The 57,671-nt window shown below is 70.3% G+C and carries 45 protein-coding genes and 3 tRNA genes (1 of these 48 running past the window's edge); 22 read left to right on the forward strand and 26 right to left on the reverse strand.

The window, feature by feature from the left end; genetic code table 11:
• Window positions 1-58 precede the first annotated feature (58 nt).
• Genes HALOF300_RS04585 through HALOF300_RS27495 form a run of 3 tightly spaced genes read left to right on the forward strand, consistent with a single transcriptional unit; the run spans window position 59 to window position 4,241 of the window.
• On the forward strand, window positions 59-1,708 hold the full coding sequence (locus tag HALOF300_RS04585; protein ID WP_156739733.1) for an ABC transporter substrate-binding protein: 1,650 nt from the start codon (window positions 59-61) through the stop codon (window positions 1,706-1,708).
• Window positions 1,708-2,982, forward strand: coding sequence for an NtaA/DmoA family FMN-dependent monooxygenase (locus tag HALOF300_RS04590; RefSeq protein WP_156739734.1), 1,275 nt, complete (start codon window positions 1,708-1,710; stop codon window positions 2,980-2,982). Before HALOF300_RS04585 ends, HALOF300_RS04590 begins: the two co-directional genes overlap by 1 nt.
• A 20-nt stretch (window positions 2,983-3,002) precedes the next feature.
• Complete coding sequence (locus tag HALOF300_RS27495; protein ID WP_269455262.1) at window positions 3,003-4,241, forward strand: LLM class flavin-dependent oxidoreductase; 1,239 nt, start codon at window positions 3,003-3,005, stop codon at window positions 4,239-4,241.
• Here HALOF300_RS27495 and HALOF300_RS04600 read toward each other — a convergent pair.
• Both HALOF300_RS04600 and HALOF300_RS04605 read right to left on the reverse strand, forming a co-directional pair.
• Window positions 4,184-4,708 (reverse strand): tetratricopeptide repeat protein, encoded by a 525-nt coding sequence (locus HALOF300_RS04600; RefSeq protein WP_156739738.1) that lies wholly within the window; start codon window positions 4,706-4,708, stop codon window positions 4,184-4,186. The two genes, HALOF300_RS27495 and HALOF300_RS04600, sit on opposite strands and share 58 nt — an antisense overlap.
• Window positions 4,709-4,735: 27 nt before the next feature.
• A complete protein-coding gene (locus HALOF300_RS04605; RefSeq protein WP_156739740.1) occupies window positions 4,736-8,704 on the reverse strand; it encodes a golvesin C-terminal-like domain-containing protein in 3,969 nt (1,322 codons plus the stop codon).
• Window positions 8,705-8,946: 242 nt separating this feature from the next.
• Here HALOF300_RS04605 and HALOF300_RS04610 point away from each other — a divergent pair, with 242 nt between their 5' ends.
• The 5 genes from HALOF300_RS04610 (at window position 8,947) to HALOF300_RS04630 (ending at window position 13,541) form a co-directional block, all read left to right on the forward strand.
• Window positions 8,947-9,372, forward strand: a complete 426-nt coding sequence (locus tag HALOF300_RS04610) for a hypothetical protein (protein ID WP_231955014.1) — start codon at window positions 8,947-8,949, stop codon at window positions 9,370-9,372.
• Between the two features lie 159 nt (window positions 9,373-9,531).
• Window positions 9,532-10,869, forward strand: coding sequence for an NADP-specific glutamate dehydrogenase (gene gdhA, locus HALOF300_RS04615; protein ID WP_156739741.1), 1,338 nt, complete (start codon window positions 9,532-9,534; stop codon window positions 10,867-10,869).
• Window positions 10,870-10,874: 5 nt separating this feature from the next.
• A complete protein-coding gene (locus tag HALOF300_RS04620; RefSeq protein WP_197522309.1) occupies window positions 10,875-11,597 on the forward strand; it encodes a copper homeostasis protein CutC in 723 nt (240 codons plus the stop codon).
• Window positions 11,594-12,595 carry a BadF/BadG/BcrA/BcrD ATPase family protein gene (locus HALOF300_RS04625; RefSeq protein ID WP_156739744.1) on the forward strand — a complete coding sequence of 334 codons (1,002 nt, stop codon included), beginning with the start codon at window positions 11,594-11,596 and terminating at the stop codon, window positions 12,593-12,595. Before HALOF300_RS04620 ends, HALOF300_RS04625 begins: the two co-directional genes overlap by 4 nt.
• 163 nt (window positions 12,596-12,758) lie before the next feature.
• Window positions 12,759-13,541: a glycerophosphodiester phosphodiesterase gene (locus HALOF300_RS04630; protein ID WP_197522310.1), complete on the forward strand. Its 783-nt coding sequence runs from the start codon at window positions 12,759-12,761 to the stop codon at window positions 13,539-13,541.
• Window positions 13,542-13,619: 78 nt separating this feature from the next.
• Here HALOF300_RS04630 and HALOF300_RS04635 read toward each other — a convergent pair whose 3' ends face one another.
• The 6 genes from HALOF300_RS04635 to HALOF300_RS04660 form a co-directional block, all read right to left on the reverse strand.
• Entirely contained in the window at window positions 13,620-15,002 is a 1,383-nt protein-coding gene (locus tag HALOF300_RS04635) for an extracellular solute-binding protein (RefSeq protein ID WP_156739747.1), read from the reverse strand.
• 57 nt (window positions 15,003-15,059) lie between these two features.
• Window positions 15,060-15,983: a carbohydrate ABC transporter permease gene (locus HALOF300_RS04640; RefSeq protein WP_231955015.1), complete on the reverse strand. Its 924-nt coding sequence runs from the start codon at window positions 15,981-15,983 to the stop codon at window positions 15,060-15,062.
• Window positions 15,980-16,915, reverse strand: coding sequence for a carbohydrate ABC transporter permease (locus HALOF300_RS04645; RefSeq protein ID WP_156739749.1), 936 nt, complete (start codon window positions 16,913-16,915; stop codon window positions 15,980-15,982). The genes HALOF300_RS04640 and HALOF300_RS04645 overlap by 4 nt, the downstream gene beginning before the upstream one ends.
• Window positions 16,916-17,259: 344 nt before the next feature.
• Complete coding sequence (locus HALOF300_RS04650; RefSeq protein WP_156739751.1) at window positions 17,260-18,279, reverse strand: Gfo/Idh/MocA family protein; 1,020 nt, start codon at window positions 18,277-18,279, stop codon at window positions 17,260-17,262.
• Window positions 18,276-19,304 carry a Gfo/Idh/MocA family protein gene (locus HALOF300_RS04655; protein ID WP_231955016.1) on the reverse strand — a complete coding sequence of 343 codons (1,029 nt, stop codon included), beginning with the start codon at window positions 19,302-19,304 and terminating at the stop codon, window positions 18,276-18,278. The genes HALOF300_RS04650 and HALOF300_RS04655 overlap by 4 nt, the downstream gene beginning before the upstream one ends.
• The gene (locus HALOF300_RS04660; protein ID WP_156739755.1) at window positions 19,301-20,476 is read right to left on the reverse strand and encodes an ROK family transcriptional regulator; all 1,176 of its coding nucleotides are present in this window, start codon (window positions 20,474-20,476) and stop codon (window positions 19,301-19,303) included. The genes HALOF300_RS04655 and HALOF300_RS04660 overlap by 4 nt, the downstream gene beginning before the upstream one ends.
• Window positions 20,477-20,615: 139 nt before the next feature.
• Here HALOF300_RS04660 and HALOF300_RS04665 point away from each other — a divergent pair, with 139 nt between their 5' ends.
• Window positions 20,616-21,851 carry an integrase gene (locus HALOF300_RS04665; protein WP_231955017.1) on the forward strand — a complete coding sequence of 412 codons (1,236 nt, stop codon included), beginning with the start codon at window positions 20,616-20,618 and terminating at the stop codon, window positions 21,849-21,851.
• 84 nt (window positions 21,852-21,935) lie between these two features.
• Here HALOF300_RS04665 and HALOF300_RS04670 read toward each other — a convergent pair whose 3' ends face one another.
• Window positions 21,936-23,108: an epoxide hydrolase family protein gene (locus HALOF300_RS04670; RefSeq protein ID WP_156739757.1), complete on the reverse strand. Its 1,173-nt coding sequence runs from the start codon at window positions 23,106-23,108 to the stop codon at window positions 21,936-21,938.
• A gap of 100 nt (window positions 23,109-23,208) precedes the next feature.
• Between HALOF300_RS04670 and HALOF300_RS04675 the strand changes: the two genes are divergently transcribed.
• Window positions 23,209-23,784 carry a CGNR zinc finger domain-containing protein gene (locus HALOF300_RS04675; RefSeq protein WP_156739759.1) on the forward strand — a complete coding sequence of 192 codons (576 nt, stop codon included), beginning with the start codon at window positions 23,209-23,211 and terminating at the stop codon, window positions 23,782-23,784.
• Between the two features lie 14 nt (window positions 23,785-23,798).
• Here the strand turns inward: HALOF300_RS04675 and HALOF300_RS04680 are convergent, their stop codons facing one another.
• Together HALOF300_RS04680 and map are read right to left on the reverse strand one after the other, a co-directional pair.
• Window positions 23,799-24,461 (reverse strand): Type 1 glutamine amidotransferase-like domain-containing protein, encoded by a 663-nt coding sequence (locus HALOF300_RS04680; protein ID WP_156739761.1) that lies wholly within the window; start codon window positions 24,459-24,461, stop codon window positions 23,799-23,801.
• A 99-nt stretch (window positions 24,462-24,560) separates the two neighbouring features.
• Window positions 24,561-25,352 (reverse strand): type I methionyl aminopeptidase, encoded by a 792-nt coding sequence (gene map, locus HALOF300_RS04685; RefSeq protein ID WP_156739763.1) that lies wholly within the window; start codon window positions 25,350-25,352, stop codon window positions 24,561-24,563.
• Window positions 25,353-25,418: 66 nt separating this feature from the next.
• Here map and HALOF300_RS04690 point away from each other — a divergent pair, with 66 nt between their 5' ends.
• Window positions 25,419-25,715: a helix-turn-helix transcriptional regulator gene (locus tag HALOF300_RS04690; RefSeq protein ID WP_156739764.1), complete on the forward strand. Its 297-nt coding sequence runs from the start codon at window positions 25,419-25,421 to the stop codon at window positions 25,713-25,715.
• 6 nt (window positions 25,716-25,721) lie between these two features.
• On the opposite strand, the gene HALOF300_RS04695 is transcribed toward HALOF300_RS04690, so the two are convergent.
• The gene (locus HALOF300_RS04695) at window positions 25,722-27,143 is read right to left on the reverse strand and encodes an MFS transporter (protein WP_156739766.1); all 1,422 of its coding nucleotides are present in this window, start codon (window positions 27,141-27,143) and stop codon (window positions 25,722-25,724) included.
• A gap of 102 nt (window positions 27,144-27,245) precedes the next feature.
• Between HALOF300_RS04695 and HALOF300_RS04700 the strand changes: the two genes are divergently transcribed.
• Window positions 27,246-28,244 (forward strand): magnesium and cobalt transport protein CorA, encoded by a 999-nt coding sequence (locus HALOF300_RS04700; RefSeq protein WP_156739768.1) that lies wholly within the window; start codon window positions 27,246-27,248, stop codon window positions 28,242-28,244.
• A 6-nt stretch (window positions 28,245-28,250) separates the two neighbouring features.
• Here the strand turns inward: HALOF300_RS04700 and HALOF300_RS04705 are convergent, their stop codons facing one another.
• The 6 genes from HALOF300_RS04705 to HALOF300_RS04730 all read right to left on the reverse strand — a co-directional run bounded on the left by HALOF300_RS04705 (window position 28,251) and on the right by HALOF300_RS04730 (window position 37,248).
• Window positions 28,251-30,341, reverse strand: a complete 2,091-nt coding sequence (locus HALOF300_RS04705) for a beta-galactosidase (protein WP_156739770.1) — start codon at window positions 30,339-30,341, stop codon at window positions 28,251-28,253.
• Entirely contained in the window at window positions 30,334-31,020 is a 687-nt protein-coding gene (locus tag HALOF300_RS04710) for a DUF624 domain-containing protein (RefSeq protein ID WP_197522312.1), read from the reverse strand. Before HALOF300_RS04710 ends, HALOF300_RS04705 begins: the two co-directional genes overlap by 8 nt.
• 130 nt (window positions 31,021-31,150) lie before the next feature.
• A complete protein-coding gene (locus HALOF300_RS04715; RefSeq protein WP_156739774.1) occupies window positions 31,151-32,821 on the reverse strand; it encodes an ABC transporter substrate-binding protein in 1,671 nt (556 codons plus the stop codon).
• A 70-nt stretch (window positions 32,822-32,891) separates the two neighbouring features.
• On the reverse strand, window positions 32,892-33,818 hold the full coding sequence (locus HALOF300_RS04720) for a carbohydrate ABC transporter permease (RefSeq protein ID WP_156739775.1): 927 nt from the start codon (window positions 33,816-33,818) through the stop codon (window positions 32,892-32,894).
• On the reverse strand, window positions 33,812-34,822 hold the full coding sequence (locus tag HALOF300_RS04725; protein WP_156739971.1) for an ABC transporter permease: 1,011 nt from the start codon (window positions 34,820-34,822) through the stop codon (window positions 33,812-33,814). Before HALOF300_RS04725 ends, HALOF300_RS04720 begins: the two co-directional genes overlap by 7 nt.
• A gap of 2 nt (window positions 34,823-34,824) precedes the next feature.
• A complete protein-coding gene (locus HALOF300_RS04730) occupies window positions 34,825-37,248 on the reverse strand; it encodes a beta-xylosidase/alpha-l-arabinosidase (RefSeq protein WP_156739777.1) in 2,424 nt (807 codons plus the stop codon).
• 210 nt (window positions 37,249-37,458) lie between these two features.
• Between HALOF300_RS04730 and HALOF300_RS04735 the strand changes: the two genes are divergently transcribed.
• From HALOF300_RS04735 to purM, 9 genes are all read left to right on the forward strand, one after another.
• The gene (locus tag HALOF300_RS04735; protein WP_156739779.1) at window positions 37,459-38,508 is read left to right on the forward strand and encodes a LacI family DNA-binding transcriptional regulator; all 1,050 of its coding nucleotides are present in this window, start codon (window positions 37,459-37,461) and stop codon (window positions 38,506-38,508) included.
• Between the two features lie 120 nt (window positions 38,509-38,628).
• Window positions 38,629-40,035: an NAD-dependent malic enzyme gene (locus HALOF300_RS04740; protein WP_154795937.1), complete on the forward strand. Its 1,407-nt coding sequence runs from the start codon at window positions 38,629-38,631 to the stop codon at window positions 40,033-40,035.
• Window positions 40,036-40,120: 85 nt separating this feature from the next.
• Window positions 40,121-41,146, forward strand: coding sequence for a ribosome small subunit-dependent GTPase A (gene rsgA / locus HALOF300_RS04745; protein WP_231955018.1), 1,026 nt, complete (start codon window positions 40,121-40,123; stop codon window positions 41,144-41,146).
• Window positions 41,147-41,339: 193 nt separating this feature from the next.
• Complete coding sequence (locus tag HALOF300_RS04750; protein WP_156739782.1) at window positions 41,340-46,202, forward strand: ExeM/NucH family extracellular endonuclease; 4,863 nt, start codon at window positions 41,340-41,342, stop codon at window positions 46,200-46,202.
• A 164-nt stretch (window positions 46,203-46,366) separates the two neighbouring features.
• Window positions 46,367-46,726 (forward strand): sterol carrier family protein, encoded by a 360-nt coding sequence (locus HALOF300_RS04755; protein WP_156739784.1) that lies wholly within the window; start codon window positions 46,367-46,369, stop codon window positions 46,724-46,726.
• Window positions 46,727-46,793: 67 nt separating this feature from the next.
• Window positions 46,794-47,294: a hypothetical protein gene (locus HALOF300_RS04760; protein ID WP_156739786.1), complete on the forward strand. Its 501-nt coding sequence runs from the start codon at window positions 46,794-46,796 to the stop codon at window positions 47,292-47,294.
• A gap of 61 nt (window positions 47,295-47,355) precedes the next feature.
• The gene (locus tag HALOF300_RS04765) at window positions 47,356-48,918 is read left to right on the forward strand and encodes an RNB domain-containing ribonuclease (protein ID WP_231955019.1); all 1,563 of its coding nucleotides are present in this window, start codon (window positions 47,356-47,358) and stop codon (window positions 48,916-48,918) included.
• Window positions 48,919-48,971: 53 nt separating this feature from the next.
• Window positions 48,972-50,555 carry an amidophosphoribosyltransferase gene (gene purF, locus HALOF300_RS04770; protein ID WP_156739788.1) on the forward strand — a complete coding sequence of 528 codons (1,584 nt, stop codon included), beginning with the start codon at window positions 48,972-48,974 and terminating at the stop codon, window positions 50,553-50,555.
• A complete protein-coding gene (gene purM / locus HALOF300_RS04775; RefSeq protein WP_156739791.1) occupies window positions 50,552-51,676 on the forward strand; it encodes a phosphoribosylformylglycinamidine cyclo-ligase in 1,125 nt (374 codons plus the stop codon). Before purF ends, purM begins: the two co-directional genes overlap by 4 nt.
• Window positions 51,677-52,011: 335 nt before the next feature.
• On the opposite strand, the gene HALOF300_RS04780 is transcribed toward purM, so the two are convergent.
• From HALOF300_RS04780 to HALOF300_RS04815, 8 genes are all read right to left on the reverse strand, one after another.
• Window positions 52,012-52,203: a DUF3073 domain-containing protein gene (locus tag HALOF300_RS04780; RefSeq protein ID WP_156739792.1), complete on the reverse strand. Its 192-nt coding sequence runs from the start codon at window positions 52,201-52,203 to the stop codon at window positions 52,012-52,014.
• Window positions 52,204-52,410: 207 nt separating this feature from the next.
• Window positions 52,411-52,719: a DUF3618 domain-containing protein gene (locus HALOF300_RS04785; protein WP_156739795.1), complete on the reverse strand. Its 309-nt coding sequence runs from the start codon at window positions 52,717-52,719 to the stop codon at window positions 52,411-52,413.
• Window positions 52,716-53,123, reverse strand: a complete 408-nt coding sequence (locus tag HALOF300_RS04790) for a phage holin family protein (RefSeq protein WP_156739796.1) — start codon at window positions 53,121-53,123, stop codon at window positions 52,716-52,718. Before HALOF300_RS04790 ends, HALOF300_RS04785 begins: the two co-directional genes overlap by 4 nt.
• A gap of 109 nt (window positions 53,124-53,232) precedes the next feature.
• Window positions 53,233-55,833 carry an ABC transporter permease gene (locus HALOF300_RS04795; protein WP_156739799.1) on the reverse strand — a complete coding sequence of 867 codons (2,601 nt, stop codon included), beginning with the start codon at window positions 55,831-55,833 and terminating at the stop codon, window positions 53,233-53,235.
• Window positions 55,833-56,624: an ABC transporter ATP-binding protein gene (locus HALOF300_RS04800; RefSeq protein ID WP_156739801.1), complete on the reverse strand. Its 792-nt coding sequence runs from the start codon at window positions 56,622-56,624 to the stop codon at window positions 55,833-55,835. The genes HALOF300_RS04795 and HALOF300_RS04800 overlap by 1 nt, the downstream gene beginning before the upstream one ends.
• A 359-nt stretch (window positions 56,625-56,983) precedes the next feature.
• Window positions 56,984-57,056 (reverse strand) — tRNA-Phe (locus HALOF300_RS04805).
• 45 nt (window positions 57,057-57,101) lie between these two features.
• Window positions 57,102-57,175: transfer RNA gene (locus HALOF300_RS04810), tRNA-Asp, on the reverse strand.
• Window positions 57,176-57,217: 42 nt separating this feature from the next.
• Window positions 57,218-57,290, reverse strand: a tRNA-Glu gene (locus tag HALOF300_RS04815).
• A gap of 207 nt (window positions 57,291-57,497) precedes the next feature.
• On the opposite strand from HALOF300_RS04815, the gene HALOF300_RS04820 reads away from it, so the two are divergent.
• A protein-coding gene (locus tag HALOF300_RS04820) for a metallopeptidase family protein (RefSeq protein WP_156739973.1) crosses the window boundary here: on the forward strand, window positions 57,498-57,671 show its start. The gene runs 177 nt beyond the window's last position; the window shows 174 of its 351 coding nt (coding positions 1-174); its start codon is at window positions 57,498-57,500; its stop codon lies off the right edge, out of view.

Consider the following 57,671-nt stretch of genomic DNA (forward strand, 5'->3'; position numbering starts at 1 on the left):
CCGCCCTCACCCACCGACGCCACCCGGCGTCGCCCCCTTCATGCTCAAGGAGTACCCGATGTCCCTTCCCCCGATCTCCCGCCGTGCCGTCCTCATCGGCGGCCTCTCCGCCGGCGCCCTCGGCCTGGCCGCCTGCGGCGCGGGTGATGCCGGCACCGGCGCCTCGACCGGTCCGAGCGGCACCGACGCGGAGCCGACGGCGGGTGGAACCCTGCGCTTCGCCGTCGCCAACGACCCCGCCAGCCTCACGCCGCAGGGCGGTGGCTCCGGCAACGACGCGCGCTACGTCACCCGCCAGCTCGTCGACTCCCTCCTCGACCAGGATCCCGAGACTGGTGAGCTCGCGCCCTGGCTCGCCCAGGAGTGGGAGATCAACGAGGACGCGACCGAGTTCACCTTCCACCTCCGGGAGGGCGTCACCTTCTCCGACGGGACACCGCTGACGGCGCAGTCGATCAAGGACAACTTCGCGGACGTGCTCGCCCAGGGCGCCCAGGCGAGCTACGCCATCGAGCACCTGGCGGGGTACCTCGACACCGAGGTCGTCGACGAGCAGACGGCGATCGTCCGGTTCGACGTCCCCAGCGCCCCGTTCCTGCAGGCCCTGACCGAGCCGATCTTCGGTCCGCTCGCGGCATCCACCCTGGCGCTGCCGTGGGAGGAACGCGTCTCCGGCGGCGTGATCGGCACCGGACCGTTCGTGCTGGACCGCTACACCAAGGACACCGAGGTGGTCCTCACCCGGCGCGAGGGGTATGCCTGGCCCTCGTCGCTGAGCCAGAACACCGGCGAGGCCCACCTGGACGAAGTGGTGTTCCAGATCGTGCCCGAGGCGAGCGTGCGCACCGGTTCCCTCTCCTCGGGTCAGGTCGACGTGATCGGTGGCGTCCCGCCGCAGGACCAGGCCACCCTCGAGGGCTCGGGCTACACGATCGTGGCCCGTGGCAACCCGGGCACGACCTTCGGACTGACGCCCTACAACGCCAAGCCGATCATCTCGGACGTGAACGTGCGGCGGGCGCTCTCCCTGGCACTGAACCGCACGGATCTGAGGGACGCGACCCTGAACGAGTCGTACGCGGTCTCCACGAGCCCGCTGGCAGCGACCACGCCGGGCTGGGTGGACCTGAGCGAGTACCTCGAGCAGGACGTCGACGAGGCGGCCCGGCTGCTGGAGGAGTCCGGGTGGGTGCCCGGCGCCGACGGCATCCGCGAGCGTGACGGTGAGCGGCTCGCGCTGGTCATCGCCTGGAGCAACAACTTCGTCGCGAACCAATCGGCGCTCGAACTGCTCCAGCAGCAGGCCAAGGAGGTCGGCATCGAGGTCGAGCTGTGGACCGGTGACGTCTCCGAGCGCACGGCGAAGGGTGCGGCCGGCGAGTTCGACCTCACCTACGGCAACCTGAGCCGTGCGGACGGGGACATCCTGCGCACGAGCTTCGCGTTCGGCGACGAGGACCCGTTCCAGGTGGCCGACGAGGACCTGAACGCCCTGCTGGAGGAGCAGCGGGGGATCACCGACGTCGCTGCCCGCAACGAGGTCCTGGCCCGGGCGCAGGAGCGGATCCTCGAGATCGCGTTCCACATCCCGACGTTCGAGCTCACGTCCGTGCTCGGCACCACCGAGGACGTGCACGGCGTGGCGCTCGGTGCCGACTCCAGACTCACCTCCCTGGTGGACGCCTTCCTCGTCGGCGGGGCCGCCTGATGGGCCGCTACCTGAAGACCGTCACCGGCGCCGGTGGCCGACCCGGCGCCTACGAGCTGGCCCTCGATCCGAAGCGGCACACCCTCGAGACCGCGGTCGAGGTCGCCGGGCTCGCCGAACGAGCCGGCTTCGACGCCCTCTTCACCCCGGACCTGCTCAGCTTCAACGCGCAGGGAACCATCGGCAGCCAGGACTCGCTGACGGTGATGGCGGCGCTGAGCCTGGTCACCTCCCACGTCGGGCTGATCTCCACGGTCAGCACGACCTTCAACCACCCGTTCAACCTGGCCCGCCAGTTCGGCACCCTCGACCACATCAGCAACGGCCGCGCGGCCTGGAACCTGGTCACGTCCTCCATCGGCGAGGAGAACTACTCCAGCGAGGACCTGCCCAGCCCCGAGCAGCGGTACGCCCGGGCCGCGGAGTCCCTCGACGTGATCAATGCCCTCTACGACAGCTGGGGCGAAGGGGCCCTCGGTCACGACGAGGAGGGCCACGTCCGGTTCGACCCGACCAGGGTCCGCCCGATCGACCACAAGGGCGCCTTCTTCACGGTGGCGGGACCGCTGAACATCCCGCCGCTGCCGCAGCGGCGGCCGGTGCAGTTCGTGGCCGGCCAGTCCGCGGCCGGCCTCGAGCTGGCCGCCCGGTACGCGGAGGTCGTGTTCACGTCCCTGCCCACCCTCGACGTGGCACTCGACTTCGTGTCCCGGCTGCGCGCCCGGGCCACGGAGCTGGGCCGCCCGGAGGTGTTGCCGCTGATCATGAGTTCGTTCCACGCGACGTTCGGCGCCACCGAGGCCGAGGCGCTGCGGTTGCGCAGCGAGAAGCAGGAAGCGATCGACCTTGTCGCCGGGCGCGCCGTGCTGGAGGACATGCTCGGCGGCATCGACCTTTCCGACCTGCCGCTGGACCGGCCGGTGCCGATCGAACGGGTGCCGGAACTGGGCAGCGTGAACCGGCGCCGTGGGCGGGTCGAGGTGTTCGGTCGGCAGGTCGCCGAGGGGCTCACCCTGCGGGAGCTGATCATCGCCGCCCAGGACACCGGCCACTGGGCCCCGGTCGGCACCCCCGAGCAGCTCGCGGACGCCGTCGAGGAACGGATGGACGCCGGGGTGCTCGACGTGCTCTCGATCGGAGGGATCGGCGACCCGGTCACCCACGATCTCGTCGTCAACGGGCTCCTGGAGGAGCTGCGCCGCCGTGGACGACTGCGTCGTGACCGCGTGGGTGACACGTTCCGCGAGAACCTCGAACTGCCGGAGCTCCCGTGACCGACTCGAGAAGTGACGACGTGAGCGCACCGCGCGTGCCGCTGTCCATCCTGGATCTCGCGATCGTGCCCGAGGGCGGCAGCGGCGCCCAGGCGATCCGGGACGTCATCGACCTGTCCGCCGCCGCCGAGGACCTCGGCTACCGGCGGATCTGGTTCGCCGAGCACCACCTGGCTGCGGGCGTCGCGTCCGCGGCCCCGGCCGTGCTCGCCGCCCTCGCGGCCGAGCGGACCACCCGGATCCGGATCGGCTCCGGCGCGATCGCGCTGAGCGCGACCAGTCCGTTGCAGGCCGTCGAGCAGTTCGGCACGATCGCGGCGCTGCACCCAGGGCGCACCGACCTTGGTCTCGGCAGGGCATTCGTGCTGCCCCCGAAGAACGAGACACCCGACGGCGGGGCGCCGGAAAGGGAGCACGCTGCGGTTCCCGCGTGGCGGCGCCGGTCGACCCACACGCCGGCACGCGACGTCGACGGACTGCACGTGCCGGCAACCCCTGCCGGAGGCGCCGACGACGACGGGTTCCGGAAGCGGCTGGCCCGCCGGGTCGCGCTGATCGGGCGGTCCCGCACCCCGGAGAGCTTCCGGGCCGAGGTGGACCTGGTGCTCGGCCTGCGCGCCGGGGAGCATGTCGGCCCGCCCACCGCACCGGGTGAAGGGGCCACGGTCAGCCCGCCGGCAGCCGGGGCGGACTTCGAGGTGTGGGTGCTCGCCTCCAGCGGCGGGGAGAGCGCCCGGGTGGCGGGCGAACTGGGGCTGCCGCTCGCCGCGAACTACCACGTGAGCCCGTCCAGCATCCTGGCGACGGTGGCCGCCTACCGGGACGCGTTCCGGCCCGGGGTGCTGTCCGAGCCCTACGTGCTGGTCTCGGTCGACGCGCTCGTCGCGGACACCGACGCCCACGCCCGCGAGCTCGCGGAGCCGTTCGTGGACTGGGTGCTGTCCGTGCGCCGGACCGCCGGCGGCGCGGTCGCCTTCCCACGGCCGGGCACGACCACGCCGTGGGCCGACCGGGACCCGGCGGAGCAGGCCCTGGTGCGGGACCGGATCGACGCGCGGTTCGTCGGGTCCCCGGCCACCGTGGTGGAGCGGCTCGAGGCCCTGGTCCGGGTCACCGGCGCGGACGAGGTCCTGGTCACCACCGCCACGCACGATCCTGCCGACCGGCTCCGCTCGTTCGGGCTCCTGGCACAGGCCTGGGGTCAGCCGCCGGACATCCGGGTCGGTTCGTCGTCGGCGTCGGTGACGTCCTCGAGGTAGCGGCCCACCGGGCCGGCGTAGGTGGTCAGGCTGTCCCGGAGCCCTTCGAGCGCGACGACGGCGGCGCGCCGATCCTCCCCCAGGTCCAGCAGGGTGAGGGCCAGGAAGGCGCGGGCGGCCGCCGCGTAGGGCGCCACGAGCGTGGACTCGAGCTCGGCCCGGATCAGGTCCGCGGCCTCGGTCGCCCGGCCGAGGTTCCGCAGCGTCGACGCGAGCTGGATGATCGCCTGCTGGTGGCGAGCCGGGTCGAGCCCGCCCGAGAGCGCCCGTCGGTAGGGCGCCTCGGCGCGGGCCTCCCGGCCCGCGTAGTCATAGGCGCCGGCTACCTCGAACGCGGCCAGCGGGTCGCCTTCGTGCCCTGCCACGAGCTTCTCGATCTCCGCGAGGACCTCGTCGGGGTCCCGGTCCTCGGCATTCGCCCAGACCTCGGTGATCGTGTCGTGCCAGTTCGGTGCGGAAGCGTCCATGGAGCCATGATGTCGTGTCGGTGACCATCACGCCTCGATCGGTAGGAACCGAACCGCGCTGGTGCGGTGGAACGCGTTGGTGCGGACCTCCAGGGTGACGTTCCCGGCGGTACCGGCCGCGAACTCGTACGTGCCGAGCGGGCGCCAGTTGTTGGGTGCCGACCGCTGGCTGATCACGAGCTCGTCGGTGCCGCCGGCGTGGGTGATCACGTAGGCGGCCGAGTCGGTGGTCTCGGCGTTGCTCGGGTACCAGACGGCAACCTCGTAGGTGCCGGCCTCGGGGAGGTTCGGCGTCCAGGTCGCGGTGCCGCCGACCGCCTCGGGTGCGCTGTAGCGGGACCTGATCCCGTTCCAGCCGGTCAGCGAGCTGCGCAGCCACTCGCCCGTCTCGGTGTACGCGGGCGCCAGCAGCTCGTTGTGGATCACGATGCCGGCGTCCCGGATCCTGGCCTGGGCGATCGCGGTGTGCACGGTGTCCCAGCGGACCCGGAACTGGTAGGAGGAGCCGAACGTGGCCGTCGTCGGTGAGACCACGTCCCAGGTGTGGGTGCGGACCTCGCCGGGTGCCACCGTCACGTCGAGCTGACGGTCGGTGATCTGCCAGCCGGTCTGGCCGGCGAGGACGAGCAGCCCGGTCGCCGGCGCGGCACCGGCGTTCGCGATCGTGGCGGTGAAACTGGCGGTCTCCCCGGGCGCGCCCAGCACCTCCGGCTCGACCCGCAGGGACAGGACGGCGCGTGCGTCCCGCACGGTCAGCTGTGCGGGCTCCAGGTCCGCGGTGCCACCCGTCCAGGCGGCGACGGCGGTGAGCGGGTGGGCGCCCAACGTCGCCCCGCCGGGCACGGTCAGGGTGTACGTGGCGCTCGCGGTCCCGCCGGCGGGCACCCCGGTGGGCGCGTCGACGGGCGTCAGCGTCCACCCGTCCGGGACGGCGGGAGTCACCACGAGGCCGGTCAGTGCCGCGTCGGTGCCGTTGTGGACGGTCACGGTCAGGTCGACGGCGTCCCCCGCCGTCGCGCTCGTCGGTCCACCGATCTCACCGCCGACGGCGCCGGGCGCGATCCCGGCGACGGCCGGCGGCAGGTGCAGGGTCACCTCGTCCGTGGTCACGCTCGCGGTGACGACCTGGTAGTTGAAGGTGGCCGCGAGGTCGTCGACGCCGATGGTCCACTCGTTCGGGTAGGTCTTCGGTGGGGTGTCCTGGCTCGGGCCGTCGCCGATCCGGTACCGGAGCGTCGCGGCCTCCTCGGTGTCGATGTAGACGTAGGCGTCGTAGCCCGCGGAGTCCGGCCGCACCAGGAGCGTGCCCCGGGTGAGCCCGAAGTCGGAGTTCGGGTCGGTGTCCTCGCCGTGGTGCGAGGTCAGACCGCGGTCCGCGCCGCCGGGCTCGATCTGCCACGGCGCGGCGATGGTCACGCCCCGGATCACGACGGAGGCGATCCCCTTCGGGGGCACCTGGACGACCACCTGCCCGGCGACTGCCGTACGCGACCTGCGGGCGCCGTCGGGCGTGACGATCTCGACGGCGTTGCGGCGCCCGCCGCTCGGGCCGAGCCCGGTCAGGGCGTTCGCCGCGTCGATGCGCACCGTCTGGGTCTGCGCGGAGGAGTTGGTCAGGCTCAGGTAGAGGGAGTCGTTCCCGACGCCGGCGAGCCAGTTCACGAGCGGGTTGTCGACCTCGACCAGACCCTTCGGGAAGTACGGCCAGACGCCGTCCTCGCCGTAGAACGTGCCCGGGCGGTGCCCGTAGGTGCTGAACTTGAAGTAGACGAAGTTCGCCTCGAAGGCGCGGGGGTAGTCGACCGCACCGTTCGAGCGGACGAAATGTTCGCTGAACAGGTAGTCGAGGGCGAGCGCGAGCTGGCCGGGCGCGTGGTGGAAGTACACCCCGGACACCCCGACCGGACCCGTGAGCGGGAAGTCCGGCCGCATCGGCACGGCCTGGTGCTGGCGGCTGTAGTAGCCCGGATAGTTCCCGAACCGGCCGACCACGAGGTTCTCGGCGATGTCGCCGAGCAGCTCGTCCCCGGTGTAGTGGGCGAGGCGCAGCAGCGAGCCTGCCCAGCACGGGTTCAGGACGAACCCGCCGCCGGGGTTGGGGGTGGTGGAGTCGCCGACCTTGAGGGTGGAGAGCTGCTCGAAGGTCAGGCCGTTCGTGGACACCGTCCACGCCGGCACCTCCTCGGGCGTCGCCTCCGTGGCCGGGTAGTCGGGCAGCGCGGATGGGGCCCAGTCGTACTGCTGCAGGACCGTCGGCCCTTGGCCGACCGTGACCGAACCGCCCGGGACCGGTCGCACCTGGGTCTGGGTGACGAACCGCTGGGCCTCCCGGTGTGCGCCGGTGAGGAAGACGTCCTCGCCGGTGAGCTCGTAGAGCAGCACCAGGTCGGACCAGTACCGGCTGTAGCCGTAGCCGAAGGAGGACTCGCCGTTGTTCGTCGTGTACGGCGTCTCGATGTCGTCGCGCACGTACGCCTCGGCGATCAGGCGCGCCTGGCGCAGCCAGGACGGGTCACCGGTGAGTTCGTGAGCCGCGAGCGCGACGGCGAACGGGCTCCGGTGCCCGCCCTGCTTGTTCGCCAGCGCGAGCTCGAGGCCGCGGGCGTGCACGCCACCGTTCTGGCGGCGGGTGAGCTGGTCGATGGAGTTGAGGGTGACCGCGTCGAACGGGATGCCACCGAGGCGGTACAGGTTCACGTCGCCGTAGACCTCGCTGCCCTTGATCGGTGTGAACCCGGTGCCGGTCCGGGACAGGTGGTACTCGATCATGTCCCGGGCGCGGCGGGTGTAGAGGTCGGTGCCCGCCTGCGCCCCGACGGGCGTGGTCAGGTAGTGCGCCGAGAGCAGCACACCGGCGACGGCGGTGCGCACCGCATCGTCGTTCTCGACGTCGATGAAACCCTTCGCCCGGCTCCACCAGCCCGAGTAGGAGGGCACGAACTCCACCGAGTCGTCTGCGTCGGGGCCGTTGCCGAGCAGGTCGACCATGTTGTGGATGGCGTCCGTGAGCGAGGTGTCGTAGACGTTGTGCCGGTAGCTGGAGTAGGCGTACTCGCCGCGGGCGAGGTCGGTGTAGGCGTCATAGAGCGCGATGGGCAGCGCACACACACCGAGGGCATAGCCGCGCTTGTCGCCGGCGGCCATCGGGGTCCGGCGACCCACCTGCGGGGCGTAGGCGGAGGGCACCACGTCCAGGGAGTCGTTGCGCAGGCTCAGGCCGAACGGCTGCCGGTCCGCCCCGAGGGCGCGCTCGTGCTCGAACGCCAGGACCTCCGCGGGGATGTAGACGCCGAGCGTGGCGATCTGCGCGCCGAGCGTGCGCTGGGTCAGGGCCATCGGGGCGAACATCTCCCACGCGGACTTGGGGGCGTAGTCGTTCTGGACCACGCGGGCGTGCTGCAGGGCTCCGCAGAGCACCTCGTCCACACCGGCCAGGTCGGTGACGTCGAAACTCTGGTAGCCGACCAGGAAGTCGTCGTCGCGCAGCGCCTCGAGGGTGTACTGGAGCTCGGGGTTGTCGCCGTCGAGGGACCAGCGCAGCACGAGGTCGAACACGCCCTCGGCGGCCGCGTGCAGTTCGACCGTGCGCTCGCCGACCTGGGTGCAGGAGTCGAACGCCACCCAGTGCGTCTCGAGGGCGTCGTAGATGTAGAGGGAGTCGCCCTCGGTGGCGCCGGTGAAGACGACCCACTGCTCGTCGAACCGGCCCGCCTCGGTGGTCACGGGCACCCAGGCGCCGCCGACGGCGACCTCCAGGTCCCGGACCACGGTGCGGCCGCCGTCCCAGACCGCGTCCGAGAACGTGACGCGGTGCCGCGGTCCGGTGAGCGTGGTGATCGGGGTGACGGTCAGGTTCGGCTTGTCCACCCGGCGCAGCGCGTCCGCTGGCAGCGGCGGCGCAGTCGCGGGACGCGGCCCGCGGGAGGCTGCCTGGGTGGGATCGGCAAGGGCGCCGATGACCGGAGGAAGAGCCGCCGCGGTCAGGAGGAGCCGCATGGCGTTCCTGCGGCTCAATCCATCAGAAGCGTCATTGACGATCTGCATACTCGACGTTGAGTCCATATAGTGATTCAACGAACCATCCGAGGGGATGTCAAGGGTTGTTCGTGGCAGTCCCAGGGGTTGGACCACCCCGGCCGCCTGGTCCGGCGCTACGCCGGAGTCGCAAACTGCTGCCGCCACTGGCGCCGGCGTCCGCGAGAACGGACAATGGGGGGACTCGACGAGGTGGCGAGCCGGTGATCTATTGGATGCTCCTGCTGTGGGCCGTGGCCCTCACCGTGGCGGTGTGGCCGTGGGGGTTCCTCACGGCCCGGCGCCGGGCACGGGAGCGCCGCAGGCGGGCCGAGGCCGCCAGCCCGAGCCAGGCGATCTGGCCGGACCGTGCCAGGCAAGCACCCGCCGTCGACCCTCTCGTAGTGCTCGAGGTGCAGATCCGGCTGGCGGAGCTCGCCGCGGAGGTACAACTCGTCGAGTCCAAGCCTGGGATGTATGCCCAGGCCCACCATCTGCGGGCCGCGCTCGCGGCCTATGACGCGATGCTGGCCCAGGCGTGCGCCCTGGCCGGGCTGCCGTTCCCGGGGCAGGCGCTCACCATGCCGGTACCGGAGGAGGAGCGCGAGCGACGCGAGTTGGAGCTGAGCTCGCGCGGCTGGCACTGGTGAGGCGGTCCATCCGGCGGACGCTGTTCGCGTGTGGGGCCCGATGTTTCTATCCTGTACCGGGCGCGTCACGGCTGCGTTAACCAGGCCTGAGCCGGCCCACCCCCGAGCGCGGCGATCAGAACCGCCTGCGGCGCGCACGCGAAGAACCAAGGAGCCTTTGTGGAACCCGATCTGAATGCCGTCTTCGACCTCGTGCTACGCCGCAACCCCGGCGAGGTCGAGTTCCACCAGGCCGTGCGCGAGGTGTTCGACTCCCTGGGCCCGGTGCTGAAGAAGAACCCGCACTACGCCGATGAGGCCGTGCTGCAGCGGATCTGCGAGCCGGAGCGCCAGATCATCTTCCGGGTGCCGTGGGTGGACGACGAGGGCACGATCCGGATCAACCGCGGCTTCCGGGTGGAGTACAACTCGGCGCTCGGTCCGTACAAGGGCGGCCTGCGGTTCCACCCGTCCGTCTACCTCGGGATCGTGAAGTTCCTCGGTTTCGAGCAGGTCTTCAAGAACGCCCTCACCGGCATGCCGATCGGCGGCGGCAAGGGTGGGTCCGACTTCGACCCGCGCGGCCGCAGCGACGGCGAGGTGATGCGGTTCTGCCAGTCCTTCATGACCGAGCTGTACCGGCACATCGGTGAGTACACCGACGTGCCCGCCGGTGACATCGGCGTGGGCGGCCGCGAGATCGGCTACCTGTTCGGCCAGTACAAGCGGATCACGAACCGGTACGAGTCCGGGGTGCTCACCGGCAAGGGCCTCACCTGGGGTGGCTCGCTGGTGCGCACCGAGGCCACCGGTTTCGGCACGGTGCTGTTCGCGAACGAGATGATGAAGACCCGGGGCGAGAGCTTCGACGGCAAGCGCACCGTGGTCTCCGGCTCCGGCAACGTGGCCACCTACGCGATCGACAAGGCGCAGCAGTTCGGCGCGCACGTGGTCGCGTTCTCCGACTCCTCCGGGTACGTCGTGGACGAGGCCGGCGTGGACGTCGGCCTGCTGCGTCAGATCAAGGAGGTCGAACGCGGCCGCGTCAGCGAGTACGTGGCCCGGCGTCCGGGCGCCACCCTCGTGTCCGAGGGGTCCATCTGGGACGTGCCGGCTGAGGTGGCACTGCCGTGCGCCACCCAGAACGAACTGCACGAGGACCACGCGGTCGCGTTGGTCAAGAACGGCGTCAAGGTGGTCGCCGAAGGCGCCAACATGCCGACCACCCCCAAGGCCGTGCAACTGCTGCAGGACGCGGACGTGCTGTTCGCGCCCGGCAAGGCGGCGAACGCCGGCGGCGTGGCCACCTCCGCGCTGGAGATGCAGCAGAACGCGAGCCGGGACGCGTGGTCGTTCGAGCACACCGAGGAGCGGCTTGCCGAGATCATGGCCACGATCCACCACAACTGTGCGACGACGGCCGAGGAGTACGGGCAGCCCGGCAACTACGTGGTCGGCGCGAACATCGCCGGATTCACGAAGGTGGCTGACGCGGTCATCGCGCTCGGGGTGATCTGATCCCCGTGGCGACTCGCGTCCGGGCCGCAGCCCTGGAGATCGCGATCACGGGGGTACAGGGCGCCCGCGCCGCACGCGACGGCGGGGCGGACCGGGTTGAACTGTGCAGTGCGCTCGAGCTCGGCGGGCTGACACCGAGCCTCGGCCTTGTGGACGCGGTGGCCGCCGCCGGCATCGACCTGCACGTGCTGGTTCGTCCGCGCCCCGGTGGGTTCGTGTTCACCGCCACCGAGGTGGAGGTCATGGTCCGCGATCTTGAGCACCTCGTGGACGCGGGCGTGGCCGGCGTCGTGATCGGGGCGCTCACACCCGACGGCGGGATCGACCGTCATGCGGTCAAGTCACTGGTTCGCGCGGCCGAGGGGCGCGAGGTCACGTTCCACCGGGCGCTGGACGTGGTCGCCGACGCCCGCCGGGCGCTGGCCGAGCTCGCCGACCTGGGCGTGCGCCGGGTGCTCACCTCCGGTGGCGCGACCCGGGCCGTGGACGGTCTCGACGTGCTGGCCGCCCTCACGCAGACGGCGGCCGGTCGGATCGAGGTGATGGCCGGCGGCAGCGTGGACCCCGAGCACATCCCGCTGCTGCTCGAGGCCGGCGTGGACGCGGTGCACCTGTCCGCGCGGGTGTGCCGCGACGACGCGGGTGCCACCGGACCCGGCGGCGGCCCGGCCGGCTACTCGATCGCCGACCCGGAGCTGATCGCGCACGCCGCTGCTGCGCTGACATGAGGCCCGCAGGTCCAGACCGGTTCGTCATCGCGGTGGATTCCGGCGGCACTCACACGCGAGTGGCCTGCCTGAACCTGGACGGCGCCGTCCTCTCGACCGCTGTCGGACCGGGCGGAAGCCCACTGCACAACGACGATGCCGCCGAGAACGTCGCCCGCACGCTGACCATGGCCATGGGCTCAGCGGGCCTGGACCCCGAACTCGCCCTGGCCCTCGGCGCGGGGAGCTCCGGCTTCAGCCGCGCCGGGTCCAACCAGGGCGACGGCCGCAACGACTGGGCGCAGGAGTACTACGCCATACCTGGTCTCGGGTGCCCGCGCACCATCGTCAACGACGCCGTGATCGCGCACCGTGGTGCATTGGTGGGTGGACCGGGGATCGTCGTCGTCGCCGGGACGGGATCGATGATCCTGGCGATCACCGAGGATGACTCCGAGATCGAGAGCGGACAGTTCGAGCACTACGCCGGTGGCGCTCGGCACCTGGTCTTCGACGTGATGCGCCGACTTCTCAGCGAGACCGACCCACTCGAGACCGACCCGCTCGTGCCGCAGATCCTGGAGTACTGGCGAGCCGCCGACCTGTCCGACCTGCGCCGGATCGTCCTGGAACTCGGCAACATCGACCGGAATGTCCGCAAGCGCCGCTACGGCGACCTCGCACCCACGGTCACCGCGGCCGCGGATGAATCTGCGCTGGCCGACGCTGCGCTGCGCTCGCTCGCGTCGAAGACCGCCGACGGCGTTGCCGTGCTGGCGCCCTTGATCGGGACACGGCCGGTGCCGGTGGCCGTCTCCGGCTCGCTGGCAGGCGATCCGGCGTTCGTCGGCCGTCTCGGCGATGCCCTGGGAGCCTCCCGAGGGGTGCCGACCCGTCTCGTCGCCCCAGTCATGGATCCCTTGGGTGGCGCCGCCCTGATTGCCTACGAACTCGCCGGGATCGATAGGAGCCGCCAACTCATCGAGCGGCTGACCACGGCCCTGGCGTTCTCCGGATAGGCGAGTCCGCCCACCCATCGGTCCGGTAATTCAGCCGGGGCCCGTTCACTCCGGCCGGCTCGTTCGTGGTGTGCGTGCTCCCGTGCTTGTCTCACCGCTTCGAAGGGTTGCGTCGTGCTCCGGAATGTCATGCGAACATATAGTCCTCACGATTGGAGAAATCATGAAGGTCTATGCCCACCGCGGTGCATCTCTTGAGCATCCCGAGAATACTCTCGCAGCATTCGCGCGCGCCGTAGAACTGGGTGCGGAAGGAATCGAGCTCGACTGTTACAGGGCGAAGGATGGCACCGTCGTCGTCATTCATGACAACACTCTCGACCGCACCACGAACGCGACCGGAGCGGTGACGGAATGGACCGCTGCAGAGCTCCGCGAAGTGGACGCCGGTAATGGCGAGCACGTCCCCACGCTCAAGGAGGTGCTGACGCTGGTCGCGGGCAGGATCCGGGTCAACGTCGAGGTCAACGACCCGACTGCCGTCGACGGCGTGATCGAGGTCACCAGCGGCATCGACGACCTCGATTGGTTCGCCTCGTCCGCGCAGTGGGAGGTCCTGGCCGAGCTCCGTGAGCGTGCCGGTGCCGAGGTCTACCCCCTGACGATCGGCACCGCGGAGAACGCCGCTGCGATGATGTCGCGCCAGCACGACCAGATGACCGAGGAGCAGGTCGCGAACCTGCGCGCGTGGGCCCGTCGATGGCCGGAGGCGATCGAGTTCGCGAAGGAGATCGGTGCCGCCGGGCTGTCGATCTACGAGGTCGGCCTCACGCCAGATATCGTCGCCGCCATCCACGAGGCCGGCCTCGAGGTGTGGGCCTGGACGATCAACGACCCGGCCCGCGCGGACGAGCTCGCCGCGATAGGGGTCGACGCCGTCTGCACCGACGCCCCCGCCGAGCTGATCGCAGCGCGCGAGGTCGCTCCGCCGGGCGCCGTCTCCTGATCGACTTCGTGCACACCGCTACGAACGCCCTGCCCGGCTCGACCGGGTAGGGCGTTCGTGCCGACGGCGGAGCAGGGCCTAGACGTATGGCTCGACGTTCTGCTCGAAGGCCCGCTGGAACTCACTCGTGAGCGACGGGAACACGTCCTCGGCGTTCTCGCCGGACAGGATGATCCGCTCGAAGTGCTCCGTGATCAGCAGGTCGCCGCCAGGGAGCAGCGCCCGGGCGTAGTCCTGCACCTGCGTGATCGCGAGCTGGTCGATCGGGATCTGACGGTCCGGGACCTCCTCGATCCCGGCCTTCATGGTGTCGGTCTCCAAGGCAGCCTTGCGGGTGGGCACGTAGCCGGTCCCGACGGAGAAGCGTGCCGTGTTCTCCGGCGTGGTCAGGTGCTGCAGCAGCATCCCGCCGGCGAGTTGCTTCTCCGGCGTGCCTGCGGAGATCGCCAGACCATTGCCCCCGGTCGGGACGCGGGGGGCGTCGGCCGGCACGGTGCCACCCGGCATGAACGCGACACCGAGACTTGGCAGTAGCTCGCGGTAGCTGGTGATGCCGCCGGTGGAGCCGAGGATCGACCCGTACAGGCCGGAAGTGAACTCGGCAGCCAGGTCGACCCCGACCTTCGACCAGGCATCGGGTCCGTTGAAGGCGTCGCGGTAGAAGTTCCCGACCCAGAGCGCCTCGTCGCTGTCGAGGGTCCACTCCCACTCGTTCGAGTACCGGGCCCCGTGCGCCCACAGCACGTTCTGGGCGATCCAGGCGGTGCCCGACGGGCCGGGCGCGGCCCATCCCATCGGCGCGCCGCCGGCCGGGACCACCGACGCCAGTTGGGGGCTCCACTCCTGGAACTCGGTCCAGGTCTCGGGGCCGCGGTCCGGCAGGCCGGCCGCCTCCCAGAGGTCCTTGTTGTAGTAGAACATCGGCGTTGAGCGGCCGTACGGCACGGCCCAGTGCTGGCCTTCGAACTCGTAGTCGTCGTAGAGCGCACCCTGGAAGTCGTCGACGTCGACCTCGAGGAACGCGAGCAGATCGTCGACCGCGAGCGTGCTCCCGGTCAATAGGTACTGGAACCAGAACACATCCGATGCCTGGGCGACGTCGGGTTGCTCGGAGGTGCCGAGCGAGGCGCGGAAACTCTGCGCTAGTTCCTCGTAGGAGCCGCCGCCCGAGACGGAGTTGACGGCGATGCCGGTCGCCGCCGTGAACTCCTCCAGGAGGGCGATCTCCACGTCGCCACCCCACGGCAGCGCCATGAACGTGATCTCGTCGGCGGGCTCGATCGAGGCCCAGTCGACGTCGGCGGAGGTCTCACTCCCCTCGTCGTCGGGGCCACCGACGGTGGGGCCGGAGCACGCCGCCAGCAGTCCGGCCCCGAGGCCGAGGCCGCCGAACTGCAGGATGCTCCGACGCGAGGGACGACCGAGCTGGTCGGGGACGATGAGGCCGTTGCGAGTACGCATGCGCGACTTCTCCTTCAGGTGGTGGGACAGGGGATGGGACTGGATGAGCCGGGCGGCTCACCCGGTGACCGCGCCGGCGGTGAGGCCTGCCACGAGGCGCCGCTGGACGAAGAGGAAGATGACGAGCATCGGGACCGTGACCACGGTGGTCGCGGCCAGCAGCACGCCCCAGTTCTGGACGCCCTCGAGGTCCTGGAGGTGGGTGAGGCCGACCGGAAGCGTCATCAGTTCAGGGCTCTTGGCGACCAGGCTCGGCCACAGGTATTCGTTCCATTCACCGACGATGGTGACCAGCGTGACGGCGGCGATCGAGGGTGCGGAGACCGGGACGACGATCTGGAACAGGCGACGCAGGTGACCGGCGCCGTCGAGCTCCGCGGCCTCGGTGAGTGAACGCGGAAGCTGCATGAACTGCTGCCGGAAGAGGAAGGTCCCGAACGCGCTCGCGAGGCCGGGCACGATGATCCCCGCGTAGGTGTTGGTCCAGTCCAGGCTCGCCACGAGAACGTAGTTCGGGATGATCGTGATCTGTCCGGGGATCAGCAGCGTGAACAGGACCACCGTGAACGCGAACTTCTTGAAAGGTACCTCCACGAAGACCAGGCCGTAGGCGCAGCCCAGCCCCAGCAACACCTTCAGGAAGGTGCTGATCGCCGTGATCGCGACGCTGTTGGCGACCATGCGTGGAAGCGGGATCGAGTTGGCGACCGCCACGAAGTTGTCGAGATCCCACGATGAGGGCAGGAGGTGCAACGGCAGGTTGCTGATCTCGGCGTTGGTCTTGAAGCTCGCCAGCACCATCCAGATCAGCGGAAACGCCATCACCAGGGTGCCGATCAGCAACGTGACGTACAGGCCGCCGTCGAGGAGGGTCGGACCGAGGCGGCGAGGGCGCCGGTGGCGTGGGTCGACCCCAGGATCGGCGGCAGCGGCGGCCGGGGCCGGGGTGGCCCGGCCCGGCCGGGTCAGCGAACTGGTCACTGGTAGTGCACCCGCCTCTCGACGAACTTCATCTGGATGACGGTGATGGCGAGGAGCACCACGAACAGCACGGTGGCCACAGCGGACCCGTAGCCGGCACGGCCGATCTGGAAGCCCTCGACGTAGACCTGGAACATCAGGGTCTTCGTCGAGCCGAGCGGGCCGCCGTTCGTCATCGCACGGATCAGGTCGAAGGACTGCAGCGCACTCAGCGTCAGCGTGACGAGCAGGAAGAAGGTGATGGGGCCGAGCAGCGGCAGAGTGATCCGGGAGAACGTCCGCAAGTGGCCGGCTCCGTCCAGGGCCGCCGCGTCGCGCAGGTCCTGCGGGACCGACTGCAGACCGGCCAGATAGATGAGCGCCACATACCCGACGTGCTTCCAGAGCGTGACGATGATGATCATCAGCAGTGGCCACGGCTGTTGGGTGAACCACTCCGGCGAGGCGACGTCGAACCAGCCCAGCATGATCGACAGCAGGCCGATGTTCGGGTTGAAGATGTACATCCACAGGAAACCGACGGCGATCCCGGACAGCACGTACGGTGCGAACGTCACGGTGCGGACGATCCCGCGGCCCACCAGCTTGCGGTTGAGCGCCAGCGCCAGTGCAAGGCCCCCAACCATGCCGCCCACGACCGTGAACAGGGCGTAGACGAACGTGGTCAGCAGCACCCGCGGCGTCTCGGGGTCGTTGACCCACTCGACGTAGTTTCCGAGGCCGATGAACTGTGCCACCTCGGAGCCGAGGTTCCAGTTCAGCAGGGAGTAGTAGAAACTCAGGAACATCGGTCGATAGGTGAACACCATCAGCACGAGATAGTTGGGGCCGGCCACCAGCAGGAATATCCCGACGTTGCGCCAGAACTTCTTTCTGCGCGCCGTCGCGCGCGGCGTTTCGGGCACGGAGATGCCCAGGGCAGGAGAACTCATATGAAAAGCGATCCGATCGTGGGGGAACACACATCCGTCGGTGGAGCCAGTCGTAAATGAGGCCGCCCCGGACATTACCCGAACCGAAGTTGCGTGTGAAGGTATACCTGATCCTCAGAAGTAATGCCCGCGCAGGCGCGGTCGTGCCTCATAAGTGTGCACGCGTCGCAGGAACCGCAACGGTGACAGGAAATGCCGGGTGGCGGCAGGCGTGCCTCATCAGTGCGTGCACGTGGCCTCAAGCGACGCCCCGGTGACAATGCCCGCGCAGCGGCAGTCGTGCCTCATAAGTGCGTGCACGTGCCGCCGGCGGAGCGGGGGATCCGGAATCGTCGAAACGGTGCTCAGAGCCGTACGGATGCTCCGGTACGGACCGAGTCGTATGCCGCCTGCACGATCCGCACCGTGCGCAGCCCGGAGCGCCCGTCGGGCTGCGGAGCGCGGTCCTCGGCGATCGAGTCGAGGAACTCGGAGATCATCGCGGCGTCCGGGTCGGTGCCGTAGGGAATCCACAGATTGTTGCCATGGGCCTGCGAGTGTCCGTCGACGCGGGTGTTGAACGCATCCATGTCGGCGATGCCATGGTCACCGGTCAGCTGGAGCGTCAGCCCGCCCCACGTCGGGTAGGAGTCCGGCCTTGACCAGCTGCAGTCGATTGTGACGACCGCGCCGCCGTCGAGCTCGATCGAGACGAGGCCACCGGTCTCGACGCCGACGTCACCGTGCAGGACCGTGTTGCTGACGGCGTAGACACTGCGGGCGGCGACACCGTCGAAGAGGCTGTCCAGCAGATCGGCCACGTGCACCGTGTGGTCGGTGATCGACCCGCCGCCCGCGAGCTCGGGGTCGACGAGCCAGGAGCGGTCGCCCTTTGGCAGTTTGCCGTTGTTGGTTCCGACCACCGCGCGGACCTCGCCGAGGGTGCCCGCGTCGTAGGCCTGCTTGAGTGCTGTGAACGCCGTCGAGAACCGCACGGGGTGGGCGACCATCAGGTTGACGCCCGCTGCCTCGCAGGCCGCGACCATCCCCTCGGCATCGGGCACCGACGTGGCGAGGGGCTTCTCGCACAGCACGTGTGCGCCGTGCGCCGCCGCCTGCTCGACCAGCGCACGGTGCCGGACGTTCTCCGCGCAGATGACGACGGCATCCGGTTCCCACTCCCAGACCGCCTCGTAGGTCTCGAGGTAGCGGACGCCGAGCTGCGCGGCCAGGTCGCGCCCGCCGCTCTCGCCGGCCGGGCGCTCACCGTGGTCGGGGTCTGTGGCGACGAGCTCGATGTCCTCACGTCCGGTCAGGGCCCTCACGTACGACACCGCGTGCGGGTGGGCGAAGGACAGCACCGCGATCTTCGCGACGGTGGTCATGCCGCGACTCCGACGTTCTCGATCGATGCGACGGTGACTGGCTGCCCGGTCCGCACCGACGTTATCGCGGCCTCGGCGATCAGGATCGCCGCCAGCCCGTCCTCCGCGCTGACCCGTGGTGGGTCGCCACCCATGAAGGCTCGGGCGATCTCACCCAGCTCCAGCTCGAAAGGGCTGATGCCGGTGACGTCGGGCAGCAGGCCGGTCCCGGCCGCGCACTCGTGGCGGATGCCGCCGTCGATGACGAGCGGTTTGTGCTCGCCGGAGTCGTGCCGCAGGATGCCGTCGCTGCCGGCGATCTCGAACGTGGTCCGGAACGCTGTGCCGGGCTGCGCCCACGTGCCCGCGGCATGGGAGATCGCGCCGTTGACGTGCTGCAGGACCACATGCGCGCTCACGACGCCGTCCGTGCCCGGACCGATGCGAGCCTGTCGCGCGAACACGGTGTCGACGGGGCCGGCGTTCCAGCAGGCGAAGTCGAGGTCGTGGATCATCTGGTCGAGGACCACTCCGCCGGAGGACTCGGGGTCGTGGAACCAGTCGGGGCCGGGTCGGGAGCCGGTCCGTGTGAAGCGCTGGACCGCGACCGCGCCGACCGTGCCGGCGGCCACCGCGCGGTGGGTCGCCTCGTACTCGCTGAAGTAGCGCACCACGTGACCGGGGTACAGCTGCACGCCCGCGGCGCGGCAGGCCTCGATCGCGCGCCGGGCGTCGGCCGAGGTGCGCGCCAACGGCTTCTCGCAGAACACGTGCTTGCCGGCCGCCGCGGCCGCCTCGATGTAGCCGAGATGCGACGGGGTCGGCGTGACGATGTCGACGACGTCGACGAGGTCGAGCAGTTCCTCGAGCGAGCCGACGGCAACGCCTCCGTGCCTCGCCGCGAGAACCTCCGCCCCGACCGTGGAGAAGTGGCTCACCGCTGCGCCGAGGTTCAGCCAGGCCGGCAGGTGGGCACCGGCGATGCCTCCGGCGCCGATCATGCCGACCCGCAGCGGGGGCGCCGGAGGGTGGACGGGAACGGTCACGAGCATTCCTTCTCTCGAGGGTCTGGGGTCTGGGCCGTGATCACGGCGTCGACCCACGGGTCAGCGGCGGCTGCGGTGAGCTGGGCTCGTCGAACGCCACCCAGCGCCACGGCGGAGTCGGTGAGCGCGGACAAGGTGAGCGGTGTGCGCCAGCCGCGCGGATCGGCATCGGATGCGAGATGGGTGCGCAACCCCTCGATGACCTGTTCGCCGCCGCCGGCCAGGCCGCCACCGATGACCACGACCTCGGGGTCCAGCACTGCGGTCATGAACCGGATCGTGCGGGCGAGCTCCGCGCAGTAGCGATCGACGCGGATCTGGCTGTCGACCTCGCCGGCGCCGGCCTTGGCGAAGACTGCGGCGACCTGGGTGCTGCTCGCCGAGGGGTCGCCGAGCAGCACCCCGGGGGTGTCGAAGAACAACTCGGGCACCGAGCCGATCTCGCCGGCCTCGCCATGGCGACCCGTCACGATCTCGCCGTCGATCATGATCGATGCTCGCGCGCGCCAGCCGGCGAGGAGGTACAGGACGTCGCGGTGGTTCCGCGCCGATCCTCGCCACTGCTCGGCCAGCGCCGCGAGGTTGGCGTCGTTGACGAGCTCGACCTCGACGCCGCTCCATTCGGCGAGCTGGGCGCGGATGTCGGTGCTGCTCCACCGGGGGACCACCACCGACCGAGTCAGGCGACCCTCGCGATCCACGACCCCGGGGACGCCGACGGCGAGGGACCGCAACTGATCGACCCTGATCCCCAGGTCGTCGGTCGCCTCCTGTATGGCTCGCTGGACCAGGTCGAGGAGTTCGGCGCCGTCCGTGCCGCTGGGCACCGCGGCCCGGTGGGTGACGCGGATGGTGCCGCAGATGTCGGCGATCATCACCAGGATCTCGTGCCTGCCGACGTCGACGCCGGCCACGAACGCCGCGTCGGGGTCGATCGTGTAGCTGCGGGCCGGTCGTCCGGCGCTGCGGGCGCGTTCGGTGTTGCCGTCGGTCTCGCCCGGCTCCTGTTGCCGGATCATGCCCGTCGCGACGAGCTCGGCGAGGATGACCTCGAGCGTGGGTCGGGAGAGCCCGGCGGTGCCCCGAAGCTCGGTAACGCTCGCCGGGCCGCCGGTGGCCAGGACGCGCAGAACCGCGGAGGTGTTGGCTCGGCGCTGTAGGTCTTGCGACATGGGCAATACGCTAAGCCTATTGACGAAAGTCCGCAAGGGTGCGACGATCCTGCCGAAATGATGCCCGTGTAGCGACGGTCGTGCCTGAACGTGTGTGCACGCGTAGCCGGAACGCTGGAGGGCATGGATCGGGGCTGTCGTGTCGACACGAGCGCAGATCACGGCTACGTACGCGAGGGCGTATCGGACCTCCTCGAGGGCCGTGAAGTCGCGACTGCTGGACGAGGTTGTCGCGGTGACCGGGTGGTCAAGGGACAACGCTCGGCGTCGGCTGGCGCAGGCGGTGCAGCCTCGCCCGGTTCGGTCCCGGCCGGGTCGGCCGCGGAAGTTCTCCGCGGACGCGGTCGCGGTGCTTGAGCGGGTCTGGGGGATCAGCGGTGGCAGTTGTGGGAAGTATCTGGCGCCCGCGATGGTGCCTCTGCTGGACGCCTTGGAGACGCACGGCGAACTTGTCGACGGCGAGCGCAACTACTCGGCCGAGGTGCGCGCGCAGCTGGTGGCGATGAGCGCGGCCACGATCGACCGTTACCTGGCGGCACCGAAAGCGCGTGCCGCGTCGAGTGGCACCGCTGCGACCAGGCCCGGGACGCTGCTGCGGAACTCGATCAGCGTCCGCCGGGCCGGTGACGAAGTCGAGGCCGACCCAGGGTTCTTCGAGGCCGACACGGTCGCGCACGGCGGGCCGTGCCTCGAGGGCGAGTTCGCCCGGACCGTGAACCTGACCGACACGCTCACCGGGTGGGTGTTCACCACCTCGATCCGTAGCAACGCCCGGGTGCAACTGATCGCCGCGCTCGACCGCGCCGTGACGGCGATCCCGTTCGAGGTGGTCGGTCTGGGCTGCGAGGCGGCGTCCGAGTTCGTCGACCAGGACGTGATCGCCTGGGCCGCTGGGCGCGATGTCCACTTCACCGGATCCCGCCCCGACCGCATGAACGACCCAGCTGCCGTCGGGTCCAGGAACAACCACCTGGTGCGCCGTTACGCCTTCGACTTTCGCTACGAGGGCCCTGAGGCCATGGCCATGCTGAACCGGCTCTGGCCGCTGGTCAATGACCGGTTGAACTATTTCACCCCGACGAAGAAGCCGACCGGCTGGGTCACCACCGGCACCGGACGACGACGCCGGAACTATGACAGTCCGCGCACCCCGCTGGAGCGGCTCCTGGAGGCCGGGACGATCTCACCAGCGCAGGCCGCGGAACTCCGCGCCCGCCGTGCGGCGATCAATCCCGCCGAGCTCGCCCGGGACATCCGACGCATCCAGGACCGACTCGCCGCGATCGCCAGGCGTCCGACCCAGGATCTCGCTGACAGCCTCGTCGAACCGATACCGGACACCGTCCGCGGCGTCCGCACCCGCCGCACCGCATGACCCGACATCGCGGGCGCCCACTTGTGCGGCACGACCACCGGCGCCGGGGACTGATGGTGCCTCAGTGTCGGCGCCCGGCCGCGCTCACCGACCGGCGGCCAGCACTGCCGCGAGACCCTCCTGCAGGTCATTGACGAAGTAGCCGGGTACCTCCAGCGACGGGAAGTGTCCCCCGCGTGCGGGCGACCTCCATCGGACGATCCGTCGGTAGCGTTCCTGGGCCCAGGCGCGTGGATACTTCTCGATGTCGCGGGGGTACATGGTGATCGCGGCCGGGACGTCGACCCGAAGGTCGGGGTCGAGCGAGTTGTGGCTCTCGTAGTAGATGCGGGCCGACGATGCGCCGGACCGGGTCAGCCAGTACAGGGTCACATCGTCAAGCACGCGGTCCCTGGAGATCGTCTCGAACGGGCTGTCGGAGGTATCCGACCACTCGGCGAACTTGTCGAGGATCCACGCAAGGAGCCCGACCGGTGAGTCGACCAGCGAATAGCCGATGGTCTGCGGTCGCGTGGCCTGCTGCTTCGCGTACGCCGCGCGATGGTGCCAGAAGTCGCGGGTCTCCTCGGTCCACGTGCGCTCGAGGGCTGTCAGTCCGTCCGTGGTCAGCCCGGGCGGTCCCTCCGCGAATGTCGTGTGGATGCCGAGAACGTGCGCCGGGAACCTGCCACCGAGGACCGTGGTGATGTTGCCTCCCCAGTCGCCGCCATGGGCGGCGAACCTGCCGTAGCCAAGCCTTCCCATCAGCTCCACCCAGGCGGCCGCGATCTTCTCCGTCCCCCACCCGGTGGTGGCCGGCTTGTCGCTGTAACCGAAGCCCGGTAGCGACGGAACCACGACGTGGAACGCCGGCGCGTCCGGATCCTTCGGATCTGCGAGCTCGTCCACGACATCGATGAACTCGGCAATGCTGCCCGGCCAACCGTGCGTCAGGACCAGCGGCGTCGCGTCGGCGCGCGCGGACCGGCGGTGCAGGAAGTGGATTGCCAGACCATCGATGGTCGTGCGGAACTGGCCGACCCGGTTGAGGCGCTCCTCGAACGAGCGCCAGTCGTACCCGCTGCGCCAGTAGTCCACGACGTCGACGAGGTCGGCGAGAGGAACTCCCTGGTCCCACCTGTGCGGGTCGGGCGCGGCCCGTTGGACCGTCTCGGCCTCCGGTAGCCGCGCCGCAGCCAGTCGCGCACGCAGATCGTCGAGATCGGCGTCGGTCGCGTGGGCTTCGAACGCGTGCACGCCATTGGTTGGACGGGGCATTGGACCTCCTGGCCGTCGTGGAACCGATTCTTCACCGAGAACCGGCTCAGACGGTTCTAGCAGGCGATGGAGTCTGCGCGCAACCGGCTAAGGTGGTTCCGTGCGCACCGACATCCCTGACTTCCGCATCGGTAGCGTGCTCGCAACCAGCTTCACGGCGACGCTGACGGAGCGTCAGGGAACCGCTGTGGAGCGCATTCCCGCGCCGCACCGACTCATCGACTGGCTGGCGCTCAACGGCCTCGTCGTGGACTCCTGCACCTGCGCTCAGCTCGACCTCGCTCGGGAACTGAGGGAGGCGATCCATGCCGCAGCGACGGCGGCCGCGATGGGGGGCGCGCTCCCTGCGGCGGCTGTCCGAGTCATCAATGACTGCAGCGCCCAGGGTCGTGCCGCAGCGATCCTGACGCCTGACGGTGAGCGGCGATGGCGGCTGAGCTCGGCCTCCCGCTTGGAAGATGCTCTCGGCGTGATCGCCGCCGACGCGATCAGCATCATCGCGGGCGAGCGAGACGGAAGGCTGGCCCTGTGCGCCTCACCGAGCTGCCGGGCCGCCTTCTTCGACACCAGCCAGAGCCGTACCCGCAGATGGTGTGACATGAACACGTGCGGGAATCGTCAGAAGAAGGCGCGCTTCAACGCCAACCGGCGCAACGGCTCCAGTTCGCCTGAGTGATCCTGACCTGGTCGTCATGACCCGAACTTCGTCCACTCCCCTTCGGAGACCACCTCGACGGCCCCGTCGACGACCTTGATGGCGCTCTGTTCGTCGATGGCGTAGGCCGGCCCGCCGATGCCGGCGGCCCACCGCTGCGCGTCGGCCAGGGTGTTGTGCGGGAACGCGTTCAGGTGCGGGAAGATCGAGAAGTCGACGATGCCCAGGGTGCGGTCGTCCGACGCGGACGGCCACTCGACGAAGTACTCCCCGATCCGGGGGGTCATCACCATGCTTCCGGCGCTCACGCCCACCCAGACCGTGTCCGGCAGGGAGGGCAGCAGTTCGACGAGCCCGGACTCCCGCATCCAGTGGCTCAGGTACGTCGCGTCGCCGCCGTCGACCAGGAGCACGTCGGCCTCCCGGACCCAGGGGACCCACCGCTCGGCACCGATGGTGGGCAGCGCGGCGAGCTCGAGAACGCCGAGCGATGCCCAACCAAGGCCGGTGAAGTACTGGAAGTCGGGTTCGGCGGCGATCAGGCCCCGCACCGATCTCGGGCCGCACATCGGATGACCCCACTGCGCCGTCGGGATGCAGAGGGCGTGACACTCGGCGATCGGCTTGCCGAGAAGCTGCACGAGCGCGGCGTGGATGCTCGGGTTCGTGACGCCGCCCGAGGTGAGCAGGAGTTTCACGGTGCCTCCAGATTTCGCGACGGATGGATGTCCGGTCAGACCCGGGACGGTCCCGGAACTCATCGAAGTCCCGGCAGTACCTTCGTGGCCGTTACGGGCTCATCGAACGGCGGACCGCGGCAGCGTGAGGATCTCGGCCCCGCCGTCGGTGATGGCGATCGTGTGCTCGCTGTGCGCGGTCCGGCATCCGGTCGCGCTCCGGAGTGTCCACCCGTCGGCGTCGGTGACGAGTTCATCGGTGTCGGCCATGACCCACGGCTCCAGCGCGAGCAGCAGTCCGGGGCGCAGCCGGTAGCCACGTCCCGGCCGCCCGGTGTTCGCGACGTGCGGGTCCTGGTGCATCGTCGATCCGATGCCATGGCCCCCGAACTCGGTGTTGATGGAATAGCCGGCCGCGGTCAGGACCGAGCCGATGGCATGGGAGATGTCGCCCAGGCGTGCCCCCGGCTCGGCGGCGGCGATCCCCGCGGTCAGCGCGCGCTCGGTCGCGTCGATCATCGCGACGCTCTCGGCGTCATCCGTGGGGTCGGCATCACCCACGATGAAGCTGATGGCCGCGTCTGCCGCGATGCCACCGTGGGAGACGGCGAGGTCGAGGGTGAGCAGGTCGCCGTCGACGAGCGCGTAGTCGTGCGGCATCCCGTGCAGCACGGCGTCGTTGACCGCCGTGCAGATGTAGTGGCCGAACGGGCCGCGTCCGAACGACGGTGCGTAGTCGACGTAGCAGGACTGCGCCCCGGCCTCGGCGATCATCGCCTCGGTCCACCGGTCGAGGTCCAGGAGGTTCGTGCCGGCCTGGCTCCGGCTCCTCAGCGCCTGCAGGATGTCGGCGACCAGGCCGCCGGTGTGTCGCGCCTTGGCCAGCTCGGCGGGCTTGAGGATCTCGATCATGTGGTGCCTTCCGGACGTTTCCAATAACTATCCCGGCCATATTATCCCGGTACTACTATTGGGGCCATGGTCAGGTTGCCACTCACCCCCGCAGAGGTCGAGCGCGGACGTCGCCTCGGTGCGTTGTTGCGCCGCGCCAGGGGAGCGCGCTCGATGCTCGAGGTCGCGCTCGCCGCGCGCGTCTCACCCGAGACGCTGCGGAAGATCGAGTCGGGCCGCGTCGCGACCCCTGCGTTCTCGACCGTCGCGGCGATCGCCGACGTGCTAGGGCTCTCCCTCGATGTGGTCTGGGCCGAGATCAGCGAACCCGAACGTGGTGCTGAGCCCGCCGGTTCCCGCCGTGCCCGGACGCGCTCGGCCTAGCTCCGCTCAGACCAGGCGTCGCCGCTCGTCGACGACGGCGATCACCAGGGCCACGGCCACGATGACCAGCACCACCCGCAGACTCAGTGACATGGCGTGGTCGTAGTCGCCCGAGGCGGCGAGGGTGGAGAAGAACACGGCGGCGGTGGCGGCCACGCCCACCGAGGTGCCGACACGCTGCCCGGTCTGCAGGGCGCCCGCGGCGACACCCGCGTGGTGCACCGGCACATCGGCGAGGGTGAGGGCCTGGTTCGGGGAGATGACGATGCCGTTGCCGAAACCGGAGATGATCAGGACCGCCGCGATCCACCAGACGATCGATGCGCCGTCGAACAGGCTCACGAGCACGTCGGTGGCCGCGACCCCGATCAGCATCAGCACGATGCCGACGACCACGAGCCGCCGCCCGTACCGGTTCACCCACCGGCCACCGAGCCAGGCCGAGAGCGATCCGGCGAGCGCGAACGGGGTGAGCACCAGCCCGGCCTGCCAGGGCTCGAGCCCCAACCCGTTCTGCAGGTAGAGCGTGGACACCAGGAAGATCCCGGTGAAGCCCCCGAAGTAGGCCATCCCGAGCGTCGCGCCGCGGATGTAGGACGGCGTATGCAGGAGGTCGGTGGTGATCACCGGTTGGCCACCGCGCGCCTCGAGCCGTCGCTCCCACCACCGGAACGTCACCAGGGCGAGCGCGGCCACGACCAGCAGCCACCAGGGTGCGTCGGTGATCGAGCCCTCGGAGACCTGCACGAACGGGAACAGGAAGCTCACCACGGCGATCCCGAGCAGTACGAGTCCGGGCGCGTCCAGGCTCACCTTCGTCCCGCCGTCGCGGGCCGGCCGCACCCGCGGCAGCAGCCGCCAGGCGAGCACCAGCGCGACCAGACCCACCGGGACGTTCACCAGGAAGACCGCCCGCCACCCCTGCTCCGGGCCGAACGCGGCGATCAGCGCGCCGCCCAGCAGCGGACCGACGGCGGTCGAGAAGCCTACGGTGGCACCGAACCAGCCGAACGCGCGGCCGCGGTCGGGCCCGCGGAACAGTTCCTGGATCATCGCGATCACCTGCGGGTTCAGCAGTCCCGCGGCGGCGCCCTGCAGCAGCCGGCCCACGGCCAGCATCGGCGCGGACACCACCAGCCCGCAGAGTGCGCTGGTCAGCACGAACAGCGTCAGCCCGATCAGGAACATCACCCGCCGCCCGAACATGTCCCCGAGCCGGCCGGCGGGCACCAGCACCAGGCCGAACGCGAGCGTGTACCCGGCCACGATCCACTGCAGGTGGGAGGGGCTCGCGGACAGGGCGCCCTCGATCGAGGGCAGCGCGACGTTCACGATGGAGACGTCGAGCAGGGTCATGAAGCCCGCGGTCAGGCAGACCGCGAAGGCCTGCCAGGGACGGCTCACGGCGGCTGGTGGGGTGGTGGGCATCAGGGCTAGGTCTACCACGCAGCCCCGACGCCCGAGTCAGGTGCCCAGCCCGCGACCGGCGTGTCCCTGCCACGCCCACGTGCGGGCACGCACAATGCAGGGGTGCCCCTCATCGACAACGCCGTGTACGTCGACGGCGCCCGGATCGCCGATCCCACCAGCCTGGACCAGACCTTCGAGTACCTGCGCGCCAAGGGCGGGCTCGGCTGGATCGGCCTGCTGCGGCCCACCGACGACGAGTTGACGACCGTGGCGGACGAGTTCGGCCTGCATGCGCTCGCCGTCGAGGATGCGCGCACCGGTCACCAGCGTGCGAAGCTCGAACGGTACGAGGACACGCTCTTCGTGGTGTTGCGGCCGGCCTGGTACGAGGACTCGACCGAGACGGTCGAGTTCGGCGAGCTGCACGTCTTCGTCGGCCACGACTTCGTCGTCACCGTCCGCCATGGTGATGCGCCCGATCTGTCGCAGGTGCGGCGCCGGCTGGAGGCCGAACCGGACCTGCTCGCCCGCGGCGCCGAGGCCGTGCTGTACGCCATCCTCGATGAGGTCGTCGACCAGTACGAGCCGGTCATCCGCGGTGTCGAGAACGACATCGACGAGATCGAGGACGCCCTTTTCAGCGACACCCGGATGGCGCTCTCGAGACGGATCTACGAACTCTCCAGGGAGGTCATCGCCTTCCAGCGGAGCACCCAGCCGCTGGCCGGCATGCTCGACGCGCTCCAGCGCGGCGGCGAGAAGTACGGCGTCGACGTCGAACTGCAGCGCCTCCTGCGCGACGTCGCCGACCACGTCATCCAGGTCACCGACCGCATCGCCTCCTTCCGCGCCATCCTCGCCAATGCGCTCACCGTCAACGCCACGATCGTCACGCAGCGTCAGACCGAGACTGCGCTGGAGCAGAACGACCAGGTGAAGAAGATCTCCGGTTGGGCGGCCATCCTGTTCGGTCCGTCGCTCGTCGGTGCGATCTACGGCATGAACTTCGACCACATGCCCGAGCTGCACTGGGCACTGGGCTATCCCTTCGCGCTCGCCCTCATGGCGGCGACGAGCCTGACCCTGTGGCGCATCTTCAAGTGGCGCAGGTGGATGTAGCGCGTCTTATCCCTCGCGGATCACCAGCACATCCTTGGGCGCGAGCCGCAGCGTCTCACCCGCAGTGATCGACCGTCCGGTGAGCAGCTCGGTGCCGCCGACGTGCGCGGGCACCTCGACCGGTGCGTCGCCGTGCCAGAGCACGAACGTGTGCCGCACGCCGTCGCGCTCACGCACGCTCACCTCGAGGTCCGCGACGTCCGGATACGGCCCGAGCAGCCCGTGCCGGGCGAGCGCCGCCCGCACCACCCACGCGACGCCGTCGGCCGCCAGCTCCGTGCCCACGTACCAGGCCTCGCCCGATCGTCCGGCAGCGTCGACACCGCCCACGGTGCCGCCGGCACCGGCCGCACCGGGCCGGTACCGGGTCACCGCCGGCTCGCCGGCGTAGAAGTCCGCGCCGTACGTGCCGATCACCTCGGCGCCCTCGGGTACGAGGACCTCCATGACCAGCCGGCCGTCGGCGGTGAGCGAGTCGGTGCGGTCCGGCCGGTCGGGATCGGCAAGGGTGACCGGGTTGGCGACCTCCGGGAGTTGCGCGTCCGTCTCGGCCACCCGCACCCCGAACAGAGACGTGAAGCCGGCCGGGTCGTCGCCGAGGAAGGCGTTGTCGTCGATGTCCACCCGCCCGGACAGGAACGACGTGATCACGGTGCCGCCGCGTGCGACCACGGCGGCGAGCCGCTGGGTGAGGTCGCCCTTGATCATGTGCAGCAGCGGCGCGAGCACCACGTCGTAACCGGTCAGGTCCGCGGTGACCGGGACCGCGTCCAGGTCCACGTTCGCCTCCCACAGGGCGCGGTGATAGCCCAGCACCACGTCCGGATAGCGCACGTGCCGGTTCGGGCCGTCGGAGATCTCGGCCGCCCACCAGCTGTCCCAGTCGAACAGCAGCGCCACCCGGGCCGGCGTCCGCGCGCCCAGCACCGCGTCGCCGAGGCGTTCCAGTTCGGCGCCGAGGGTGGCGGCCTCGGTGAACGCGCGGGTGTCCGTCCGTCCGGTGTGGTCGAGCAGGGCGCCGTGGTACTTCTCGCACGCCCCCACGGACTGGCGCATCTGGAAGTACAGCACCGCGTCCGCACCGTGCGCGACCGCCTGCCACGACCACAGCCGCAGCACCCCGGGCCGCTTGACCGGGTTCACGTCGCGGCTCGCGGTGGTGGTCGGGGTCTGCTCCATCACCCAGAACGGGTCGCCGCCCTTCAGCCCGCGCATGAGGTCGTGCGTGAACGCCATCCGGGCCTGGGACTGCTCGTTCGGGGGGTAGTTGTCCCAGGATGCGAGGTCCAGGTGCTCGGCCCAGCGGTGATAGTCGATCGGGCGGTACATGCCCATGAAGTTCGTGGTCACCGGGGTGCTGGCGTCGTGCTCGCGGATCGCGGCCTTCTCGTCGGTGAAGTTGCGCAGCATCGCGTCCGAGGTGAACCGGAGGTAGTCGAGCGTGATGCCCTGGAACGCTGTGTGGTTGGGTCCGCGCCAGTGCTCGGTGAGCGCGCTCGGCGGTTCGATCTCGTCCCAGTCCGTGAACGTGTGCGACCAGAACGTGGCGTTCCAGGCCCGGTTCAGCCGGTCCAGGCTGCCGTACCGCGTCCGCAGCCAGACCCGGAAGGCGGCGGCGCAGTTGCCGCAGTAGCAGGCGCCGCCGTACTCGTTGCCGACGTGCCAGGCGATCAGCCCCGGGGTGCCCGCGTACCGCCGCGCGATCCGTCCCGCCAGTGCGGCCGAGAGACGCTGGAACACCGGTGAGCTCGGGCACGCGCTGTGCCGCTGCCCGTATCCGTGCCGGCGCCCCTCGAAGTCGGTGCGGGTCACCTCCGGGTGCGCCTTCGCGAGCCACGGCGGCAGCGCCCCGGTCGCGGTGGCCAGCACGAGCTGGCGGCCCTCGGCAACGATCCGGGCCACGATCGCATCCAGGACGGTGAAGTCGTAGGTGTCCTCGGCGGTCTGCAGGTGCGCCCACGCGAACACCCCGACGGTGAGGGTGTCGATGCGAGCCAGCCCGAACGCGTGATGGTCCGCCGCCCAGACCTCCTCGGGCCACTGCTCGGGGTTGTAGTCGCCGCCGTAGGCGAGCGCGGACAGCTGGTGGTCAGGCATCGATGAAGTTCTCCTCGAGATGGTCACGGACGGGACGCTCCCCGCGCAGCAACAGCCAGATCAGCGGCGCGGCGGCGAGCACGGGCAGCCAGTCGGAGACGCCGAGGGCGGCGCCCACGATGACCGCGACGAGCGCGGCGACGCCGATGCTCGCCATGGGCTTCGCCGTCAGGTAGTAGATGCTCAGCCGGGCGACGTCCCGGGTGCGCAGCGAGTACAGGGACGAGATCACCACGGCGTGGCCGCCGGCCACGATCAGTCCGAGCCCGACGGCGGCGCTCACCGCCCCGAGGACGGTGCGCAGGGCTGGTGGTCCGGTGACGGCGTCCAGGTTGGTCAGGTTGATGCCGAGCAGGGTCAGGGCGGCGAGCGCGGGCAACCACCAGCGCAGCACGTCCCAGGCGCAGCGCCGGTAGCCGCGCAGGAAGTAGCGGGCCGGCTCGGGGTCGCCGTCGTCGCCGAACGCCCGCCAGGAGTACACGACCGCGCCGGTGGCCGGGCCGAGCGGTACCAGCGCGAGGGCCACCAGCGGGATGTTGCTGGCATCCGGGGCGAGCAGGAGCAGCAGGACCAGGCCGGGCAGCGACGCCAGCACCCAGCACACCTCCAGGACCACGAGCCAGTGGATCGCCGCGGCCGCCCGGGAGATGGGTCGGCTCGAGAACTCACGCTGTGCCATGGACGTCATTGTGTCGCTCCCGGGCGGGTCGGCGGACGGGGGTCGACGGGTCGGGCCACGCGCCGCCGCCCGGCACCGGAGAGGGGTGCCGGGCGGCGCGGAACGCGGGACGACCCGGGGAGAACCGGGGTCAGCCGGTCGTGACGTCGGCGGCCTCGTTCACGAGGGTGACGTACTGGGACATTCCGGCCGCCTCGAGTTCGGCGACGTAGGCATCCCACTCATCGAGCGAGCGCTGACCGAGGATGAACGCGGCCGTGTTCTGCATGACGTTGTCCTGCAGGGCGGTCTGCAGCAGTGATGCCTGCTCGCGCTGCATCTCGTCCATGGTGATCGCCGGTCCACTCGGGGCGACGTCCTTCTCGTTCATCGCGTTCAGGAAGTCCACCACCTCCGGGCGCAGCATGGACTGGACCAGGTCCGCGGTGGCGCCGTGGTTGAGCATCCAGACACCGTTGTGGAAGCCGTAATCGGTGTTCAGCGTCTCGGGAGCTCCTGGGTTCAGGCCGTTGATGTCGATGGTCTCCACCAGGGTGCGGGTGCCGTCGGTGGCCGTGTTGTAGGTCTCGCCCTCCACGCCCCACTTGGCGAACTCGAGGCCCTCGTCGGAGAAGTACAGCCAGTCGACGAACTGCAGCATGGCCACGAAGTTGGGAGAGTCGGCGGCATCGGCCGAGAACGCGATCCCGGACTCGAACCGGCCACCGGTGCTCGCATCCATGATGTTGCCGGCCGGGCCCGCGGGCACGGTCAGGTAACGCACCTCGGCCTCGGTGTTACCGGCGTCCGCGAACGCCTCGCGGTAGCGCAGGATCTCCTGGTCGTTCACGCCGATCGCAGCGGACTGACCGGAGGTGAACTTCGCAATGGCGGCGTCATCCTCCTGCGTGAGCGACTCCGGGTCGAGCAGGCCCCGCTCCACCAGGTCGGCGAAGTACGTGACCAGGTCCCGATAGCCGTCGGAGGCACCGGTGTAGACGTACTCCTCGGCCTCGGGGTCCCAGATGACGCCGTCGCCGTAGCCCCAGCCCGCCTCGGTCCCGAAGTTGCCGGACGCCGCCTGGAGGGTGGCCTCCAGCGGGCCGTTCGCGGACCAGCGGTCGGAGTAGGGGTAGGCGAGGTCGGGGAAGGCCTCGTTCACGATCTCCAGCTGCTCGGTGAACTCCTCCCAGGTCTCGGGGTCCTCGGTGATCCCCGCTGCCTCCCACAGGTCGGCCCGGATCGCGATCGAGTAGGCCGGCTTCGGGTTCTCGTGCAAGCCGGGCAGCAGGTAGTAGTTGCCATCCTCCTGGCGGAGCAGGTCGAGGTCCTCCTGCAGGCCCCATTCCTCAACCTTCTCGGCGAAGTTCGGCAGGTAGTCGAGGTACTCGGAGATCGGTAGCACGGCGCCGCTGCCGGTGAACGGCTGGATGTCCGCGTTGTACGTGGACGGGATCAGCATCGGGGCGTCACCGGCGCTGATCAGCAGCGAGCGGCGGTCGCCCCAGTCCGAGAGCGGCACGTTCACGAAGTCGAACGTGACGTTGTTGTCCGCCTCGAGGTGCTGCAGGATCGACCAGTCCTCATTGAACGGGTAGTTCGGGTGGTCGCGGTAGAGCAGGGAGAACTCGATCGGCTCGGTGGCCACGAACGTGGTGCCGACGCCGTAGTCCTCCATCGCGCCGACCATGTTGTCGTCGAGCGCGCCCGGCTCCGGGCCGTTCTCGCCCTCGTCGCCGCCGTCCGAGCTGCACGCTGCGAGTGTGATGGCCAGTGCCGCGGTCAACAGGCCGGCGGCGGCCTTCCTTGCATTCCTACTCATTGTTTCCTCCGGGGTTGAACGTCGTCGTCCACGACGGGTTGGGACTTGCGGTTGGGGATTCGGACGTGACTCAGCCCTTGACCGAGCCGAGCATCACGCCCGAGACGAAGTACTTCTGGATGAACGGGTAGAGACAGATGATCGGAAGCACGGTGAGCACCATCGTCACGGACTGCACATTGGCGGCGATCTGCGCGCCGTCGGAGCCCAGGCCCTCGGTGCCGGTGGCGGCGGCGAGCAGGTTCCGTAGATAGACCGTGACCGGGTACAGCTCGGCCCGGTCCAGGTACAGGAAGGCGCTGAACCACGAGTTCCAGAACGCCACCGCGTAGAACAGGACCATGGTCGCCAGGACCGCCTTGCTCAGCGGGATCACGATCCGGAAGAACACTCCGTAGGTGGACAGGCCGTCGATCGCGGCCGCCTCCTCGAGCTCGGTGGGGAAGTTCTCGAAGAACGACTTCATGATCAGCAGGTTGAAGACGCTGATCGCGTTCGGGATGACGATCGCCCAGATCGTGTTCTTGAATCCGAGCTCGTTGATCAGCAGGTAGTTCGGGATCAGACCGCCGCTGAAGAACATCGTGAACACGGCGAGCCCGATGAAGAACTGGCGCCCCTTCAGTTCCTTGCGGGAGATCGCGTACGCGAACGTGGTGGTCATCGCGATGGCGATGGCGGTGGCCACCACGGTGTAGATGACCGTGTTCTTGTAGTTGATCCAGAACATGTCGTCGCTCAGCACCGCCGCGAAGGTGGTGATGTTGAACCCGCGGGGGATCAGGTTCACCTGGCCCGCGATGATGAACCCCTCCGAGCTGAACGCCTTTGCGACCAGGTTGATGAAGGGGTACAGCGTGAGCGCACAGATGAGGGTGAGCACCACCACGTTCGCCACGCTGAACGCCCTGTACCCGCGGGTGTCCTTGATGGTGGTCGTGGACCGGCGCACGGCCGCCACGTCCGGGACGGCCTGGATCGGATCGGTGGTCACCACAGGGAGCTCCCGACGACTCGACGCGAGATCGCGTTGGCGGACATGACGAGGGTGAGGCCGATGAGTGCCTCGAACAGGCCGATGGCCGTGGAGTAGGAGTAGCTCCCGGACTGGATGCCGACCCGGTAGAGGTACGTGGAGATCACATCCGCAGTCGAGAAGATCAGCGGGTTGTACAGGAGCAGGACCTTCTCGAACCCGACCGCCATGAACGTGCCGATGTTCAGGATCAGCAGCACCACCATCGTCGGGCGGATGCCGGGCAGCGTGATGTGCCAGGTCTGGCGCCACCTGTTCGCACCGTCGATCCGGGCCGCCTCGTACAGCTGGTCGTCGATCGTGGTCAACGCAGCCAGGTAGAGGATCGTGCCCCAACCGACCGTCTGCCAGATCTCGGACGAGACGTAGATCGGCCGGAACCAGGAGGGCTCCTGCATGAACGAGATCTGCTCCGCGCCGATCGCACCGAGGATCTGGTTGATGGTGCCGTTCAGTGACGTCAGCTGGAGCACGATGCCGGCCACGATGACGATCGACATGAAGTGCGGCAGGTAGGTCACGGTCTGCACGAACCGCTTGAGCTTGCGCGAGCGCAGTTCGTTGAGCAGCAGTGCGAGGATGACCGGCAGCGGGAACACGATGATCAGGGTCAGCGCGCCGAGGATCAGGGTGTTGGTGAAGACCCGCCAGAAGGTCGGGTCGTTGATGAACATCTCGATGTAGTACAGGCCCACCCACTCGTCGCCGAACATCGAGCCGCCCGGTCGGAACCGGCGGAACGCGATGACGTTCCCGAGCATCGGCACGTACCGGAAGATGATCAGGAAGACGACGGGCAGCACGAGGAACGTGTACAGGCGCCAGTCCTTGCGGAGCGCCTGCCGCCACGTCACCTTGCCGCCGCCTGGGCGGCGGGCGCCGGTGCGGGCGGGCGGCGGTTTCTCGACGGCGACGGCTCCTCCGGCCGTCGCGGGTGCGCTCTCGGGGGCGAGCGGGTCCCGGATCGTCACTGGGTCACCTCCGCGGTTGGGTCGGCCTGTTCGATGACGACGGCGCAGCCCAGTGCGCGGTCGGGTCCGGTCTCGCGTTCGGTTCCGACGAGCCGCAGGCGTAGCGCCGCGGCGACGTCAGCGCTCGAGCGTGCGAGTCGGAGCTCTACGTCGCCCGGTTCGACGATCCGTCGTCCGGCCAGCCCGGTGAACGAGGTGAGGTCCGCCGGCACGGTGAAGCGCACCCGGGCCGCGGCGCCCGCCTCGAGCGGCACCCGGGCGAAGCCGATCAGTCGCTGCACCGGGCGGGTCACCTGGGCGACCGGGTCGTGCAGGTAGAGCTGGACGACCTCGGTACCGGCGCGCTCCCCGGTGTTGCGGACGGTCACCTCGACGATCGCGTGGCCGGTCACGTCCCACTCGGGGACGCCGTCACCATCCGCCGCGTTCACGACGGTCGCGGACTCCCAGGCGAACGAGGTGTAGGTGAGGCCGTGACCGAAGCCGAACAACGCCGTCGGGTCCAGGTTCGAGACGCCGGAGCGGGCGCCGAGCGGCGCCGTCAGGTAGGTGCCCGGACCGCCCGTGGGGCGGCGTGGCACGCTCACCGGCAGCCGCCCGGACGGAGCGACCGTCCCGGTGAGCACCTCCGCGATCGCCTGCCCGCCGAGCTGGCCCGGAAAGAACGTCTGCACGACGGCGCCTGCGCGGTCGGCGTAAGCGCCGAGCGCGTACGGGCGCCCGGCCAGCAGCACCAGGACCACCGGGGTCCCGGTCGCGAGCACGGCCTCGATGAGATCGGCCTGGATGCCGGGCAGGTGCAGGTCCTCGGCGTCGCAGCCCTCGCCCGAGGTGCCGCGCCCGAACAGCCCGGCCCGGTCGCCGACCGCCACGACGACGACGTCCGCCGCCGCTGCGACCCGGACGGCCTCCTCGAGACCCTCGGGCTCGATGTCGGTGACGTCGCACCCGCGGGCATGGCTGACGTCCAGCCCGGAGCCGGCCAGCGCGGCCCGTAGGGTCGGGATGTCCAGGCCGATCGGGTGCTCGGGATGCTGGACGCCCACGTGCGCCGGGAAGGAGTAGCAGCCGAGCATCGCCATCTCCTCGTCCGCGAGCGGGCCGACGACGGCGACCCTCGCCCCGGGCGCGAGCGGCAGGGTCCCAGCGGGGTTGCTGAGCAGAACGACCGCCTCGCGGGCCAGGCGTAGCGCGACGTCGCGCGAGTCCGCCGTGTCGAGGATGCCGTCGTCGAGCTCGCCGCCGCCCGACCCGGCGGGTTCGGGAGCGTAATCGGGGTCGAGCAGGCCGAGGTCGATCTTCTGGCGCAGCACTCGGTGCAGGGCCCGGTCCACGAGCGCGACGTCCACTCGGCCGGCCCGGAGTGCCTCGAGCAGCGGCGCTCCGAACGCGTCCACGCTCGGCAGTTCGGTGTCCACCCCGGCGTGCAGCGCCAGGCCGGCCGCCTCGCCCGGCCCGGCCGCCACCCGGTGCAGCCGCTCCAGGAACCTGACCCCGAAGTAGTCCGCGACCACGGTGCCCTCGAAGCCCCACTCCTGCCGCAACAGACCCGTGAGCAGACGCTCGTCGGCGGCAGAGGGGACACCGTCGATCTCGGTGTAGGAGTGCATCACCGACCTGGCCCCGCCCTCGCGCAGCGCCGCCTCGAACGGGGGCAGGATCACGTCGGCGAACTCGCGTGGGCCGACCGAGACCGGGGCGAGGTTGCGGCCGGCGCGGGACGCGGAGTAGCCGGCGAAGTGCTTGAGGGTGGCCACGATCCCGGTGGACTCCAGTCCGCGCACGTACGCGGCGCCGATCTCGGCGACCAGTTGCGGGTCCTCGGAGATCGTCTCCTCGGTGCGGCCCCAGCGGTAGTCGCGGGTCACGTCGAGGACCGGGGCCAGGCCCTGGTGCACGCCGACGGCACGCATCGACTCCCCGATCAGCGTCGCCATCTCGGCGACCAGGTCCGGGTCGAACGTCGCGCCCCAGGACAGCGGGACCGGGTACGCGGTGGCCTGCCAGGCTGCGAAGCCGGCGAGGCACTCCTCGTGCACCTGGGCTGGGATGCCGAACCGGTTCGCGGCCATGATCTCCCGCTGGGAACTGGCCAAGGACCGGGCTCCGGCCGCAGGCGCCACGGGTGCGGTCCCGAACGGGCGGGTCAGTTGCCCGAGACCGCCGTCGATCACGTCCGCCCAGGCGTGGTCGGTGCCGGTCATGTCCGCCTGGTGCGGGGCCACGCCGCCCCCGGAGGCGTCCGCGCCGACCCACAGGCCGACGAGTTGGCCGATCTTCTCCTCGAGCGTCATCTCGGCGATGAGGGCGTCGGCCCGTTCTGCGCTCGTGAGCAGGAGGTCGTTCCAGGGGGGTGTCGACTCGGCGGTGCCAGGCGACAGGTTCGACACAGCCGCACCCCTCGTGATCTCTGTGGTCATCGAGACCTTCCTCCACCGCACTGTGGGTCTCGGCAGCGATGCCTCGACACGAAACTTTCGGAATTGCACCGATACTTTGTGGTGGTGACTTTAGGTCGATGATGTGAGCGATGTCAACGGACGGTAGGTCACGGAACGGAAACAGGGCCTGCCTGGCCGGGTCAGGTGGTACCGTCGCAGCGAAAGTTGCGGGTAGGAGTGAGGTCAGCCATGGCGCAGTCGTCGGGTCCTGAGACGGGTCCTGAGCCGAGTGCGCCGCGCGGCAAGGCGACGATCGCGTCGATCGCAGCCGAGGCGGGGGTGTCGGTGCCGACCGTCTCGAAGGTGCTCAACGGGAGGCCGGACGTCTCCCAGAAGACACGCGAGCGGGTGGAGGAGGTCCTCGCCCGGAACAGCTACCGGCGTCGGCGTTCGAACGGCTCGGCCGGTCCCGCACTCATCGATCTGGTGTTCCACCAGCTGGGTTCTCCCTGGGCGATCGAGATCATCCGCGGGGTCGAGGCGGTCGCCGCGACCGAGCATGTCGGTGTGGTGCTCTCCGAGCTCGGTGGCAAACACCGCCCGCCGCAGGACCTCCTCGACGCTGTCCTGGCGCGGCGCCCGCTGGGGGTCGTGCTGGTCCTGTCCGGGCTCGACCGGGAACAGCGCCACCAGCTCGAGAGCCGTTCGATCCCGTTCCTGGTCGTGGACACCGACGGCGAGCCGCCGGCCGGGGTCCCCACGGTGGGCTCGAACAACTGGAGCGGCGGCCTCAGTGCGACCCGGCATCTGCTCGAGCTCGGCCACCGCCGGGTCGCGGTGATCAGCGGGCCGGCGGACGTGCTCTGCAGCCGGGCCCGGGTGGACGGCTACCGCACGGCGCATGACGAGGTCGGTATCGCGCTCGACCCGACGCTGACCCGGTACGGCGACTTCAGCGTCGACGGCGGGTACCGGTACGGGATGGAGCTGCTGAGCCTGCCGGACCGCCCGACGGCGATCTTCGCGGGCTCCGACATGCAGGCCCTCGGGGTGCTGCGAGCGGCTGACGAGCTCGGCCTGCGGGTGCCCGAGGACGTGTCGGTGGTGGGTTATGACAACCTGCCGCTGGCCGAATGGGTTGTGCCCCAGCTGACCACCGTGAATCAGCCGCTCTACGACATGGGCGCGACCGCCACCAGGATGCTGCTCGGCATCGCCAGGGGTGAGGCGCCGACCAACCGGCGCCTCGACCTCGCCGCCGAACTGGTGGTGCGCCGCTCCACGGCCCCGCTCCTCTGACTCTCGCGCCGAGCCGCGCTGCCACCACTCAGCGGCTGCGGCACAATGACGAACGGCGCTCCGATCGACGACGTGGGGCGCGAACTCCCTCCGAATGCGGTGAAGGCGGTCCAGCAGGCGATGAGTGCACCCAGCGTCAGTTACTCGATCACGGTCCGACTGGAGATGCCGGCCCGGCCGGCGGCGGTCAGCTCGATCACCACCGCCGTCGAGGAGGCCGGGGGAGTAGTCACGGCCGTCGACGTCTCCGCGTCGGGGATCGACCGCCTCCAGGTGGACGTCACCTGTGCCACCGGCGGCGAGGACGACGCCGCCCGGATCGTCGAGGCGCTCGGCACGGTCGAGGGGGTCACGATCGGGCGGGTCTCGGACCGGACGTTCCTCGCCCACCTGGGCGGCAAGATCGAGATCCAGCCCAAGATGCAGATCCGCCACCGCGACGACCTCTCGCTCATCTACACCCCGGGCGTCGGGCGGGTCTCGCAGCAGCTCGCCGCCCACCCCGAGGACGCGGTCCGGCTCACCATCAAGCGCAACACGGTGGCCGTCGTGACGGACGGGTCGGCCGTGCTCGGCCTCGGCAACATCGGCCCGATCGCGGCGCTGCCGGTGATGGAGGGCAAGGCGGCCCTGTTCAAGCGGTTCTCCGGGATCGACGCGTTCCCGCTCTGTCTGGACACCCAGGACGTCGACGAGATCGTCCGCACCGTGAAGATCGTGGCGCCGGTGTTCGCCGGCATCAACCTGGAGGACATCTCCGCGCCGCGGTGCTTCGAGGTCGAGGACCGGCTCCGCGCCGAGCTCGACATCCCGGTGTTCCACGACGACCAGCACGGCACCGCCATCGTCGCCGTCGGCGCCCTCACGAACGCGCTCAAGGTGGTCGGCAAGGACATCGGCGACGTCCGGATCGTGCAGTCCGGGGCGGGCGCCGCCGGCTCGGCGATCCTGCGTCTGATGCTCGCCGCCGGGGCGCGGGACGTGGTGCTCGCGGACGTCGAGGGCATCATCCGGGCCGACCGGCCGAACTTGGAACCGACCCTCGCCTGGATCGCGGAGGCGACCCAGGGGGACCGGTACGGCGCCACCCTGACCGAGGCCATGGTCGGCGCGGACGTGTTCATCGGCGTCTCCGCACCGAATCTGCTCACCGAGGCGGACATCGCCGCGATGGCGCCGAACTCGATCGTGTTCGCGATGGCGAACCCGGTGCCCGAGGTGGACCCGGCGATCGCGACCCGGCACGCCGCCGTCGTGGCCACCGGCCGCAGCGACTTCGCGAACCAGATCAACAACGTCCTCGCGTTCCCCGGCGTCTTCCGCGGCCTGTTGGACGCCCGGTCGACGCGCATCACCGACGACATGCTGCTCGCCGCCGCGCACGCCCTCGCGGGCGTGGTGACCGCCGACGAGCTCAACGCGACCTACATCGTCCCCAGCGTGTTCCATCCGCACCTGCACACCGCGATCGCGGCTGCTGTGAAGGCGGCCGCCGAGGCCGATCCGACGGCGGTCGCACCGGACTGATCCGCGGCCGTCCGCGAGCGCTCGTGCGGGGTGCGGGTGCGGACCCGCGTCAAATTCCCTTGCCGGGCTGCCTACCGTCGGTGGTGTGGACGAAGGTGGCACAGGCACTGACGAGGGGCGGATCTCCCGGGTGGACCGGGGTTCGGTCTGCGTCCTGCTGCCCGCGGCAGGTCCGCGCGAGGAACCGGCGGAGCTGACCATCGCCACCGGCCGGGACGGCACGCTGCCGGCCGTGGTCGGCGACCCGCTGCACCCCGCAGTCGGGGACCGGGTGGTGTTCGACGGCGCCCGGACGCTGGTCGCGCCGCGCACGAGTGAGCTCGCCCGGGACGGGTCGGACCGCACGTCCGTGGAGCAGGTGATCGCCGCGAACGTCGATGTGGTCGTCATCGTCGAGCATCTCGAGCCGGCACCGTCGCTGGGACGCCTGGAACGGATGCTCACGATCGCGTGGCGCTCCGGCGCCATCCCATTGGTGGTCCTGACCAAGGCGGACCTGGTATCCGACGCTGCGCACTGGGTCACCGAGGCCGGCGCCGTCGCTCCGGGCGTCGGCGTGGTCGCCATCAGCGCGAGCACCGGTGCCGGGCTCGACGACCTCGAGGTGCACCTGGGCGAGGCGCAGACCCTGGTGCTGATCGGTCCCTCCGGTGCCGGCAAGTCGACGCTGGTCAACGCGCTCGCGGGTGCGGACGTCATGGTCACCGGTGTGGTCCGCGGCGACGGCCGCGGGATGCACACGACCACCCACCGTCAGCTGGTGCCGCTGCCCGGCGGCCGCCTCCTGATCGACACCCCGGGGTTGCGGTCGGTGGGCATCGTGGCCACCGAGGAGGCCGTCGCCGCCACCTTCGAGGACATCGCCGCCCTCGTCGAACTGTGCCGGTTCAACGACTGCGCGCACGAGCGGGAGCCGGGCTGCGCCGTCGTCGCGGCACTCGATGCCGGGGAGCTCAGCGAGCGACGCTTCGAGTCCTGGCGCAAGCTCCAGCGCGAGGCGCGCCGTCAGGCCGCCCGCGCGGACCACCGGATCGCCGCCGAGCAACGGCGCCAGGTCCGCTCCCGTGGTCGCGACGCCAGGGAGGCGTCTCGGATCAAGTCCCGGCGCTGACCGGAGCCGGGGGACGCCGTCCGGCACGGACGCGGATGAACCGCGACCATCGAACACCACGAGTCCGTTGAACGTTCCATGACCCGGCGGTGAACTCACCCGCCGAGGGAGCTGAATCCCTTCCTAGTGTCACCTGGGGGCGCTACCGTGCCGGGTACCCCTGTTATCTGGATCACACAAAGGATGCCCCCACATGTCACCATCCTCCAGGGGCGGACGCAGGCATGCGTTCCGCCCGATAGCAACGATCACGACACTCGCGCTCGCGAGTCTCGGCGCCGCGGTCCCCGCGTTCGCCGCACCACAGGACGACCCCAGCAGCGCCTCGGCCGGACTCTCCTCGGGGGATGAGAGTGCCGCGAGCTTCGTGCAGACCGATGGGTCGATCTTCATCAGCGAGATCCACTATGACAACGCGGGCACCGACGCCCGCGAGTTCATCGAGATCCAGGCGCCGGCCGGCACCAGCCTGAACCGCTGGACGGTGGTGCTCTACGGCGCCGACGGCGTCGCCTACAACACCTCGAACGTCCGCGGCTCGGCGAGCAACGGCACGGTGGTCGTCAACTACGGCTCCGAGTCCATCGTCAACGGCACGGGTGGCTTCGCCCTGGTGAACCCCGACGGCGGCGTCGTCGAGTTCGGTTCCTACGGCGGATCCATCACCGCGGCCGACGGCCCGGCGGCCGGTCTGGCCAGCACCGACCTGGGCGTGCAGCAGGCCGAGACCGAGCGTGGCCTGACGCTACAGCGGATCGGCACCACGTGGACCGGCCCGGTCGCGATCACGCAGGGCGCGCTGAACCCGGAGCCGGAGCCCGAGGTCGAAGCGTTCATCAGCGAGATCCACTACGACAACGCCGGTGCCGACACCGGCGAGGCCATCGAGGTCCAGGCGACTGTCGGGGCGGACCTGACCGGCTGGACCCTGGTCCTGTACAACGGCAACGGCGGCAACAGCTACGACACCGACCCGGTCGGCGGCGTGGTGCCGGACGCGGGCGTCCTGGTCGTGAACTACCCGACCGACGGCGTCCAGAACGGCTCGCCCGACGGCGTCGCGCTCGTGGACGCGGACGGCAACCTCGTCGAGTTCCTCACCTACGAGGGCACGTTCACCGCGAACAACGGACCGGCGGCCGGGGTGGCCGGCACCGACATCGGTGTCAGCGAGGCCAGTTCCACTCCGATCGGTCAGTCCCTGCAACTCATCGACGGTGTCTGGACCGGCCCGGCGACGAGCTCGTTCGGGGCCATCAACACCGCCGACGATCCGGGCGAGCCGGGTGAGCCCGGCGAGGACACCCACACGATCGCGCAGATCCAGGGCACCGGCGATGCCTCCCCGGTGGTCGGTCAGACCGTGACCACCACCGGCGTGGTCACTGCCGCGTACCCGACCGGTGGCTTCAACGGCTACTACCTCCAGACCGCGGGCAGCGGTGGGGACGTGGATCCGAGTACTCGGACCGCCTCCGACGCCGTGTTCGTGTTCTCGGCGGCCACCGTGGCCAACGTGCAGATCGGTGACCATGTCCAGGTGACCGGGACGGTCGTCGAGTTCAACGGCCTCACCGAGATCACCGTCGCAGCCGGCGGAGCCGTGGTACTGGACACCCCGGCCGAGGCGGTCAAGCCGATCGAGGCATTCGCCCTGCCCGGCACCGACGTCGAGCGCGAGGTCTTCGAGGGCATGCTCGTCGCCCCGGTGGCCGACTACGTCGTCTCCGACACCTACGCCCTCGGCGGCTTCGGCACGACCCGCTTCGGGTCCATCGGGCTCGGCCTCGGCGGACCGCTCGTGCAGGAGACCGACGTCGCACTGCCCGGCACACCCGAGTTCGACGCCGTTGCGGCCGACAACGCCGCCCGCGCGATCACGCTCGACGACGGCCAGTCCAACCGCACGGACCCCAGCGCTGAGGTTCCCTACCTGACCGGCGCGCCGGACACGCGCACCGGCGTCGGGCTCACGTTCGTCAGCCCGGTCATCGTGGACTTCCGGTTCCAGTGGAACTTCCAGCCGACGAGTCCCGTCGACGGCAACGCCGACGACGTGGTGCTGTTCAACACGGGCAACACCCAGGCGGCCAACGCCACCCCGCAGGATGTGGGCGGCGACCTCACCATCGCCACCTTCAACGTGCTGAACTACTTCACCACCCTCGGCGCGGACCTGCCCGGATGCGTGCCCTTCACCGACCGGGACGGCAACCCGATCACGGTCAACACCGGCTGTGACGCCCGGGGCGCCTGGGACGAGGCCAACCTCCAGCGCCAGCAGGACAAGATCGTCGCGGCGATCAACGGACTCGGTGCGGACGTGGTCTCCCTCGAGGAGATCGAGAACTCGGCGCAGTTCGGGCAGGACCGGGACGCCGCGCTCGCGACCCTAGTCGACGCCCTGAACGCCGACGCCGGTGCCGGCACCTGGGCGTTCGCGCCCTCGCCGGCGGTGCTTCCGGATCTCGCCGATCAGGACGTCATCCGGAACGCGTTCATCTACAAGCCGGCCAGCGTCGAGCTCGCCGGTGAGTCGGTCGTGCTGGTCGGCTCGGCGGCGTTCGACAACGCTCGTGAGCCGCTCGCCCAGGCGTTCACCGCCGTCGGCACCGACTATACGTTCCTGGCCGTGACGAACCACTTCAAGTCCAAGGGAGGCGACTGCGGCGACCTGCCGGAGGGCTGCTTCGACGCGGACCGGGTGGCTCAGGCGCAGGCGCTGACGGTGTTCGCGCAGGAGGTGGCCGACGCCGCCGAGGTGGAGGACATCTTCCTGCTCGGTGACTTCAACTCCTACGGCGCGGAGAACCCGGTCGTCGCACTGGAGGACGCCGGCTACACGAATCTGAACACCGAGGAGACCACCTACGTCTTCGACGGCAAGGTCGGTTCGCTCGACCACGTGTTCGGAAACGCGTCAGCACTGGAGCAGGTCACCGGCGTGGACGTGTGGAGCATCAACTCGGTCGAGTCGGTGCTCGCGGAGTACTCGCGCTACAACTACTTCGCCAGCGAGCACTTCGAGGCCGGGACGCAGTTCCGGGCCTCGGACCACGACCCGATCATCGTCGGGATCGACGTGCCGGAGACGGTGACGCCCACGGTCGACATCAACCTCCTCTCGATCAACGACTTCCACGGCCGGATCGAGGCGAGCGGTGAGTCCGCGGGTGGCGCGGTCCTGTCCTGCGCGGTGGACTCGTTCCGGACGCAAAACCCGAACACCCTGTTCGTCTCCGCCGGGGACAGCATCGGGGCGTCCACGTTCACCTCGTTCATCCAGCAGGACCAGCCCACGATCGATGTGCTGAACACGATCGGCCTGGACGTCTCGGCGTTCGGCAACCACGAGTTCGACCAGGGTCAGGACGACGTGAACGACCGGGTCATCCCGGCGTCGAACTGGCCATACGTGGCCGCGAACATCGTGGACGCCAACGGGGACCCCGTGTACGACCCGTACACGATCCTCGACGTCGACGGCATCTCGGTCGGCTTCATCGGTGCGATCACCGAGGAGATGCCCGCCCTGGTCTCCCCGGCCGGCATCGAGGGCCTGACGTTCTCCGACATGGGTGAGGCGGTCAACTCCTACTCCGCTCAGCTCTCCGACGGAGACGACGCCAACGGCGAGGCGGACGTGATCGTGGTGCTCGTGCACGACGGTGCGTCCTCCCCGGACCTGTCCGGCGCCGACGGCACGCCGTACGGTGACCTGGTCGCCGGCGCGGACTCCAACATCGACGCGATCATCTCCGGGCACACCCACACCGCCTACACGCACGACGTGGATGGCATGTGGGTCACCCAGACCGGCCAGTACGGCGAGGCCATGGGCAACCTGGCCCTGACCGTGGACCGGGCCACCGGTGAGGTCACCGCTGCCACCGCCGAGAACGTGGACCTGGTCCCCGTTGCCGGCAACCCGACGGCAACCCCGCCGATCCCGCGGCAGACGTACTGCGAGGGTGACCCGGCGGTCCAGGAGATCGTCGACGAGGCCGTGGCCGTCGCCGACGAGCTCGGTGCGGTGCCGCTCGGCGAGATCACCGCGGACTTCAACCGGGCCCGTCAGACGAACGGTTCGGAGAACCGCGGTGGCGAGTCCACCCTCGGGAACTTCGTCGCGGACGTCCAGCTCTGGGCGGCGCAGCGGACCAACCCGAACGCTCAGATCGCCTTCATGAACCCGGGCGGCCTGCGGGCGGACATGACGTACGCCGCCTCCGGCAACGAGGGCGACGGCGTGCTCACCTACCGTGAGGCGGCGATCGTCCAGCCGTTCGCGAACACCCTGGTCACCACCGTGCTCACCGGTGACCAGCTCGCCCAGGTGCTCGAGGAGCAGTGGCAGCCCAGCGGTGCCTCCCGGCCGTTCCTGCGGCTCGGTGCCTCGGCCGGGTTCCTCTTCACCTACGACCCGAACGCCGCGGTCGGCGAGCGGATCCTGGACATGACCCTGAACGGGGAGCCGATCGATCCGGCCGGTCAGTACACGGTCGTGGTGAACTCGTTCCTCGCATCCGGCGGTGACAACTTCGCGACCCTCGGTGAGGGCACGAACACCCAGGACTCCGGCCAGAGCGACCTCGTCGCCATGGTGGACTACATGGCGGCGTTCGGGTCCGCGACGCCGGACCTCGCACAGCGCGGCGTCGGGGTCAGCTGGGTCTCCGACCCGGCGGCCGAGTACGCGGCCGGTGACGAGATCGCCCTGGACCTGTCCTCGCTGGCATTCTCGGCCGGTGAGCCGGTTCCGGCGGAGGTCGTGATCACCCTCGGTGGCGAGCAGGTCGGCACCGCGGCGGTCGACCCGGCCATCGTCGACACCACCGACGAGGTCGGCCAGGCGCAGGTGCGGGTGACCGTGCCGGATGGCCTGGAGGGCACCGTCGATCTGGTCATCAGCGATGACAACGGGACCTCGGTGACCACCACCGTCACGGTGGCGGCCGACGAGGAGCCCGAGGAGCCGTCGTCCCCGTGGGAGGCGTTCGCCCGCTTCCTCTGGGCACTGCTGAAGTTCCTCTTCCCGTGGTGGCCGTGGCCGTGATGAGCCCGGGCCGGGCCTCCTGGAGGTCCTAGCCCGGTAGGCGAGCCGACGCCCGGTCCCACCCCGCGAGGGTGTGGGGCCGGGCGTTCGGTCGTTCGGCAACGAATTCTCGTTGCGGTTTGAGTGGGCCGAGGACCGGCGGTTGGACGGGTAGGTTCTCTGCCATGGCACGACGGCGGATCGGCACCGAGCAGGGGCAGGCGGCACTGTCCGCATGGCGGACCGCCGGAGCGCGGTCCGCGCCGGCCGACGTGCGTACCGCGGTGCGGTACAGCCTCGAGGAGCTCGGTGAGGTGGCGCCCGGCAACTCGGTCGAGGTGCGGGTCCCACCGGCCGGCGTCGTGCAGGCCATCGAGGGACCACGGCACACCCGCGGCACCCCGCCGAATGTGGTGGAGATGGATCCACAGACCTGGCTCGGCCTGGCCACGGGCGAGCTGGCCTGGGCCGACGGCGTCGCGTCGGGCCGGGTCAGAGCCTCCGGGCAGCGCGCGGACCTGAGCGCGGTGCTCCCGCTGTTCTGACGGGGTAGCCGGACGCGGGGTGTTCCCGCGTTCTCCGGTCGCATTGCGGGCGGGTAACGTCTCAGGCATGAGCACGTTGGAACAGGGCGACACCGAGCCCGACGGCGAACGGGAGCCGGTCCCGCCCGTCCCCTCGGCATTGCCCACCCCGGTCGCGGCGGAGGATGGTGAGGCTCCGGTCGACCAGCCCGCGGTGCTGGACTCCGACGTGGTCGCCAAGCAGCGCTCCGACGACGGCCCCGCCGCGGACGAACCGGCGCCGGCCTGGGCCGAGTCCGCCGAGCAGGTCTCGGACACCACCGACCTCGATCTGGCCGCGATCGCCGACCGGAGCCGCGTCCGCCGGGCGCCGCGGTTCGGCCGGTTCGCAGGCTTCGGCATCGCCCTCGGGATCATCATCGCCTTCGCCTTGTCCCGGCTCGGCGAACCGACCGAGTACCTGGACCGGGGCGGCATGTTCATCCTGCTGATGGCGATGCTCGCCCCGTTCGGCGCTCTGGTCGCGTGCCTGATCGCGGTGCTGTTGGATCGGACCAGCAAGCGTCACCTGGACACCGACCAGCACTGACCGCGGCCGCGCCGCGGCCGCTGGAGCACCGCAGCACCGACCCGATCCAGAGGAGCCCGACGTGCCCCGTCGTACCGTTCACCTCGACTCCGCGGCCACCCAGACGGTGGGACCGGCGCTCGCCGAGATCCGCAAGGAACTGGAGGTCCCAGGCCCGTTCACCGAGGAGGCGGTCACCGAGGCGGAGGCCGCGGCCGCGGCGGCACCGACGGGTGGCCTGGACGCCACGGACGTCGAGTTCGTGACCATCGACCCGCCCGGCGCGAAGGACCTCGATCAGGCGCTGCACCTGGCCCGCCAGGGAGACGGCTACCTGGTCCGATACGCGATCGCGGACCCGGCGTCGTTCGTGACGCCGGGCGGCGCCATCGACACCGAGCTCGCCGACCGGGGCGTGACGTTCTACGGCCCGGACGGCTCGATCACGCTGCACCCGCCGGTGCTCTCCGAGGGGGCCGCGAGCCTGCTCGAGAACGTCGAACGGCCTGCCTGCCTGTGGGAGATCGTTCTCGATGCCACCGGTGAGATCACGTCGGCGAAGGTCTACCGGGCCCGGGTGCGTAGCCGCGAGCAGCTCACCTACGACGAGGTCCAGGAGCGCATCGACGCCGGCACCGCGAGCGATTCGCTCGCCCTGCTGGCCGTGGTCGGCGGGCTGCGCCAGGAGCGGGAGCGGGCCCGCGGCGGGGTGTCCCTGGAGATCCCCGAGCAGGAGGTCGACGTCGACGACGGCGGCTACCGCCTCGAATACCGCGCCACGTTGCCGGTGGAGGAGTGGAACGCGCAGATCTCCCTGCTCACCGGGATCGCCGCGGCGGGCCTCATGAGGGGCAAGCGGGCCGGGATCTTCCGCACCCTGGAGCAGGCAGACCCCCGCGACGTGAAGCGGCTGCGCCGGGCCGCCCACGGTCTCGGCATCGACTGGCCGGCCGGCGCCTCCTACGGCGACGTGCTGGCGACCCTCGACGGAGGGGTCCCGGCCCACGCCGCGTTCGCCCAGGAGGCGACGTCCCTGTTCCGCGGCGCCGGCTATCTCGCCTTCGACGGGGAGCTGCCGCCGACGTCCGAGCACGCGGCGATCGCCGCCGAGTACGCCCACGTCACCGCGCCGCTGCGCCGGTTGGTGGACCGGTACGGGCTCGAGGTGTGCCTCGCGGCCACGGCCGGGACCGACGTGCCGGACTGGGTCCGCGAGGCGCTGCCGGGGCTCCCCAAGATCATGAACCGGTCCGGGCAGCGCGCGAACTCCTACGAGCGGGCCTGCGTGGACCTCATCGAGGCGGTGCTGCTGCAGCCGCGGGTGGGGGAGACCTTCGACGGGGTGATCGTCGACCTGAACGAGCGCCGCAACGGCAAGAGCGCACGCAACGGCGGCAACGGGACCGCTGGCGACGCCACGAGTGGCAGGAACGGAACCGGCCGCGGCGGCGACGCCCTGGCAGCCGACGCAACCGCCGCCGTCGTACCGGACGTTGTGCAGGAGGGCACCGTGGTGATCGCCGACCCGGCCGTCCGCGCGAGCGTGACCGGCGCGAACCTGCCGCTCGGCGAGTCCGTGCGAATCCGCCTGACCATCGCGGACCCGGGCTCACGGGAGGTCCGGTTCGAACTCGTCGGCGACTGAGGCCGCGCGGCTCCGGAGTTCGCGACGCCGGGTGCCTGTGGGACGATAGGCGCGTGGTACGCGGAGATGGTCGGCTGTCGCATGAACTCCTCCCAGGCGAGAAGGGCCCGCAGGACGCTTGTGGCGTCTTCGGGGTCTGGGCCCCGGGTGAGGAGGTGGCGAAGCTCACCTACTTCGGGCTCTACGCCCTGCAGCACCGCGGCCAGGAGTCGGCCGGGATCGCGACCAGCAACGGTCAGCAGATCCTCGTCTACAAGGACATGGGCCTGGTGTCCCAGGTCTTCGACGACATGTCGCTGCGGACGCTCACCGGTCACATCGCGCTCGGCCACGCCCGCTACTCCACGACCGGTGCGAGCACCTGGGAGAACGCGCAGCCGACCCTCGGGCCCACGTCGTCGGGCACCGTGGCCCTCGGACACAACGGCAACCTGACCAACACAGGCGAACTCATCGCCCTCGTCGGCGAGCGCTACGGGCCGGAGCAGCGCAAGAAGCTGCTCGACGGCGGAGCCTCCGACACGATGGTGCTCACGGCGCTGCTCTCGGGGGACCCCGAGCACACGCTCGAGATGACGGCGGCCGAGGTGCTGCCGCGGGTGCGTGGCGCGTTCTCGCTGGCGTTCATGGACGAGCACGCTCTCTACGCCGCTCGTGACCCGCAGGGGGTCCGCCCGCTCGTGCTCGGCCGGCTGGAGCGCGGCTGGGTGGTCGCCTCGGAGACCGCGGCGCTGGACATCGTGGGCGCCTCGTTCGTGCGCGAGGTGGAGCCCGGTGAGCTGATCGTCATCGACGAGGACGGGCTGCGCACGCAGCGGTTCGCCGAGGCGTCGCCGAAGGGCTGCGTGTTCGAGTACGTGTACCTGGCCCGGCCGGACACCGCGATCGCCGGCAAGTCGGTGAACGCCGCCCGGGTGGCGATGGGCCGTGCGCTCGCGAAGGAGCACCCGGTGGACGCGGATCTGGTGATCCCGGTGCCGGAGTCCGGCACCCCGGCGGCCATCGGCTACGCGACCGAGTCCGGCATCCCGTTCGCACAGGGGCTCACCAAGAACGCCTACGTGGGCCGCACCTTCATCCAGCCGAGCCAGACCATCCGCCAGCTCGGCATCCGGCTCAAGCTGAACCCGTTGCGCGAGGTCATCGCAGGCAAGCGCCTGGTGGTCGTGGACGACTCGATCGTGCGCGGCAACACCCAGCGCGCGCTCGTGCGGATGCTGCGCGAGGCGGGGGCTGCCGAGGTGCACATCCGGATCTCCTCGCCGCCGGTGAAGTGGCCGTGCTTCTACGGCATCGACTTCGCGACCAGGGCCGAGCTGATCGCGAACGGCCTGAGCGTGGACGAGATCGGCCACGGTCTCGGTGCGGACTCGCTCGGCTACATCAGTCTCGAGGGCATGATCCGGGCGACGGAGCAGCCGGCGTCCAAGCTCTGTGCCGCGTGCTTCACCGGGAAGTACCCGATCGAGATCTCCGAGTACGGCGCGTCGGTGCAACTGTCCGAGCAGACCGAGCTGCCGATCCTGGACGCCCCCGGTGGCGGCCTGGGCCGCGAGCACAGGCTCGGCGCACCGGAGGACGGACTCACCTCGCTGACGGTCGCCAGCGGCGGCGCCGGGGCGCTGATGCACCCGTGAGCGACCAGGCTGCCCCCGTCACGTACGCCTCCGCCGGTGTGGACACGCACGCCGGTGACAAGGCCGTGGAACTGATGAAGGACGCCGTGCGGGCCACGCACGGCCCGCAGGTGCTCGGTGGTGTCGGCGGGTTCGCCGGCCTGTACGACGCCAGCGCCCTGCTGAGGTACCGCAAGCCGCTGCTGGCCACGTCGACCGACGGCGTGGGCACCAAGGTCGCCATCGCCCAGGCGATGGACATCCACCACACCATCGGTTACGACCTGGTCGGGATGGTGATCGACGACATCGTCGTGGTCGGCGCGAAGCCCTTGTTCATGACGGACTACATCGCGTGCGGGAAGGTGGTCCCGGAGCGGATCGCCGACATCGTCCGCGGTATCGCCGGTGCCTGCGAGGTGGCTGGCGCCGCGCTCGTCGGTGGCGAGACCGCCGAGCACCCCGGCCTGCTCGAGCCCGACGAGTACGACGTGGCCGGCGCCGCCACCGGCGTGGTGGAGGCCGACGCGCTGCTCGGCCCGGAGCGGGTCCGCGCCGGTGACGTGCTGATCGCCCTGGGAGCGAGCGGGCTGCACTCCAACGGTTACTCCCTCGTGCGCCGGGTGATCTCGCTGGCCGGGTGGGAGCTGGACCGCGACGTGCCGGAGTTCGGGCGCACCCTCGGGGCAGAGCTGCTCGAGCCGACCCGGGTCTACGCCGCCGACTGCCTCGCGCTCGCGGCCGATCCGGGCGCGGGTGTGCACGCGTTCACCCACGTCACCGGTGGCGGGCTCGCCGCGAACCTGGCCAGGGTGCTCCCGGAGGGCCTCGTGGCCACCGTGGACCGGTCGTCCTGGGTGGTGCCGGCCGTGTTCGACGTGGTCCGCCGGCTCGGGTCGGTGCCCTGGACGGACCTGCAGAACACCCTCAACCTCGGCGTCGGCATGGTGGCCGTGGTCGATGCGAACGGGGTCGACGCCGCGCTCACCAGATGTCGCGAACTCGGGCTGCCCGCGTGGGAGCTGGGCACGATCGCGGCGGCGGAGGACCTCGACGCCGACGGGTCGGCCGAGGTGATCTCCGGGACGAAGGGCGTGCATGGAGGCGGCGTGCGCCTGGTGAACGACTACCGGACGTCCTGACCCCAGTGCGCAGCGCCTGACGCCGCTCCGTGCGGCCTGCCCAACCGCAAATATTCGCGAGAGCGGTGTGATTACGACGTACCCGGTACGTCGGAATCGCACCCACCAGGTCGCCAGCACCACCAACAGCAGCAATGCCGGGCGGGCCTCCGGGTCGCCGGCGGCGTGGGTCACCTATGGTCTGGCGCTGGTCACGCCGAGCGGACCGCGCGGTGGACCACCGCGATCGGGACGGCGCGACCGAGGCGCCGACCCGCCGCCGGACGGCGGCGCGCCTCGATGGCGCTACCTACGCACGTGGGCCCAGTGTGCCGGGCCCTCACCCGATGAGTGGATCAGTTGCGCCGCGACTGCGGCGACCACTCGTCCTCGTCATCAGCGGGCGGTACCTCGTACCGGTCCGCGAGGTCGGTCTGGGTCGGACTTGTCAGCTCGCGTTCGAGCGCGCTGTAGTCGGTCTCGGGGCTGTAGTACTTCAGCTGCCGAGCGACCTTGGTCTGCTTCGCCTTTTGACGGCCGCGCCCCATGGCGTGACCCCCTCCGCTTTGGTGCCGGTGTCACACCGTCCGAGGACGTAGTGACGACCGGGAGTGGGTTATCTGTCGTGGGACCCACCGTACCTTGTCACGGCGGCGATGGGCGAACCCGTTTGGTGGAACGGATGCCGTAGCACCGCTATTCCGCTAACGGAGAAACGCGCCGCACCGGGCCGGGACGGCGCGCTCCGCCGTAGGTCAGCGACTACGTCGCAGGACCGAGATCCCAACGATCGCGGCGACCACCGCGGCCGCCGCACCGACGATGCCGAGCGCTCTGGGCTCTTTGGCCTTCACGTCTTCGGCGAACGCCTTGGCCTGCTCGGTGGTGCTGTCCGCGAGGTTCTTGGCCTGATCCTTGAGGTCGCGGACCTGGCGGCGCGGGTCGACCCTGTTGGTCAGCTCGTCCATGTTCTTGGTGATCTCGGCGCGGGTGCGCAGCAGGTCGGCCTCGATCTCGGCGGCCGTGCGCTTGCGGGTCTCCGGCTTGTCCTGCTCGGTGCTCACGACTTGACTCCCGCCTTGATGGCCTCGATGTCCTTCATCACATTCTCCTTCGTCTGCGGGCCCGGCGTGCTCTTCAGCGCGGCACGTCCGGCCAGGCCGGCGATCGCGGCGATCAGGAGGACGACGCCGGCGACGATCAGGGCAGCGGCCCAGTCGGGCAGCACCGTCGCGAGGCCGAACATGGCGGCGGTGAGGAGCCAGCCGAGACCGAAGAGGGCGAACACCCCGGCGACCGCGAAGAGCGCGCCGGTCACGCCGAAGGACTTGCCCTTCTCGGCCAGCTGGGCCTGGGCGAGCTGGAGCTCGTCGCGGACGAGGGTCGAGAAGTTCTCGGTGAGCTTGCCGACCAACTGGCCGATGGACGGTTCACTGGCCTCGGGCGGGGGTGTTCTGCTGTCAACCACCGTGACTCACCTCTCAATGGACTCGCGGCGCGTTGCGCGCACGCGTACTGGGTACAGCCAATCGTGCCCGGAGCCGTTCGGCAACACGGTGCCCGTGCGACGGCGTCGCTCATTCCTGCGCGATCGCTTCGAGGACGGGCAGCCGGGAGGCCCGGATCGCGGGCCAGACGGCGGCGAGGACCCCGACGACCGCGGACAGCGCCACGATCGCGGCGAGCTGGTCCCACGGGATCGCGAGCACGGACAGGCCCTGGTCGGCGAACACCGACCGCACGGCGGCGGCGAGGGCCACGCCCACGACGACACCGACGACCGTCCCGAAGATCGCCGTCAGCACCGACTCGATCACGATCGTGACGGACAGCTGCAGGCGCCCGAGGCCGACCGCCCGGATCAGACCGATCTCCCGGGTCCGCTCGATCACGGACAGCGCGAGCGTGTTCACGATGCCGAGCACGGCGATCACGACGGACAGGGCCAGCAGGGCGTAGATGATCACGAGCGCCTGGTTCACCTGGTCGGCGATCTGGTTGACGAGCTCGTCCGCGGTCAGCGCCGTCACGACGACGTAGGGCTCGATGATGGCGTCCAGCTGGTCGCGGAGCTCGGTGAGCGGGACGCCGTCGACGCCATCGACGCCGACCATCACAACGTTCGCGGGGGCGGGGCCGAGGAGTTCGGCGAGCTGGTCCTCGCCGATGGTGACGTCCGCGTTCAGCGCCTGCGAGTTCGTGATGGCGCCGACCGTGAGGGTCAGCTCGGTGACGTCGGTGCGCAGGGTGATCTCGTCGCCGAGCTGCCATCCGTACTCGAGGGCGGCGCTCGTCTGCAGGGCGGCCTCGCCGTCGGCCAGGGTGGCCAGGTCGCCCTCGAGGGTCTCGATCTCCAGGGTGGTACCGAAGGCCGCCGGCGGCGCCCCGATCACCGTGGTGGAGGTCGGGTCCAGGCCCGGTCCGCTCAGCTCGACGGGTGCCGTCGACAGGGCGTCGGCGCGGGCGACGTCATCGAGGTCGGCGATGGCGGCGACGGCCTCGGCCGGCACCGCGTTCGTGGCGGACAGGACCACGAAGTCGGCGCGGTACTCGGTCTCGACGATCGCCGTCGTCGACTCGCGCGCGGACGCGGCGAGCACCGTGCAGGCGGCGACGAGGGCCATACCGATCATCAGCGCGCCGGCGGTGCTGGCGGTGCGGCGCGGGTTGCGCATCACGTTGCCGCGGGCGAGCCTGCCGAGCGGCTTGATGGCGGCGACGAACGGTGCCGCCAGCACACCGAGCGTGGCCCGCGCGATCACGGGCGACAGGGCAAGCATCCCGACGAGAACGGCGCCCGCCCCGATGCCCAACCAGGGGCCGGGCTCGAGCCCGGCGTACGGGTCCTCGTCGGTGGACACGGCCACGGACACGTAGGTCGCCGCGACCCCGATCAGGAGCAGCACGGCGCCTGCCAGCGCGCGCCAGCGCAGGGACTTCTCGGTGACGGTGACGTCGTCACGCATCGCCTCCACCGGCGCCGTCAGGGCGGCCCGGCGGGCTGGCACGGCCGCGGCGACGAGGCTGACCAGGGTGCCGATGCCCAGGCACAGGACGGCGGTGAACGCGGTGACCGGGGCCTCGCCGGTGAGGTTCATGCCGAACCGGGACAGGATCCAGCGGATCAGGTCCACCAGGGCCACGCCGCTGAGCAGCCCGACTGCCGAACCGACCAGGCCGACGGCGAACGCCTGGGTGAGCACGACCGTGAAGACCTGCGCCGGGGAGGCGCCGAGCGCGCGCAGGAGCGCGTACTCGCGCTGGCGCTGGCGCACCGACATCGCGAACGTGTTCGTGATGATGAAGGCGCCGACGAACAGCGCGATGCTCGCGAACACGAGCAGGAACGTGCCGATGAAGCCGATGATCTCGTTGATCGCCTCGGACGCCTCGGCCCGGACGTCGTCGCCGGTGCGGGCCTCGAGGTTTGCGTCCGGATGGTCGGCGAGCACGGTGTCGGTGATGGCGTCGACCAGGTCCGACTGGCTGACGCCGTCGTCGCCGTAGACCGCGATCGAGTTCACGAGCCCGTCAGGGGCGAACAGGTCGGCGGCCACGTCCGCGTCGAGGAACGCGAGGGTGGCACCGGAGGTGGGGGAGGCGTAGGCACCCTCGGCGACGACCGTCACCTCCCTGACCTCGCCCCCGAGCACCACGGTGGTGGTGTCGCCAAGAGCCAGGCCGGAGGAGTCCAGCGCGCCGCTCTCCAACCCGATCTCGTTCGGTCCCACGGGTACCTCGCCGGCGATCAGGTCGACCGCAGGGTCGTCGGGGTGCAGGGCGAGCGCCAGGCTGGGCGCCTGACCGTTGACGACGGCGGTGCCGTCGGCTCCGACGATCACGATCGGCCCCTGGACGTCGGGCAGGGCCCGTGCGACGCCGTCGACGGCGGCCACCTCGTCCGCGAGGGCGATGTCGATGCCGTCCCGGGCGCCACCGAAACCGGCGCCCGGGTCCGGCGGGCCGTCCGGGAGGCCGTCGTCGGTGGTGGTGGCGACGCTGCGCAGGTAGGCGTCGCCCTGGAGGGAACTCTCGACGATGGAGTCGAAGGTGTCCGAGAGCATCGCCCTCAGGATGAACGTGCCGGCGACGAACGCGACGCCGAGGATCACGGCGAGCACGGACAGGGCGAACCGGACCCCGTGCGCGCGGATCTCGCGAAGGCTGACCCGCAGCATCAGGGGGCGTCCTGCTCCCGCGCCTCACCGAGCGCGGCGAGGGCCTCGAGGATGTCCGCCTCGGCCGGGTCGTGGAGCTCGCCCACCAGCGAGCCGTCGGCGAGGAAGATCACCCGGTGGGCGTAGGAGGCCGACCGGGGGTCGTGGGTGACCATCACGACGCTCTGGCCGAGGTCGTCGACGCTGCGGCGCAGGAACCCGAGCACCTCGCCGGCCGCCTTGGAGTCGAGGTTGCCGGTGGGTTCGTCGGCGAACACGATCGACGGCTTGGCGACAAGGGCGCGCGCGCAGGCGACCCGCTGCTGCTGGCCGCCGGAGAGTTCGGTGGGCCGGTGGGTGAGCCGGTCGCCCAGGCCGAGGGTGTTGATGACCGTGTCGAAGCGGTCGCGGTCGACCTGGGTGCGTGCGATGTCGAGCGGCAGGGTGATGTTCTCCGCCGCGGTCAGGGTGGGGACCAGGTTGTAGGCCTGGAAGACGAAGCCGATCCGGGTGCGGCGCAGGTTGGTGAGCTGGCGCTGGGACATCGAGGAGATGATCTCGCCGTCCACCTCGACCGTGCCGGAGGTGGGGGTGTCCAGGCCGGCCATGCAGTGCATCAGCGTGGACTTGCCCGAGCCCGAGGGGCCCATGATCGCGGTGAGCCGGCCACGGCCCAGGTCGACGTCCACCCCGCGCAGGGCGTGTACGGCCGTGGCGCCGGCGCCGTAGACCTTGGTCAGGGCGCGGGCCGAGGCGATCGGGTCATCAGCGGGTTCGGGGGAGGTGGAGACGGGAGCGGCGTGTCGGCCCATGGTGCGATTATTCGTGGTCCGGTCGCGCGAGGGGATCACTCAGGAGGGTGAGATCCCTGCGCTGTCCTACGACCGGGGGCGCAGAGCGAGCTGCGTCAGTCCCGCCCTGTTGCGGTGTGGTTGCGACGTACCGGGTACGTCGAGACCAAACCGCTCCCGCGAATGTGACGACCCGACCCGGGTAGCCGAATCGGCCGCGGTCAACCCGACTCCTGGCTCCGCGCAGGCTGCGCCTCGACGCCGCCAGGTGCTGATGTCTGCCCAGCGACAACTCCACGAGCCGGCCGCCCAGGCCGCGCTCCGCCGTCGGGCATGAGAAACGCCGCGGACCGAATGGTTCGCGGCGTCTGCTCCGTGTGTGGCTCCGACCGGCGTCGATCCGGTGACCTTTCGATTTTCAGTCGAACGCTCTACCAACTGAGCTACAGAGCCTTGAAACGAACGCCCGGTCATCTGCATGACCGGGCGGATGTTTCGCGACCCCGACCGGACTTGAACCGGCGACCTCCGCCGTGACAGGGCGGCGCTCTAACCAACTGAGCTACGGGGCCTCAGGTGAGGCTTGAGTCTACGTGCGATGCAATTGTGGTGCGTACCCCCAACGGGATTCGAACCCGTGCTACCGCCGTGAAAGGGCGGGGTCCTAGGCCGCTAGACGATGGGGGCCCGGTTGAAGCTGAGCGCCCGTGACGCTGTTCGGCGCCCCAAGACCTCCGAAAGCATACGGTACGCGGGGCCCGCGGAGCAAAACGCCTGGACCCTCTGTGTGCGAGGTCACGTCGGGGTGGTTCGGGCCCGGTCCGGTGGGCCAGGTGTGGCCGCCGCGGACCCGGGAGATCCGCCAGCTGCTGTCACACTGGGGCGGTGATCGAGATGTCCCGCGGGGAGTTCGAGGAGGCCGTCGCCGACGGCCTCGACCTGATCCCCGAGGAACTTGCCAGGCACATCAGCAACGTCGTGATCCTCGTCGAGGACGAACCGCCCACCGACTCCGACGACCCGGACCTGCTCGGCCTCTACGAGGGCACCCCGCTCACCGAGCGTGGG

Source organism: Occultella aeris, assembly GCF_902703175.1.
Taxonomy (GTDB): domain Bacteria; phylum Actinomycetota; class Actinomycetes; order Actinomycetales; family Beutenbergiaceae; genus Occultella; species Occultella aeris.

Excerpts from the sequence above, each read along its gene's own strand:
- HALOF300_RS04750 (WP_156739782.1), top strand. The coding sequence starts at position 41,340 with ATGTCACCATCCTCCAGGGGCGGACGCAGGCATGCGTTCCGCCCGATA.
- HALOF300_RS04605 (WP_156739740.1), bottom strand. The coding sequence starts at position 8,704 with ATGCGGCTCCTCCTGACCGCGGCGGCTCTTCCTCCGGTCATCGGCGCC.
- HALOF300_RS04705 (WP_156739770.1), bottom strand. The coding sequence starts at position 30,341 with ATGCCTGACCACCAGCTGTCCGCGCTCGCCTACGGCGGCGACTACAAC.
- HALOF300_RS04795 (WP_156739799.1), bottom strand. The coding sequence starts at position 55,833 with ATGCTGCGGGTCAGCCTTCGCGAGATCCGCGCGCACGGGGTCCGGTTC.
- HALOF300_RS04730 (WP_156739777.1), bottom strand. The coding sequence starts at position 37,248 with ATGACCACAGAGATCACGAGGGGTGCGGCTGTGTCGAACCTGTCGCCT.
- HALOF300_RS04590 (WP_156739734.1), top strand. The coding sequence starts at position 1,708 with ATGGGCCGCTACCTGAAGACCGTCACCGGCGCCGGTGGCCGACCCGGC.
- HALOF300_RS04780 (WP_156739792.1), bottom strand. The coding sequence starts at position 52,203 with ATGGGGCGCGGCCGTCAAAAGGCGAAGCAGACCAAGGTCGCTCGGCAG.
- HALOF300_RS04635 (WP_156739747.1), bottom strand. The coding sequence starts at position 15,002 with ATGCGTACTCGCAACGGCCTCATCGTCCCCGACCAGCTCGGTCGTCCC.
- HALOF300_RS04625 (WP_156739744.1), top strand. The coding sequence starts at position 11,594 with ATGAGGCCCGCAGGTCCAGACCGGTTCGTCATCGCGGTGGATTCCGGC.
- HALOF300_RS04690 (WP_156739764.1), top strand. The coding sequence starts at position 25,419 with ATGGTCAGGTTGCCACTCACCCCCGCAGAGGTCGAGCGCGGACGTCGC.
- HALOF300_RS04735 (WP_156739779.1), top strand. The coding sequence starts at position 37,459 with ATGGCGCAGTCGTCGGGTCCTGAGACGGGTCCTGAGCCGAGTGCGCCG.
- HALOF300_RS04800 (WP_156739801.1), bottom strand. The coding sequence starts at position 56,624 with ATGGGCCGACACGCCGCTCCCGTCTCCACCTCCCCCGAACCCGCTGAT.
- HALOF300_RS04630 (WP_197522310.1), top strand. The coding sequence starts at position 12,759 with ATGAAGGTCTATGCCCACCGCGGTGCATCTCTTGAGCATCCCGAGAAT.
- HALOF300_RS04760 (WP_156739786.1), top strand. The coding sequence starts at position 46,794 with ATGAGCACGTTGGAACAGGGCGACACCGAGCCCGACGGCGAACGGGAG.
- HALOF300_RS04585 (WP_156739733.1), top strand. The coding sequence starts at position 59 with ATGTCCCTTCCCCCGATCTCCCGCCGTGCCGTCCTCATCGGCGGCCTC.
- HALOF300_RS04660 (WP_156739755.1), bottom strand. The coding sequence starts at position 20,476 with ATGTCGCAAGACCTACAGCGCCGAGCCAACACCTCCGCGGTTCTGCGC.
- HALOF300_RS04710 (WP_197522312.1), bottom strand. The coding sequence starts at position 31,020 with ATGGCACAGCGTGAGTTCTCGAGCCGACCCATCTCCCGGGCGGCCGCG.
- HALOF300_RS04740 (WP_154795937.1), top strand. The coding sequence starts at position 38,629 with ATGAGTGCACCCAGCGTCAGTTACTCGATCACGGTCCGACTGGAGATG.
- HALOF300_RS04645 (WP_156739749.1), bottom strand. The coding sequence starts at position 16,915 with ATGAGTTCTCCTGCCCTGGGCATCTCCGTGCCCGAAACGCCGCGCGCG.
- HALOF300_RS04650 (WP_156739751.1), bottom strand. The coding sequence starts at position 18,279 with ATGACCACCGTCGCGAAGATCGCGGTGCTGTCCTTCGCCCACCCGCAC.
- HALOF300_RS04695 (WP_156739766.1), bottom strand. The coding sequence starts at position 27,143 with ATGCCCACCACCCCACCAGCCGCCGTGAGCCGTCCCTGGCAGGCCTTC.
- map (WP_156739763.1), bottom strand. The coding sequence starts at position 25,352 with ATGATCGAGATCCTCAAGCCCGCCGAGCTGGCCAAGGCGCGACACACC.
- HALOF300_RS04755 (WP_156739784.1), top strand. The coding sequence starts at position 46,367 with ATGGCACGACGGCGGATCGGCACCGAGCAGGGGCAGGCGGCACTGTCC.
- HALOF300_RS04600 (WP_156739738.1), bottom strand. The coding sequence starts at position 4,708 with ATGGACGCTTCCGCACCGAACTGGCACGACACGATCACCGAGGTCTGG.
- HALOF300_RS04715 (WP_156739774.1), bottom strand. The coding sequence starts at position 32,821 with ATGAGTAGGAATGCAAGGAAGGCCGCCGCCGGCCTGTTGACCGCGGCA.
- HALOF300_RS04670 (WP_156739757.1), bottom strand. The coding sequence starts at position 23,108 with ATGCCCCGTCCAACCAATGGCGTGCACGCGTTCGAAGCCCACGCGACC.